Raw genomic sequence first — 40,782 nt, forward strand, 5'->3', positions numbered from 1 at the left:
GTTCGGATATTTTTTCTTCAAAGGTTCCAGCCATTGGGCAGTAAGTTTTTCATGAACCGGACAGTAACCGTTCCAGAGTTTTATCTCCTTGTCCTTCACCTGCTCGGCGACATAGCTACCAAGGTTTTTATCCGGAACAAAAAGAACCTTTTCATCTTCAACAGATGAAACCACCTTTACAGCGTTAGCTGACGTGCAGCAGATGTCAGAAAGTGCCTTAACGGCGGCTGAACTGTTAACATAGGTAACAATCGTGTAATCGGGATTCTCCTCTTTAAAAGCTTTTAACTCATCTTCTATAACCATATCTGCCATTAGACAACCGGCTTTAGGATAGGGAATTAAAACCTTCTTTTCCGGATTAAGAATCTTAACCGTTTCAGCCATAAAATAGACACCGCACATTAAAACTGTTTCAGCTTCTATTTCAACAGCTTTTCTCGCAAGCTCAAGGGAATCACCGACAAAATCAGCAATATCCTGAATCATCCCATCCTGATAATAATGTGCAAGAATAACCGCATTTTTCTCTTTCTTCAGCTTCTCTATCTCTTTCAAAATTTCCATCTTTACTCCCACTCTATCGTGCCAGGTGGTTTTGATGTAATGTCATAGACAACGCGGTTAATGCCCTGAACCTCATTTATGATTCTGTTAGAAATTCTCTCAAGAAGCTCGTATGGAAGCTTTACCCAATCAGCAGTCATCCCATCAGTACTTTCAACAGCCCTTATAGCGATGACGTAATCGTAAGTCCTCACGTCACCCATGACACCGACGCTCTTTACAGGTAAAAAGACAGCAAAGGACTGCCAGATTTTGTCGTAAAACCCCGCTTTCTTTATCTCCTCAAGCACAATGGCATCAGCTTCTCTCAAAATCTCAAGATATTCAGGTTTAACTTCATCAATAATCCTTATCGCAAGACCAGGACCAGGGAAAGGCTGCCTCTTAATGATCCCATCAGGAAGTCCAAGTTCTTTGCCAAGTTCTCTAACCTCGTCTTTAAAAAGCTCCCTTAAAGGTTCTATAAGCTTAAAGTTCAATCTTTCAGGAAGACCACCAACGTTGTGGTGAGATTTAATCGTTGCAGAAGGACCTTTTACGGAAACACTCTCTATAACATCGGGATACAGTGTTCCCTGTGCCAAAAATTCCGCATCTGATATCTCTTTCGCCGCCTTTTCAAAAACTTCTATGAAAGTGTGACCTATTATCTTTCTCTTCTTCTCAGGATCTACAACACCTTTTAACCTTTCAAGGAAGAGAGAAGAAGCATCAACAGTTCTAAAGTTTTTCATGTGAAACTTCTCTTTAAACGTCTTCTCTACGCTTTCTTTTTCTCCTTTTCTTAAAAGCCCCGTATCAACGAATATCGGATAAAGTTGGTCGCCAATGGCTTTATGTAAAAGTGCAGCGACAACGGAAGAGTCTACACCGCCTGAAAGAGCGCAAATCACATTTTTATTTCCAACAGTTTTCCTGATTTTATCTATCTCATACTCAATAAAATTCTCCATTGTCCATGAAGGCTCACAACCGCATATTTCCACCGCAAAGTTTTCAAGGATTTTGTCGCCAAATTGTGTATGCTTAACCTCTGGGTGAAACTGGACACCGTATATATTCTTCTCTTTGTTTCTTATGGCTGCGTAAGGTGCGTTCTCTGTTTCTGCTATCGGCTCAAAACCTTCTGGAATTCTTAAAACCCTGTCACCATGACTCATCCAAACTGTAAACTTTTCGGGAAGTCCTTTAAAAAGATCTTCATTATCAAGAACAGAAAGCTCAGCTCTTCCGTATTCGTGCCTTTCAGCTCTGACAACTTCTCCACCAAATAGGTACGTTATAAGCTGCATTCCGTAGCAAATACCCAAAACAGGAACGCCAAGTTCAAAAATTTCCATTCCAACCTTTGGCGAATCATCAGCATAAACGCTTGCAGGACCACCTGAAAGGATTATTCCCTTCGGTACAAACTTCCTTATCTTTTCAACCGGCGTATTGAAAGGATGTATCTCACAGTAAATGTGTTTTTCTCTCAAACGCCTTGCAATGAGCTGAGTGTACTGAGAACCAAAATCAAGGATGAGAATCTTGCTTTCATGAATATCTTTTACCATCTCTTAACCTCTAAGTACGGGAATTTAGAAATTTAACAGGAAAATTATACTACCTTATTTTTATCGCAACGAAAGGAGAAAGAAAGGCGGGAATCCCCGCCTCAATTGAAATTAGAGTAAATCTTTAACAGATGAGAAGGCTTCCTCTGCTGCAGAAATTGTTCTTTCAATATCTTTATCAGTATGAGCTGTCGAAACAAAAGCAACTTCAAACTGCGAAGGTGCAAGGTAAACGCCCCTTTTAAGCATCTCTCTAAAGTAGGCAGCGTAAGCTTCCGTATTTGACGTAGCAGCAGAAGCGTAATCCTTAACTGTTTCACTGGTAAAGAAGACGCAGGAAATAGATTCAAGATTCTTAAAGCAAAGTTTATCTGCAACGCCGGCCTTTTCAGCAGCCGCCTTTATACCCTCTGCAAGCTTTTTACCCTTTTCTCTCAAAGCTTCGTAAACGCCAGGTCTCTTTAAAATTTCAAGTGTCTTTATACCTGCAACCATTGCAAGAGGATTTCCGGAAAGCGTTCCAGCCTGATACACAGGACCTTCAGGTGCAAGGTAATCCATTATCTCTGCCTTTCCTCCAAAAGCACCCACAGGAAGACCGCCACCTATAATCTTTCCAAAACAGGAAAGATCAGGTGTGATTCCGAAATACTCTTGAGCACCTCCCGGTGCAAGGCGGAAACCGGTAATAACTTCATCAAATATAAGAAGTATACCTCTTTCAGCGGTTATCTCTCTAACCTTCTCAAGAAAACCATCTTCAGGAAGAATAAGTCCCGCATTTGCCATGACAGGTTCCATAATAACACAGGCTATGTTTTCACCAGCTTCATCTATAACCTTTTTAAGTGCGTCAATGTTGTTGTAAGGCACTGTAATTGTATGCTTTGCAAAGTCTTCTGGAATACCCGGACTTGTTGGCACGCCAAAGGTAGCAAGACCTGAACCTGCTTTCACCAAAAGGGAATCAACATGACCGTGATAACAGCCTTCAAACTTAACAACCTTATCCCTCTTTGTATAGCCCCTCGCAAGCCTTATAGCAGACATGGTGGCTTCCGTTCCAGAGTTAACCATTCTTACCTTTTCCACTGAAGGCACCATTTCAACAATCATCTTCGCAAGCTTAACTTCAAGCTCTGTCGGTGCACCGTAACTTGTTCCATTTTCAGCCTGCTCTTTTATCGCAGCAATAACTTCATCGTGAGCGTGGCCCAAAATCATAGGGCCCCAGGAACAGACGTAATCTATGTACTCATTCCCATCAACATCCCAAATGTGAGAACCCTTTGCCCTTTCAATAAACCTTGGCACGTCACCAACAGATTTAAAAGCCCTAACAGGACTGTTAACACCGCCGGGAATGTACCTTTTTGCCTCTTCAAAAAGTCTCATTGATTTCTCAACGCCCATCTCTTCCTCCTGAAGGGTAAATTCAGCAAAAGTTTACCACAAGTAAAAGAATTAGCAGACAACCTGTGGTGCGGTCAATCCACTTTACTAAAAACCCTTTTCACCCTAAATTAATTATCGTGTTCTTAAACTGCCAACGAATCACAATTCACCTTAGAAGGAGAGGTGCCATGGAAAAAGGCTTTAGAGATATAGAAGAATATTTTCTTTCAGTAGCAGAAAATCCGAAAAGAAACACGCAGCAAAAGATTTCAAAACCGCAGAAAAAGGTTGACTTAAACAAAAAGATAAGGAATTTAAACGAGAAACTCAAGGGAAAAGATGCAAAGATAAGGCAGCTTTACGCAGAAATTTCTCAGCTTACCAGAAAAATTGAAGAATTGGAGAAAGAAAATCAAGAACTTTCGCGTTTCAAATATGACCAGAACATAGTGGAGAAGTACAAACAGCAGGTGGAATCACTAAAAGAAGAAATTGCATGCCTTAAATCAGAAATAGCAGAAAAAGATAAGAAGATAAAATCTTACGAATCAAGTGAACTGCCAAAATCAAGAGTTGAACTCTTTATTGAAGTTGCGCTTAACAGCATAGCCACCAATATAACTGTGAAAAACGGACTGAAAGTGCTCTTCTCAAAACGGTTCAGAAAAGATATCGCAAAAGAGGTGGCCTGCAGACCGTTTCTATTTGAAAGCTTTATGTCAGCTCTATCAAGGTGCGAGACAACTTCAAAACTCCTTAAAAGGGACAAACAAGACATCTACAGAATTAGAGTAACCTCTCCGTACGGTGAATTCAGGGCTATATATACAAAACTTGACAGGGACACGATAAAGTTTCACCGATTTGGACAGAGAGACGACATCTACAAAGAACTTGACGCTTCAGGGTGGAGTCTTGACTGATGCTCTCCACCCTTAATGACTTTAAACAATACTTCAACCTTACAGAAAAAGAGATAGAAGGAGCAAAAAAGGTAATCGACACTTTTCCTGTTAGATGTACAGAATACTACGCATCCCTTGCAAACAGAAATAACCCGAATGACCCTATAAAAAAGACCGTTTTTCCCACGGCTGAAGAGCTAAAAGATTTTCTACCTGACGACCCGCTTAAAGAGGAAATCCAATCACCCGTTTCCGGACTTACGCATAAGTATCCCGACAGAGTTTTAATCGTTGCGACAAACTACTGTCCCGTCCTCTGCAGATTCTGCATGAGGAAAAGAAACTGGAAAAAGCAATCGTTCGTCATAACAAAAGAACAGATTGACGAAATAACAAAGTACATTAAAACAACTAAAGTTAGAGACGTCCTTATCTCTGGTGGCGAACCGCTTACAATTCCTGATGAAATCCTTGAGTACCTGATTTTAAAACTAAAAGAGATAGAAACTGTTGACATAGTGAGAATTGGAAGCCGCCTGCCAGTTGTTGCCCCAAACCTGCTGACAGAGAAAAAGATAAAAATTCTTGAAAGAGGCGAAAAGGTCTGGCTTAACACCCACTTTAACCATCCTGCCGAAGTAACAAAAAGCTCAAAAGAAGCCGTAAAAAAACTTTTAAAGGCAGGCATTCCCGTTAACAATCAAACGGTGCTGTTAAAAGGCATAAACGATAGTGAAGAAACACTCTACAAGCTATTTTCAACACTTCAGAGAATAAAGGTAAGACCATACTACCTTTTTAGATGCGACCCCGTAAACGGCGTCTTCCACTTTGCCACATCCGTTGAAAAGGGACTCGAAATAATGAAAAACCTAAAAAAGAAACTTTCACCTCTTGCACTTCCCTACTACGCCGTTGATACCTACAGGGGAAAGATAATTCTCTTTCCCGAAGGTGCGGAGTATAAGAGAGATGAAAAAGGATACCTGTTTAAGGTAGAGGATGTCAGCATTTTACTGCCCTGACGGCAACAAATCCACCTTCACCGCTGCCGTCCTTTATAACAGGCAACATTTTACCGTCCTTCTCTATAAGCGTCTGCTTAACAGAAATTTCAGAAAAGCCTGCCTTCTTTAGAAAGTCGACTATTTCTTCTGTTGAGTAGAATGTGGCTTCTTTATAGAAGCGGCTCTTATCCTTTTTCTCTTGATAACGTTTTCCCAAAGGTGAGTTCTTATCAACAAATCCAACGATAAAAACACCGCCCTTTTTTAAGATTCTGAAGGCCTCTTTAAAAGACTTAAGCACATCATCAACAAAACAAACAGTAGTAACCATTAAAACAAAGTCATAGGATTCGTTAGGAACAGGAAGCGATTCGGCAACACCTTTCAAAACATCTATTCCCCGCTGCCTGGCAACTTCAGCCATGGCATCAGACGGCTCAATACCAATCTTTATACCAAGGGGGGCGGCAAACCTGCCGGTGCCGACCCCTATTTCAATACCTTTCCCTTGAGGAAGTAAAGACCTGATAAGCTCTAACTCGGCCTCATAAATATCACGGTTCCTTTCAAACCAATTCTCATACTCTCTATAAAAGCGGTCAAAACTTTCAGTTTTTGCCATAGCAACCTTATTTTAAATCCTTGATAAGCTCCGCAAGAGTCCTTACAGGCTGACCGGTAGCACCGTAGCCGTAATACTTCCAGTCCTTCTCAACAAAAGCAGGACCTGCAATATCTATGTGAGCCCATGTTTTAACGTTTTCACCGACAAAGTTTTTAAGGAAAAGAGCAGCCGTAATGGCACCACCGTACCTTGATTTTCCAACGTTCTGAATGTCGCTCTGTGTTCCTTTAATTTCCTCTTCAAGGTCTTCATCAAGAGGAAGACGCCACATCTTCTCACCAGATTCCTGAGAAAGTGAAAGAAGAGTCTGTGCAAACCTATCATCAGCTGTAAAAAGCCCTGAAGTGTAATGTCCAAGTGCAACAACACATGCACCTGTAAGCGTCGCCATATCAACCATAATATCAGGATTAAGGTCACTACCGTATATCAGGGCATCTGCAAGAATAAGCCTTCCTTCAGCATCGGTACTGTGTATTTCAACAGATTTGCCGTTTTTGTAAACAAGTATATCGTCAGGCCTGTAAGCTTTTCCGTCGGGCATATTCTCAACAGCAGGTATAAGGGCGTGAACCTCTACATCGGGCTTTAACTCCCCAACCGCCTTCATAATGCCCAAAACGGCACAGGCACCGGCCTTATCCATTTTCATCTTCTTCATGAACTGTTCAGGTTTTATGTTAAGACCACCACTGTCAAAAGTTACACCCTTCCCAACAAGAACAAACTTTTTAACAGGATTTTCCGGCTTGTATGTAAGATGAATAAACCTTGGAGGATTTTTACTTCCCTTGCCAACTGTAAGAATTCCTATCATTTTTTTCTTTTCAAGATCTTTTTCTTTAAAAATCTTACACTTAAAACCGTACTCTGAAGCAAGATCTTTTGCTATTTCTGCAAGGGTTTCAGGTGTAACGACGTTGCCAGGTTCATTAACGATGTCCCTTGTAAAGTTTGCAGCTTCAGCAAGAACTTTACCGTAACTAAATTCTTCTTTAAGCTCTTTTGCACCGTAGACAGTTACCGCTTCTATCTCTTTCTTCTCTGACTTATATTTTTCAAAAGAGTAAGCTGAAAGCAGAATACCCTCTGCAAATGCGGCGGCAAAACCGTCACTTTTTTTGCCAAAATCAAACATAACAGCTGCAACTCTCTTTACCTTTTTGGTCTTTGCCTCTTTTATAGCCACTCCAATAGCCTTTCTCACCGCTTCCCTGTTTAATTCACTTTTCTTTCCAAGTCCTGTAAAGATGAACAGATGACCTTTACTGCCAGGAACAGCCGCAACATCACCGATCTTTCCCTTAAAACTGAAAGTCTTTAAAACTTCCCTGTTAATTCCCTCTTTCTCAAGTAGCTCTGAAACGGCAGCGTCAAACTTGCCATTTTCGTAGCAACCTACGATAAACGCTTCGTCTTTCTTAACAGCCGGTTTTCTAACTGAATATACAAGTTCCATTCCTGCCTCCCTGATTAATGTCCTTTAATGACCGGATAGTTCTTTTCTGCCCAGCCAATAATTCCACCATCCATATTATATAGCTTTTTAAAACCCTCAGACTCCATTACTTTTGCAGCAACTTTTCCGGTTCTTCCGTCCCTTGAGCAAATTATATAAGGTGTATCTTTATCAAGCTTTTTTATCTTTTTGAAAAAGTCACGAGACATAAAGTCTATATTTTTAGCACCCCGAATGTGACCGGTAACAAACTCTTCAGGCGTCCTGACATCTATTACTACAACACCTCTTTCAATAAGTTTTAATGTCTCTTCTGGAGAAATTTCTTTAACGTTGCTTTTACCACTACAGGATAAGAGAAAGAAAGGAAAAATTAGAATAAAAAGAAGAAAAGGTATCCTTTTCAACAAAGTCCTCCAAAACCGTTTTAAGAGATTATATCAGAAGGGGCAAAGCAAAGCCCCCGTTAAGGTTATTTTTTTAAGTTTTTCAGCATTTCCATGGTTTTTAACGTCTTTCCAAGATACCACTTGCCGTTTGCAAACGTAACATAGTCCTGGCCGGCCATGGCGGCTCCGTACCTTATAGAATCTGCATAGAACAGCCAGGATTCAACCCATCTCTGTTCTATCGGTTCATCAAACGGATTGCTGCCCTGAGGTAAACCTTTCTCAATACCTCTCTTCCACACATCAACCAAAAGGTTTGTAGCAGAAACCTCTGCATTATTTGTGTAATCTATGATTTCTTTAAGCTCCTCAAAGTGATTATCAACAAGCGTCTGGGCATGACACGCAAGGCATACCTTTTTCATGTTGTTCATTCTTGAATTCATTTCCTCTTTTGAAATGACAGAAGATTTGACAGGCGTTCCGTTAAGGTTGTAAGGGAGAGGCAATCCGGCAGCATTTTTAGCTTTATAAGTTTCAGAGTACTTAATGTGAGGTGTAGCAAAGATACCAAAGAGCCTGTATGGAAGCCTGTCAAATATCCTGTGAGTTCTTTCAACTATTATGTTACCGTTTTTATCTATAGGCCTGCTCATGTGGCACGCCGCACAGGTTGGAGCCGAGAAGTCTTTACCAACAACCCACGAAGGGTCATTAAAATTCCACCTGTGCTCCATGGATTTGTAAATGGCACCGTGCTTACTTGCCATGTAAACCTTGTACGCAGGAACATCCGGACCTTTGTGACACTCACCGCAGGTTTCAGCCTTTCGTGCCATTTCTATTGAGAAGGTGTGGCGAGTGTGGCACGGTGTGCAGGAACCTTTTGAACCGTCAGGATTTATCCTTCCCACACCATGATTGGGCCAGCCCTCCAGAACAGGGAACCTCATTTTTCCAAACGGTGTGTCTTTTTCAGTAAATCCTTCAACTTTAACAACCGTTCCATGGCACTTTAAACAGGAGGTTTTAAAATCTTTTTCTCTTGCCTTTTCAATAATAAATTTCCCATGGACATACTTTTTCTCTGCAACAACGGTTGCCGCAAGTTCATGGTAAACGGGATTCTTCATCAGGTTAGCATAGGCATTCGCCTTAAGACTTTGAGAATACTCTTTTACTTCAACAGGATGACATAAAGCACAGTCATTTGGCGTAACAACAACGTGAACCTTAAAACCATTGTGTTCAAATGTATCAGCGTGAGAAGATGGATTCTGAGTGTGACATTCTGCACAGCCGACAACAACATTCTTAAACTCATCAGGTACAGAAGTTGCCGAAACGAGTCTTTCGAGCTTTCCTTTTTTCATGGCCTCAGCCATGGTTATATGGGCGTGCCGGCTCTTCTCCCACTGTGCAACAATACCCGGCGTTACTATCCTGTGACAGCCAAGACATTTCTGCGTTGCGTTACTTATTCTCGGTTTTTTTTCAGAAACCTTAACAGTACCACTGTTCATAGACTGCTGGCAACCCGTTAGAATAAAAGCTGCAATCAAAAATCCCAGCTCTTTTCTCATATTTCCTCCAAAACTGCAATTAATTATCATTCTAAATGATATACTTTTCTGTAAGTTTTGTCACAGGGGGAGTAAAAGAACTCTACAATTACCGATTAACCTCAAATGCAATATTTAGTATCATTTATCCTATGATATGTAAAAAGCTTCTGAAGAAAAAAAGATTTATAAATTTCGTCCTGTTTGCCGTATGTGATGCTTTTGAGAGCGATTACATGTTCTGCGCGGCAGCAATAGCCTACTTTACCCTCGTTTCCATCATTCCTCTTTTCATAACATTTTTCTTTATAGAAATCATTGTTTTTGATATCAATGTCCTTTCACTTGTTCCCAAGGAGCTTTTAAACTCACCGTTAAAACCGCTCTTTGAAAGGATTCAACACATAATTACCACTACAGGCATACTGAGTGGGACGGCAATACCTATAATGCTCTGGTTTGCAAGAGGTGTTTTTCTGGCTGTCGAACGTTCATTTACATATATACTTGGAAAGTGCAACCCGGCAGGCTACATAGGAAGAAACCTTCTTGTTATCCTTTTTATATTCGTTCTATGGATACTTATGTTTGCCTTTTATACATTGAAACTTCTCTTTGCCGTTGTCTTTCCTTTAAACTTCATGGTTTCCCTGCTTTCATCTGTCGGTGCTTTAACTGTAATGTTTTTAATTCTGTTCTGCCTATACTACTTTCTACTACCTGTAAAGTTCCACTGGAAAATTGTTTTAAAAGTTTCCGTCTTCGTATTTACGATGCTGACAATATTTGAAAGACTTTTCCTCTATTTCATAGAAAATGTTTCAAAAATTGACCTGCTCTTTGGTTCTTTTGCGGCAGTTATTATATTTTTATTATGGATATACTACTCGGCAATAATGGTGCTCATAGGAGCAGGAATACTGAAGGCGAAAATGATTGCAGAGGATGAGTATGAAGAAAGTAAGAACTGTTAAAGAAATGAAAGGTATTGCAGAAGCTTTTAAAAGAGCGGGTAAAAGTATCGGATTTGTTCCAACGATGGGATATCTTCATGAAGGGCATTTAAGTCTCGTAAGAAGGGCAAGAAAAGAGAACGATATTGTTGTAATGAGCATCTTCGTTAATCCCACTCAGTTTGGACCCAATGAAGATTTTGAAAAATATCCAAGGGATGAAAAGAGAGACTCCAAATTGGCTGAAAGGGAAGGTGTAGATATACTTTTCCTTCCAGCTGTTGAAGAGCTTTATCCTGAACCTTATAGGACGTATGTTGAGGTGAGCGAAATAACAGAGGTTCTGTGCGGTGCCAGGAGACCAGGACACTTTAGGGGAGTTACCACGATTGTTACAAAACTTTTTAACATAGTAAAACCCGATAGAGCCTACTTCGGAAAGAAAGATTTCCAGCAATATAAAGTAATAAAACAGATGGTAAAAGACCTGAATATGGACGTTGAAGTTGTGGGATGTCCTATTGTCAGAGAAAACGATGGTCTTGCAATGAGTTCAAGAAACATCTATCTATCACCGGAGGAAAGAAAATCCGCACTTTCACTTTACAACGCTTTGAAGCTTGCTAAGGGACTTATTGAAAAAGGGGAAAGGAGAGCTTCCAGAATAAAGCAACAGATGGAAAAATTTATTCTTTCCCATCCTAATGTAAAAAAAATAGATTATATTGAAATTGTTGACCAGGACAACTTCAAAGATGTAGAATTTATAAAAGAGAGTAACCTGATTGCTCTTGCAGTCTTTGTTGGTGATACACGACTTATAGACAACTGGGTTGTTGGGGAGGAGATATGATTTACGACATCGCTCTTAAAACAGCAAGGCGTTCTCAATTCATTGATATTACAAGAGAAGTTCAAGGTATTGTATCAAGAAGCGGTGTTGAAAATGGCATATGTGTAGTCTATGTACCTCATACAACTGCAGGCGTTACTATAAATGAAAATGCTGACCCATCCGTTAGAAAAGATATTATTACATATCTCGAAAAGCATGTTCCATGGAAAGAGTCCTACTTTGAACACATAGAGGGTAACTCTGCCGCCCACATCAAATCTTCTCTGATGGGTTGCAACACCACTGTAATTGTAAAAAACGGAAGGCTCCTTTTAGGACAGTGGCAGGCTATCTACTTCTGTGAATTTGACGGACCAAGGCAGAGGAGAGTGTTTGTTAAAGTTATATCTGAATAGGAACATTTCTCAAGTTTGATTTGTTATAAAGAAAGTGTAAAATTTGGTTAAATTCATCCGATAATGTAAGATGAAGGTGTATGAGGTAATCGGAAGGTAGGGAGAAGTACCATGAAAATAGAAGGTTTTCAGAATATAGCAGGTGTTGAGGCACAGCACCTCAAGAAGCAGATAAGGAAACGTACAAGGAACGGGCAAGCAGACGAAACGGTATTGCAGGAACCTAACGCCGTATCTGTAAATGAAAGTACAGAGATTGAAAAAGCAGTCAAAGAGCAAGTCCAGCTTCAGAGTGTAGATACTATTCGTGTTCAGGAGATAAAAGAAGCTATCAATTCTGGAAATTATCCAGTTGATATACATAAAATTTCTGAGTCTATTTTAAAGGAATTTCTTGGTCTATAGCATTTAAAACATGAAAAACGACTATGGAAGCCAATCCTTCCACTTTTGAAGGGATTGGCTTTTTCACTTTGTGTATAGCTTCAAATACTTCCTTTTCTGAAATGCCTATCTCACCAGCAACGGCTTTTACAACATTACCGAAACTTTTTTGTGTATAATTGAGCTCGGTATTTTTCATCTATGATTCCTCCGGGGGTTAATGTGGTTAACATCAAGAAAAAACTTATAAGAGATATAGCAATAATGTCCGTGATTTCCGGAATTGCTGCTCCAATAGTAATACATCGATTTTTCCTCCAGGGCCATCCTATAGATCCCCTTGAATTTGCCACTTCTCTCATATCCAACTTTATATTAGGCTGGTTTATATATTATGTAATAGTCAGGGGAAATTTAAAAGAATACTTTGACAATGTAACGGACATTTTTCGCAGAATAAGAAGAGTGCTGGAAGGTTCAAAAGCCCATTCCCTTGAGGAAATAAAACAGCTAAAAATAGAAGCTCAAGAAGACGATTTCATATACGAGGTATCTAAAGAAATAAATCATTTCATAGAAAATCTTTATATGAGTGAAATCTTAGATAACTATCAGAGAGAGGTTGGAAAGTTGTTTGCAACTTTAGCAACTCCTGAAGTTCTAGCAGAATCTTTTTATAACTTTCTACTGGAAAAGTTTGGAATAGTTGCTATGGCAGCTTATATGAAAGATTCTGAAGGTGTAACAACAAGAATAGCATGTTTCAACTTTAAAGAATGCCAAATAACGGATTTCATAGAAGCATGCTTCAGCTTTAAAGATTTAAAGCTAATAAATGTTTCCGATGTAGAAATTGAGCTTTTAGACAAAACAAACGTGAGAGAGCTTTTGATAGTTCCTTTAACTTCAATAGATGTAAAAGCCATTCTCATACTTGCCAAAACCACAAAATTTTCGGGGTTTGAACTAAAATTCTTAAGAAAAATAAGAGATTTAATGTCTCTTGGACTTACAAATGCAAGAAACTATAAAAGATTACAGGAAGAATCCTACTTGGACCCGCTTACAAAGCTCTATAACAGGAGATTCGGTATGAGAAGATTTCAAGAATTAATATCTTTAGCAGAACGAGAAAACAAGCCATTGGCAGTAGGGATGATGGATATAGATGATTTTAAAAAGATAAACGATACATATGGTCACCTTGCTGGAGACTATGTACTTAGAACATTATCGTCAATCGTAAAACACCATGTAAGGGACATAGATTTGGTACTGCGCTATGGAGGTGAAGAAATTTTGATGGTTTTGTTCAACACTGACAAATATGACGGTGAAAAAGTATTTGAGAGAATTAGAGAAAGTATAGAAAAACACAGATTTGAATTTGAAGGAAAATTAATAAAAGTAACTGTAAGTATAGGATGGTATCCTATTCCTCCAGAAGAACTTACAGAAAATGCGAGAAACAATTATAAAGAATTTATAAAAAAGGCAGATGAAGCACTGTATAAAGCGAAAAAACTTGGTAAAAATCGGGTAATTTGTTACTCACCGAAGATGAATGAAAACAATTAAATATCTTAAATTTATTAATATTTCATTTACCTCTTTTCACTAACTTGTGGTATATTTAATTATGCTTTTCAAAGTAGTAAAATTGCTAAAGGTGCTTAACAATTATCTACCGGGAGGCAGTTATGAAGAAGCTGCTAATGGTTTTTATTCTCCCTATATTTTTATGTGGATGTGTTGCAACAACCCAGGGGAACATAAGTTACTTTTTAAAACCCAAAAGCATAAAGCGAATAAAAAGAGTGGCTGTTTTACCTTTTATGAATTTATCATTAGATAAATTTGCTGGAGGAAGAGCTAGGGATTTTGTCATAACTGCACTGCTTGAAAAGGGTATTGATGTAGTTCCAAAGGGAGAAGTCGATAGGGAGATAAAGAGACTTGGTGTACCTGGAGGTTTCTACTTTGATGTTAATGATCTTAGGGTTCTTGCAGAAGTTTTGAAAGTCAATGGGTTCGTCCAAGGTTCTGTGGATGAATACAAATTAGAGAGAAGAGGTACTTACAGCTATCCCGTGGTAGCCTTAACTATAAAAATTCTTGATACGAACGGAAACGTTATCTGGCAGGCTTCAGGTGTAAAAAGTTACTACAGCACACTTGGCCGACTGTTAGGTCTAAAAACCGTTGATCCTATAATCGCTCTTCAAAAATTTTGCTATGAACTTTTAGAAACTTTTAACCCTCAGGAACTTAAGGGCAAAAAATGACTTCAAGGAACACGGTAAAAGTTCTTGTATGCACACTAATATTCATTTTAGGGATCTTTATGAACAGTTCATCAGGGCAGATAGTAATTTTTCCTATTAGAGATCTTACGGTGGATCCGCCGGGAATAGATTTGAAACTCACAGATAAAATAGCTCAGGCTTTTAAAAGAAAGGGGAACCTTGTTGTATCAGGGAATAAACTGTATTCTGCTTTATCCGCAGAAAAAATATATGCAACAGGATTAGCAGGGACGGCAAAAATTGCTTTATCTTATAAACTTAAAGGTTCTACAATGTTATGGGGTGCAAAAATAGAAGCTGATGGGAAAAAACACCTGTTTGGAATCGTTTTATTTGCTACATCCGTTCCTGATGGAAAAACATATTGGAGTAAAGTGTTTTACTACCAACCTGAAGAGCACTTTCTCAACTTAGGGAACAATCTCTCCATCGAACAGATGGAAGACCGCATAGTGAATGAGGTGGTAAACTCGTTTCCTGGAGAAAAATTAGGTAAAGAAATTCTCCCTTCAGGATTTCAGGTGAAACATTTTTCAATGTTTCCAAGGTACGTTAGGGACGGAGATGAAGTAAATCTACTTCTAGAACCTGTAGGGAAACCTAAAACTGCTTCTATAATTATTTATATAGATGGTAAAGCTGTTACTTTGAGGAGGACTGACGGTGCTTACACGGGAGTTTTTGTTCCCAATCTCGGCAATGGAAGGTATCCAGTCTTTCTCTATGAAAATGGTAAAAAGCTGATGCTTGACGAACTTACCGTGGATAATGTACCTCCAAAGATTTATCTTACAATAAAAGGGTTAAAGAAAATTGGTAATATATATTTTGCAAATGGCAAGCTTTTGTTAATGGCAGGACTAAAAAAACCGGACAGCATAATGAGATGGGGTTTAACTATTTCTGATTTTAAAGGAAATATAGTATTTAAGAGGTTTGGAAACGGAGCACCTGTTATTGCAATAACATGGAATCCAGTAAAAGCTCTAGCTCACGAAGGAATTTATAAGATATCGTTAAAAGTTACAGATGTTGCTGGCAACACAGCTTTCCTTGAGAAAAAATTCTATTATTTCCACAACATACCGGCACCTAAGATAACTATCTACAAGACACAAAAAGGTAAAACTGTCATAATGATTAAATCGATAAAGATCCCGGATAAATTTAAGGAAATTAGAATTGTAGTATTTTCACCTAAAGGATATCCTTTAGGTGAAACTAAAATCAAAAAACTTCCAGCAGAAGTAATATTTGACAGTGATTATAATAAGCTTAAGGTACGTCTGTTTATGCAGGATGAAATCGGAAATAAACTTGAAAAGGATTATGAGTTGAAGGTAAAATCCTACAGAGAAATGGAAGAGCAGAGAGGTTGGGTTGAGGAATTTTAAGGCAGTAGTTTTTATGTTGATAATAGGGTTGCTGTCATCCTGTTCAACTGTTCCGGTGAAAGAATCCGATTCAGGTTATGTCAGAATTTTTAGAAAAGAAAAAATAAGTCCCTGTAAAGTTGCTATACTGCCCTTTAAGAACGAAGTAAAAGATGAAAATGCAGGTGAAAAGGTTGCATTAATCTTTTACTCTGCTTTTGTTTCAAATGGCATAGATGTTGTTCTCCCTCAGGATGTTAAAAACCTGATGGTAGGGAGGCATTTCTTTCCATATCAGAGCATTCCTCAGGCATTTCTTGACTTTTTGAGAAACAACCTTGGCGTTGGATTAGCTATAACAGGAAAAGTAATGACATACAAACCCTACGGGGGAGGAAGCCGGTATCCTGAGGTAAGGATATGGATAGAGGGGATAAGCACCAGAACGGGTAGGAGAGTATTTTCTGCCTACGTCGTTCATCGGGGGGACGACTTTAGAAAAGTTTTAGAGTTTGGCGTGGTGAAAAGTATAACAAAACTTATATTTGTAAGCTCCGATGAACTAATGAAAAATCTTCAGGAGGCCGGCATAAAATGTTTAGAAGAGTAATACTTGCTGTTATTATGCTACTATCAATCAGCTCCGCAGCCTTTTCTAAAATACCTCAAAACGAATGGCTGGTAAAAATAGGTAATAAAACATACACAGTTAAAGATTTCCAGAATTGGTGGGAAAACTGGAAGGTTGACGGTTCAAAGTTTCCTGAAAATCCCACACCGTTTATAGACTGGATGCTCCTATTTGAAAACGGAACGGAACTTGGGCTGTATAAACTTCCAAGCTATCAAAAAAAGATAAGGCAGTTTGTCAAAGTCCGCTCCCTTCTTTTACTTGAGGGAGACACCCTTGCACCTGCTAAAAAGGTATCAGATAAAGAGGTGATGAATTATTACAAAAAAAACTACATACCAAAGTTTAAGCTCGATATCTACTTTTTTCAGACAAAAGAGGAAGCAGCTAAAGCGAAAAAACTCATAGAAAAGGGAATAACAGGCGAGAAACTCGCAAAGGTTCTTGGGATTAAAAATAAAATGCACTTTGAGAGAAAAACCGATTGGATGCGGCCATTTGAGATAAATAACACAGCTCAAAAGGAATTGATTTTAAAAGCAAGGAAAGGGGAAGCTATTGGTCCTGTCAAGGATGGGAAAATGTGGCTAATAATAGTGGTTTCTGACAAAACAGACAAAGAAAACAATATCAATGAAGTGCTTAAAAGTGCAAAAGAGAAATTAATCAAGATAAAAGAAGCAGAAGCAACAGAGCAACTCTTAAAGCAATTGAGAAAGAAATATCCTGTGTGGGTAAACCAAAAGCTCCTCAGAAAAATAAATCCCAATAATATTCCTGCTAAACTTAAAAAAGAAATACTTTTAAAAGTCGGCAACTATGCATTAACTGTAGGAGGATTTATGAAGTTCCTTAAGCAGGAAATTGAATGGGAAAAACATTCTCGATTTGGAAAAGTCAATTTACAAATTGCTAAAAAGAGAGTGGTTGATTCCATTATTAATCAAACACTCGTGGGATTGGAAGCTCTAAACAGACATTATGAAAGGAGGGAACCTTTAAAATCTATGTTCGAATTCTATTGCCAAAACAGAATAATAAAAGAACTTGAAAATCGTGTGCTGAAACCAAAGGTCAAAATTTCAGAATCTGAAATTAAAGATTATTACATTAGGCATAAGTCCGAATACCGCCTTCCTGACAAAATTAAAATAAGATTCTTGCAGACCAGCGATGTAAGACTGGCAAAGAAACTGTATAAAGAACTGCAAGCCGGAAAAAATTTTAAAGACTTAACTAAGGAAATTATGGGATACGATAATGTAGTTGAGATTCCCTATTCACACCTCCTTCCAGAGTCTAAGAAGGTCATAGATAAACTCAAAATAGGTGAAGTTTCAAAACCGTTTAGAATAAAGAATACATATTTCATGGTGGAGGTGCTGCAAGTTCAAAAAAATCGTTATAAACCCATCTCAGAAGTAAAAAAAGAAATCGAAAGGAAACTATTTGAAGATAAATTTAAAGCAATTAAGCAGGAATATATAAAGCAGCTTTACATAAATTTACTATCTAAGGGAAAAGCAGTAAAAGTGAACTGGGATGTCTGGAATTCCATTGTAAATAGCCATAAGAAACAGGAGCAGTACAATGGAACTTATGCCTTCTATTTATTTTTGTTTTCTCTTGTCATAATCAGCGGGATTGCATATTATAAAGGTGTGGAGCGTGTAGGATGAAAAAAAGATTTTTGCTCTTTATTTTTTTAGTTTTATATGGAAATAGCGTTCAGGGTGCACCGGTGCATTTTAAACATGTAACAGGCAAAAACGGTAAGGACACCTTCACACTTAAAGAAAAGCCGGGAGAAGTTAACTTTAAGTTTATACATATTCACAGTTTCGGTAATGGCAAAGGTTCATGTTCATACTGTCACACTTCTAAAAATCCTTCCCGTAAAGATGTAGAAAAAATTAACGGTGAGCTCGTTTGTATCAAATGTCACCAGTATATATATGAAAAAATATCTACGCATTTATATCATCATAAAAACATAAAAAATTGTGTGCTGTGCCATGATCCACATCAAAGTGATAATATAGCAATGCTGAAAGGTAATGGAATAATGGTATGTTTAAGGTGCCATGCCAAAAACAGTAAAGGATATTGCATTCATCCTCAGGGTGATAAACATTTAGACCCAAGAAATGGGCAGCCAATCACATGTATTACATGCCACTACACTATGGGAACAGATTACAAATATTTACTCAAAAAGGACGGCGAAGAGGCGCTTTGTTACCAATGTCATTCACCGAAAAGATATAAGTAAAGTATGAGGAGGAAATTTATGAATATTTTATTAACCATATTGAGTCTATTTACATTTGCGTTGCCCAAGGCAGTTTTTGCCAGGTCTTTTAACTATACTTGGTACATGACACTAAAGAAAGACAAAAGGGAAACTTTTATGAGACGTCCTCTTTTTGTATCGTTTTCGCAAAACGGAGGCTGGGCATACATCGTTGACGGGACCGGAAAGCTTTTTTCATATTCTGTTAAAAGAGGAATTCCTAAACCTGCTTTTTTTGCTAGAGGAGTGTTAAATAAACCTGTGGCTATGGCGAAATTTTCGAAAGAGAAGATTATAGTAATTAACCGCGGCAACCAGGAGATTGATATCATCAATTTAAAGACTCGAAAGATTGAAAAAATACGGATGAGAATGATTCCTGATAAAATCTTTATTCATAAAGGATACATCTATATTCTTGATAGGCTGACAGGCGATATATACAAATTCGACAATCAATTTAACGTAAAAGAAGTTTTTACTCACGGCAAAGATGATGGATTTATAGATTTTAAAATCCGAAAAAATAGAATGGTCTGCCTTAAACCCATATCAAAAACTGTAGTGGAATTTGACCTTAAAACAGGAAAAAGAAAAACCATAAAGCTTGAAGACAAAAACCACAAGCTTTTTCTTCCCGTATCTATAGACGTAGACAAAGATGGTTATATATATATATGTGATAAAGATGCTGGAAATATTAAGATATATAGCCCAAAGGGCTCATTATTAGATATAATTTTAAGAAAAGGTGAAAAGATAGGCAATCTTTACTATCCATCCTACATAAATTTTGATAAGTATGGAAATCTATGGATTGCGGAAGAGGGAAATGGAAGGGTTGAAGTCTTTGACAGGCAAAGTCCTAAATCTAAAAAGTAACTTATTAATAGTAGTGGTAACCTTAGTATGTGGAAGTGCTGCTTTTGCAGTGTCAGGTCCATGTTACAAGTGCCATACGATGCATAATTCTCAAAATGGCACTGTTGTAAATAGTAATGGCACTTATCCTTATCTGTTGAATAAAAGCTGTATAGCATGCCATACCGGAATAAATGATGGGACAAATAAAACCCCATATATATTTTCTCAAACACCACCTATATATAATGCTACTGGAACAGAACCGGATACAAATACACTTGCCGGCGGAAACTTTTACTGGATGGTCTATGGAACTAGTGTGCCTAATACCGCTGCTGATGAATGCGGACACAATGTAGCAGAGCTTGGAAATCCCGATGACATACTGTCAGCGCCGCCGGGATTTGACGGAACATTTGCAAACGCTGCTGGGGAAATTGTAGGCAACGGTACATGGCCGGCAGGTCAGCAAGTAACATGTGCAGGCCTTTACGGATGCCACGGACACCACAGACCGGGTGATGACGACTACAAAGGAATATACGGAGCCCACCACGGGAATAAAGGAAATGACGGAGTAACTCCACTTACAAATGCAACAACGGTCGGCAACAGCTACAGGTTTTTACTTGGAATATATGGAATAGAAAGCGCAAATTATGAATACCATCCAACGGCGACAAATCACAATCAATATTACGGTCAGGTGAGAGACAGTACAACACCTTTAACAGCTTCAACGGCAGACAAACATACAATATCTTATTTATGTGCTGAATGTCACGGATATTACCACTCAGGAAGCGGGCAAATTTCCTCAAGTGATTACGGCGTTTCGCCGTGGCTCCGTCATCCAACGGACTTTGATATGACGGATGCTTCAGGAAGTGAATATCAGTACTACAACGGTGCCACCAACTCAACAGCAGCACCTTACAGCGTTATTGCACCCGTTGCATCTGATGACCTTACAAAGGGTGTTCTTTCTGTAGTGGATGTAAAACCTGGTGACCCTCCGGGAACTGCAATTGTAACCTGTATATCATGCCACAGAGCACACGGAACACCGTATGCAGATATCCTAAGGTGGGACTTTAGAAACTGGCCGTCAAACGGTAAATTAAACGGGTGCACTATATGTCATACACAAAAAGACTGAATTTGTGAGGGAAGAATGAGGGCAGCAATTTTAACTGCAGTATTGCTTTTGGCAGGTAGCAGCACTGCCTATGCCGGCAATTATCTGCTGTCCGCCCACGGCAACACAACATACGGCGTCAGCAGAACGTCCATGCCCGGATACTCTGTCGGAAACTGTGACAACTGCCACGAAATGCACGCAAGCCAGAACGGTGCAGAGCCTGCACCGGTCAATGGAGCTCCGTCACCATTTGCACTCTTTGCTCCAAACTTCAATACGGCCAAAACCACTAATCCTTACGTGCTGTCTGACGATTACTGCTTCTACTGCCACTCCACCACCACAGACGGTTCACTGCAAAATGGCGGAATAGATAACCACAATTTTAGTTATACATTTGGAGGTTACAACGCATCAAATGTAACCGGTATTTTCCAGATGTTTAATCAGGCTTCCTACCATAATCTCTACGATATTTACCAGTTTGCAACGGGAAATGCGGGCAGTACCACCCTGCCTTTTTCATCTTTTTTTAAACCCCAATCAAATCCGTGTGATGCCTGCCACAACCCTCACATAGTCAGGGCCAACAGGAGGCATGTTGATAATCCTTATTATACACCCCTCTCAAAACCCTCCGACCACAGCCATCTCTGGGGTGATGATGCCAATGAAACTCTGGCAGCTTTGACGGACATGTACCAGCCGCCCTACTACTACGGTTCAACAGTTACGTTTGAGCCCGACGGCACTGCAGGGACCCCTGCCCAGCAGGCTGCCAAGATGCCCGATTACATAAGCTTCTGCACAGACTGCCACAATACAACTAATATCATTTACAGCACCACTATTCAGCACTTTGACCCTAATACGGGAACCGTTACAACGGGCGGCAATCTCTATAAAATTGACTGGTTCTCTGCAAACGGAGATAAGCACGGATTCAGGGTGGCGGATTCCAATACCACACTGGCAGACCCAAATACCGCTTCACTTCAGGCACCTTACAACGATACATCCCTTCCTGTTAATGCAAACGGAGCGGGATTTGTTCTTTCATGTATGGACTGTCACGAGGCTCACGGTTCAAAGAATCTCTACTTAATAAGAGAAGAAGTGAACGGAAAAGAGCTTGTTGACGGACTTGCGTCCACATTGGGTTACAATACGACCATTTCATCACCAAACGATATCTGGAAGCTATGTGTAAACTGCCATCAAGTATATGGGGGTTCTATATCTCAGACATGGTATGTGATACATCATGTAAATCCAGATGCACCTTATAAAAATCCAACAAGATGCATAGGATGTCACGGAACTTTCGGCTGGACTGGTGAAGACTGTCAGTACTGCCACTTCCACGGCGGCGATGACAGTATTCTGCTGACGATTAACCCGAGTTATTACACTGGAAGAAGAACATTTTAAAATGAAGGTAATGGTAAAAAAGATAATTGCAATTTTTGGAATTTACTTAACTGTTTTTTGTTTTCTGCTGACGGCGCATGCTTCTTCTTTATTTGTCTATTTTCAGTTTGAAGGTGTAAAAAAACCGATAAAGATAGGAAGTATATCAATTGAAAATAAAACGCTAACCTTAAACAAAACATTCAATCCAACAGAAACGCAGAAACAATTTTTATTGGGCACCTTCCATCTCAAAGGTAAAATCCATTCTATAAAAATGAACGACAAAATCTATACTTTGGTATCAGCTCTGAACATCAAAGATAACAGTGTAAAGGCTGTCTTTATTAAAGCAACAAAAAACGGAATCTACGTTGCCCCTCAAAATCTTCTCTCCGTGAAAGATAAGGTTCTGTTTTCAATTCCAGACAAAAATGCCGTAGGTGTAATAGATGGTGATTCGGGACTTGTTGCAGGATTTATTGGTTTTAATGAGAAACCTTCCGGTATTGGCATGATAGGTGACAGAATTTATGTCGGCTTTAAAGGCCTTCCCATCGTTTCAGTTTTATCAATGGAAAACGGGTTTCCTGTTTCAGATATATCCATCCCAGGAGCCGGTTCAGCCGAAATAGAAAGTTTAAAAGGGAACCTTTACATTTTATCTGCCAGCAGACAGAATCTTTTCATATACGACACATTATCAGGAACTTTGAACAGTATCCACTTTCACAGGAAAGTTTCGGACTTTTTTATAAACAATGCAACTAATTCAATTCTCACTGCCGACGGCGGAACCGGCAACATAAACATCTTCAGTCTGATTAACGGAAGGCTAACCGGTACCGTTACAATTCCCGGTAACATTGTTTCAGTATGTGGAGACAGAGAAAATATTTATGCTGCTGACAGTTTTACCAGTTCTATAATTAAATACTCTTTATTATCAAAAACATCAGATTCAGAAGACTTGCCGGAAGAACCTCTAAAACTCAGAATATCCGAACACCTGCTCTTCGTTACAACCCCTTCAAAAGTCATTGCTCTTGATACATTCTCTTTAAATCCCTATCTCGCTTTCAATATAAACAAAAGTTCTGAAATCTTAATCGGTAACGACAAATTGTTCATCTTTTCAAAGACCGGAAAGTATTTTATTATCAATAAATCTTCCCTCTCTGTAGAAACGGTGGGGGATATACCGGGAGCAGTTTTTCAAGCCGCTTCAAACAAATCCGAGGGGTAAATGAAAAAAACGTGTCCATTCCTTGACGGATGTACTTTCATAAATTACATAAAAATAGAAGACACATGGGACAAAATAGTTACGCTGTTTTGCAGAGCAGATTACGAAAACTGTCGCAGATACCTGAGAAAAAAATCGGGTGCAAGTGTTCCCGAGGATTTGTGGCCACTTGAAGACGTAGCCGTATCAGAAATATTAAAAGAACTCGGATTTGAATTTAAAAAACACCTGCAGATGTACAGGAGGTACTTTTTAGCGTTTAAAGGCTCTTCATTATTTAGAGAAATTCTTTCAAAAACGATCTATTCAATAGAATCTATAGAAAGAAAGCACGAAAAAACTTTTCTTAAAACTTTTTTTAAAAACTACTATGACGAACTTTTCATAAAAAACTTTAATCAGGAATTTTTTACTCGGATGGCTCACTTTTACGAAAAAGAGAAAATTGATGATGTTCTCTTTGACTCTATGTTTTTAATGTACACATCCGACCTGGCGGAAAACCTCTATACCTGGCTTTCTACAACGCTCAACAATCAATTTTTGCAAACCCACATCCTGTCAACATTTGTAAAGTTAAACACCCTGTCCCTCCTATTTTTAAAGAAAAATCAGAAGCTCATGCACGAACTGGAAATTCTTTACCGTTCTCACATAAAACTATCAGAGGTTAACAAGGAACTCTATACGGATCCATTATCAGGGGTTTACAGCAGACGCTTTATGGAAGATTTTGGTGAGGACATCATAAACAGATTTACGTACTTATTATTTATAGACATAGATAATTTTAAGGAAATCAACGATACCTGCGGACACGATGCCGGTGATGAGGTTTTAAGAACGCTGGGCAGCATGTTCAAAAAGCTCCTGAGGGACAGAGATGTTATCATAAGATTTGGAGGAGACGAGTTTTTAATTGCCGTGGATACACCTACAGAAGAGTTGGCCATGAAGGTGGCAAAAAGGATTCACAGTTCTATTAGAAAAATGGAAGTTAACTACGAAGATAAAAAAATAAAAGTTACAGTATCTGTAGGAGTCTGCAAAATCGACAAGGAAAAGAGCTTTGAAGAGAATCTTAAAAGGGTTGATAAAGCTCTATACCGGGCTAAAAATAGCGGGAGAGACAGAATCGTTTTATCCGAATAGCTAAATAAGTTCTACAATTTTTCCGGTTTTTCTTATTTTACCTCTCTTTTTTAATTGAGAAACTGCCCTGGAAACTGTTTCCACGGTAAGGCCAAGCTCCATGGCAACAATCGTCGTTTTAAACTCCAATCTTCCACTCTCATCTGCCTTATGAACTATATAGTCGTAAACTCTGGAAACCGCGTCTTTCAAGCTTAAATTTTCAACAAGACTGACAAGGTGAAAGAGGCGCTCTGAAAGAATACCTATCATCTTCATTGCAATATCTGGATTATTTTTAATAATATTTGTCAACTCTTTCCTGTGGAGGAAAAGAACTTCTGTATCCTCAAGGGCTACTGCGTTTGCCGGAAAATTTCCCCCTTTTAATGCTCCTGCCTCACCTATCATTGAAACGGGCGCAAAAATCCTTAACGTCTGTTCTTTTCCACCAAAAGACTTATACAACTTAACCTTACCGTATGTAAGAATGTAGATACCGTTAGCCTCGTCGTAAGAAGAGAATAAAACCTGCCCTCGATGGTATCTTCTGTAAATGAGAACATTCTCTATCTTCCTGATTTCCAGATCTGTAAGTGTGGAGAAGGGAGGAAGAGATTTCAAAACATGCACAGGAACACTCCGGTAATCTAATTTTTAAATATTCTATCAAGAATTTCCTCTACCCTGTGTTTAAACCACTCAAAAGGTGCATGAAAGACCATACGGGGTCCACTGTATCTCATTACTTCTCTTATCCGTTCTCTCATTTCAGGTGTGTAGCAGTGAACGGGACACTTTCTACAAGAAGGTTTCTTATCGCCGAAAGGGCAAAGGTCAAGTCTGCTGAAAGCGTAATCTTTTAAAGACTGACACTCTGGACACAAACCCTCTCGCGTTCCGTGTTTTCCGTGGCAGAATACTAAAATCATTTTCTTTATGGTTCTCTTCTCTTTTTCTATTCCCATAATCAATTCCAATTATAGCAGAGGGAAGGCTTTAAAGCCTTCCCTCTAAAGGAAAATATGGAAGAGGAGGAGTGGCTGGTATCATATACCCAGCGCTTCTCTCTTTTTAAGAATGTGGGCTTCAATACCATTGGCAACTTCAACAGGATCATCACCAATGGCTATCTTACCACCTGTGAGAGATTCAACATCTTCAAGGAGAAGCTTTATAACCTTATCTGAACCTGTAACCGGTGGAGTTGGTGAAACATGGGTGTAAAGTCCCATGGCAACGGCTGAAAATCCATCAATAACCGCTTTCTGCTCCATATACTCAGGTGCGGTAACAGCAACAGGAAGGTCAGCCGTATCAACGCCGAGCGCATTTGCTATTGCAACAACTGTCATAACAATTCTTCCTGTATCTGTACAGGTACCGAAAGAGAGAACCGGTGGAATACCAAGAGCCTTACAAACACCTTTCAACCTCTCACCTGCATACTTCTCAGCAGCTTCAAGCGTCTCAAGTCCCGCCTGCTGAAGGCCTGCGTTACCGCAACCGGCACCTATGACTAAAATGTCTCTCTTTATAAGTTCTCTGGCAAGATTAACAGTAAGGCTGTCCTGAGGTCCGTTGGCAAGAGTAGTACAGTTAACGAGCGCAACAACACCCTTAATATCGCCGGACTTTATAACCTCAAGAAGCGGCGTCAAACTTCCGCCAAGGGCGTTGATAATTGCCTCAGCCGAAAATCCAACTATAGCCTTCTGCTTGTATTCTGAAAGATTCTCTCCCTTAACAGTTGCCTTCCTCTCCTTGAAGTTTTCGATAGCCATCTCTATTATTTTTCTTGCAACCTCTTTCTCATTTCCCGGCCTGTACTCAAGCCTTTCAGCTCCCGGTACGCCTATGATGTTTGAAACTGCAGCAAGCTTGAATTTATACTTATCTGCATACTCCTTAAGGTTTGCAAGAGAACAGTTCATATCCATTGCAAAGACATCAACAGCTCCTGTTGAAAGATAGTATTCAATACCTATCCAGTTTGCTGTAAGACCTGCAAAAACCTCATCAACAGGATTTCTGGCAAGCAGTTCCTGACCTGTCTCAATAGAGCCAACAACTTTTATACCTTTTGCACCTGCCTCCCTTGCCATCTGCTGAAGCCTTTCATCCTTTGCAAGCTCTATGAGAGCCTGACCAACAAAAGGCTCATGACCGTTGGGAAGGATGTTAACGTATTCCGGGTCAAGGATACCTAAATCGACTTCTCCCTCATGGGGCATTGGTGTTCCGTAAAGTGCATCCTGCATAAGTTCAAGAGGAACTAAGGCACCAAACAGGGAAGCAACGCCGTTTCTTAAAGCGGCAAGGGCAAGGCTTATATAATCACCGTCAATGTTTGTCATACCTCTTGCAACAGAATCTACAAGCTCCTGAAGCGGACCTTTAGAAAAGATACCCAATTTACGGAAAACATCCTTTCTTGACTGTGGTGCCAGCTTTTCAACAAGCGTTGACTCCCTGTTTTCAGCAAGAAGCTGGAGATATTTTTCTGCTACTGCCTTTGCCTTTTCGTTAAGTTCAAGAGACTGGTCAACATCAAAGATATCAGCTAAAAGGTCTATCTTTGAAGCATCCTTTATGGTAAATATTGTCTTTCCTTCAGCTGTAGCTTTCAGTGTTTCAGCAACCTCTCTGGCATGGTACGTGTAGGCGGCAAGTCCCATATTTGTCTTGTGAAGGAGGTTTCTCATAACAATGCCGTGAGCATCTATACCACACACCCCTCTCGGTGTTTGTGGAGTAATACGGCAGGGACCCATTGAACAGAGCTGACAGGAAACACCCTCTTTGCAGAATTTGCATCTAACCTTTTCCATCGCTTCAAATCTATCGGCAACATTAGAGAGCTGCGCTTCTTTTACTCTCTTATACATATAGTTGATACTTTTGTGAAAACTGATAACATCGTTTCCATTCTCTTTCGGCGCACCGCCAAAAAGCTTCTTGAACATCTTTTCCTCCTGAAGATTTAGCTTTATTATCCATTCTCTTCTTAATTTGTTAGAATAGACTTGTGATATCTTTGATTTACGTCAAGGATTCCTTTATTTTTATCATACTTAACAGGAATGATTACCATTCTTAAAGAGGAAAGTGTTGAACAGTAAGCTTTATTCCAAAATGAAGAAAACTTTATTATCAATGACTATAAACGATGTTATTCAAATTGAAAAAACCGATCCCCAGTTTCAGGCAATTAAAGAACTCTCCAGCTACTACAAAGATAAAAGAGTTTCTTTTGTAAAACTCGTAGTTATAAATGCTCTCCTCTCTTACCAGTTACCAATGAGAGGTGAAGAATACTGGAAAAGGTTTTCTGAGTTTTTTTCTGTCCACAGCAGTATTGAAGACTTTCCAGAATTTTTAAAACTGAACAACTATAGGCTTTTAAAAACGCGGCTTAAAAGATTTGAAAAGGTTAAAAGAGCCGTGGACGAGATTTTTAAAACAGAAAATGATGTGGAAATTGCAATGAAAGACATAAAAGGATTATTGGATAAACTTTCAAAAGCCCTTAAGCAGAGAAAAGATGCAAAAACCGTTGTCTTTGCAATAAAAATGTTTATCTACGCATGCCGTACAATGTATGATGAAAACCTTACCGCACCGAAAGGTATATTCATACCAATGGACAGCCGCATCCGCTCAATTTCAGAAGATAAAAATTTCTGGAAAAGATTGGAAGAAGAGACGGGAATTCCCCTGATTCACATTGATGCAGTTTTATGGCTATCCCACAAAAAGTGGAAAGTTTAGGATAAGTCTGCGCTAATCCTTTCCTTTTCAAGGCAGTGTCATCGCATCGTGTTGCGACAGCGAAGAAGAAGGTCTCGTCCGGCTTAAAAGGGTGGTGGGGATGGACTGTCCGCAAGCTCATGTCCGTGGAGGGTGCAGTAGCGCCCTGTGAAGCAGGAAGAAAATCACTGGCAACTTTCCCGCTAAAATTATATTATTAGTATAACCTAACCCGAGGAGGTGTTGCATGATTATCGCTATTCCGGCAGTAGAAACGGAAGTTAATGGAAAAAAGCTCATAAGTCCCCACTTTGGAAAAGCACCTGCATTTGTGATATTCAACGGAATGACGGGAGAATCGATGCTTGTTGAAAATCCAAAGAAACGAGCAGATTACGGAGGTGGACGATTAATAGCTGATCTCTTTATGAGAAACGGCGTTGATGCGGTTCTTGTAAAAGAGATGGGTGAAGGAGCGTTCTTTAACCTTCAAACCGCCGGCATAAAAGTTTTCCTCATACCCGAAAATATAAAGTTTGTAGAAGATGCCATAAGCCTTTACAATGAAGGAAAACTACAACCACTTACACAGCCTTCTGAGGGCGGACACCACCACTGACGGAGAAAAATATGAAGTGTCATCTGTGTAACGATAAAGGATGTTACCGTGAAGGAAAGGTATGTCAGAAATCCCCTGAATTACATACTCTTCCAAAAGAAGACCTGAAGATGCTAAAAACGGCTTCCGAAATAGAAAAAGAATTCTACTGCAAAATGACCCGAATAGAGGAAATCGTAGAATTTTCAAAGAGAATGGGATACAGGAGAATAGGCATAGCGTTCTGCATAGGGCTTTTCAATGAAGCAAAGATTGTCGCGGAAATCTTAACCAAAAAAGGATTTGAAGTCTTCTCAGCCATTTGTAAGATTGGAAGCGTGGATAAAGAAACACTCAACATACCAAAACTTAAAGAAGGAAAAGAAGCTGTATGCAATCCCATAGGACAGGCAAAAGCCTTAAACGAAAAGGGAACAGACCTTAACATAGTAATAGGCCTTTGCGTCGGCCACGATATTCTGTTTCAGAAATACTCTGATGCACCTTCAACCGTATTCATCGTTAAAGACAGGGTACTCTCTCACAACCCTGCAGGTGCACTTTACACACCGTACCATCTGCGTAGAATCATGGGGGAATGATATGAACTTAAAAAAGACTCAAAAATTTCTAAACTTCACGATTTTCGTTATCTTAACCGTTATAGAGATTTACAGAACCTTCAAAATAGGATATCCTCCTATATTCTCTCCATTTGATTCCCTACTGCTGTTAACAGCAGTATTTGCAATAATTTCAGGACTCATGGAAACAGGTATAGCAGGAACTATCCTGTCCATCTTTTTAACTATTCCTCTATTTTTTCTTCCACACTCTATCAAGGAGATACCTCCCATTATAAGAACGCCCCTATTTATCATCCACGTAACCTCTGCCATGGTATCCTACGCAATTTTTCTATCTCTATCGGTAATAGCACTGTTTGATTTAAAGAAAAAAAATTTAACCTATAAAAAATCTCTACTACTTGGATTTCTCCTGTTTTCTGTATCTATGGTTATTGGTGGAATATGGGCTTACCTTGCCTGGGCAGATCTGTTCCCTTTTGAACCGAAATCCCTTTTTTCTCTGTTTTTATGGTTTTACACCGCATTTCTCCTGCACGTGGAAACGGATAAAACATTCAAAGAATTTAAACATTATTTCATCGCTGCTGCCGGTGGCTTCGTTCTCTTCTCATTCTTCGGAATAAACTTCCTCTTCGGAGGAACACATGGTTTCTAATCTAATAAAATCAAAAAAAGTTTTTCTGGCTCTTATACTACTTTTCTTTTTAACTTCATTTATTGTAGTATTCTTAAGTAGAAGAACAGTGATAAACGAAATGGGACTTTATCGATTTTTTCTTATCATACCGCTCTATCTAAAAATTCCCATAATAGTAACAGCTTTCCTGCTCTTTATAACAGGGCTTCAAACCTTTCTCTGCTCACTCTTCTCCTTTAAAAAAATATCCTTGAGAAATATTGTTCATATCAGCGGCGGTTTAACGGTTGTACTCTGCATCCTGTTTCTGTTTCTTCCTGTATATCAGTTCAGGGGCTTTCCTGAAGGCGTTGTAAGGGAAGGAGACATTAAAATAAAAGTGGAAAATGTAAGTGTAAATCCTCAAACCATGTCAGTTACCGCAAGAATTTCGATAGAGAAAAATAAAAAAATTGTTGAAGGAACAACTTCTTTTAACAATCCTCTGATAACCAAAGACGGTGTCGTGTGGATATCGGGAGTGGACTCAAATGGTATAATTTTCAAATACCAGCCTTTCTCTATCTTGCCCTTTGTAACACTTTTATGTGCTGTTTGTTTTGTTATCTCCCTTTCAATCCAGACGGTAAAAACCTTCCTCAGAAAATAGAAAGGGGCGGCACAGAGGCCGCCCCCGAAAAATATTAAAATTAAATATTAAACATTAAACATCGTAGTAGAGGAGAAACTCCATTGGTGTCGGTCTGAGTCTGACAGGGTCAATCTCCTCTGTCCTCTTGTATTCAATGTAATCCTCGAGGAATTTCTCTGTCATTACGCCACCTTTTGTAAGGAACTCGTAATCCTTCTCAAGGGCATCAATTGCTTCTGCAAGGGAACCGGGAACTGTTGGAATGTCCTTAATTTCCTCCGGTGGAAGATCGTAAAGGTTTTTATCAACGGGCTCGCCTGGATGAATCTTGTTCTCAATACCATCAATACCTGCCATGAGAAGTGCCGTGAATGCAAGGTAAGGAGCACCTGAGTTGTCAGGGAATCTTACTTCAATTCTCTTGGCCTTAGGATTTGTTACAACGGGGACCCTGATAGATGCAGATCTGTTTCTTGCTGAATAGCAGAGGTTAACAGGTGCCTCAAATCCAGGAACAAGTCTCTTATAAGAGTTTACTGTTGGGTTTGTAAATGCACAAACTGCCTTGGCGTGCTTGATGATACCACCGATGAAGTAGAGAGCTGTTTCAGAAAGTCCGGCATAGCTGTCACCGTCAAAGAGGTTTTCACCATCTTTCCATATAGACATGTGAGTGTGCATGCCTGTTCCGTTATCGCCAAAAAGTGGCTTAGGCATAAATGTTGCAGTCTTTCCAAACATCTTGGCAACATTTTTAACAATGTACTTAGTCCACATAATGTTGTCAGCAGCTGTTATAAGGTCTCCGAATCTAAAGTCAATTTCGCACTGACCGCCTGTAGCAACTTCGTGGTGGAGGCACTCAACAACTAAGCCAGCCTCTTCCATTTTAAGAGCTATCATCTTTCTTATATGGTCAAGAGCATCTACTGGTGGAACAGGGAAGTAACCACCTTTTGGCTTAACTTTGTGACCGAGGTTCGGTCCCTCTTCTTCACCTGTTCTCCACCAACCTTCTTCAGAATCTACAAAGGCAAAGCTGTAGTTTGTGCCAGCATCAAACCTTACATCATCAAAAATGAAAAATTCAGGCTCAGGACCACAGTAAACAGTATCACCGATCCCTGCTGACTTAAGGTACTCAAGTGCTTTTTTCGCAATGTTTCTTGGGTCCTTCTCGTAAGGTTCTTTTGTAACAGGATCAACAATATCAGCAATTACGACAAGTGTGGGGACTTCAGAAAGAGGATCGATAACAGCTGAGGTTGGATCAAGCTTGAACATCATATCACTTGCATTAATTGGCTGCCACTGTCTGATTGAAGAACCGTCAAAGAAAAGTCCCTGCTCAAAAGATTCTTCAGAAATTTCATGGGCTGGAAATGTTACATGGTGCCATGTACCGAACATGTCAGAAAATCTGAGGTCAACAAACTTAACCCCTTCCCTCTGGATAAGCTCTACAACTTCCTTAGCGTTACTTGGCTTCATATCTACCTCCTGCAGGATATTTCTAAATTTAATCAAACAGCTGCATCTCCTCTTTCACCTGTTCTTATTCTAACAATGTCCTCAACAGGAATTACAAATACCTTACCATCACCAATTCTTCCTGTTCTGGCAGTATTAACGATAGTTTCTATAACCTTTTCTGCCATGTCGTCAGAAACAACGATTTCGATTTTTATTTTAGGTATGAAATCTACCACGTACTCGGCACCTCTGTAAAGTTCTGTATGTCCCTTTTGCCTTCCGAAACCTTTTACTTCTGTAACGGTAAGACCATGAACGCCGATGTCTGTTAGAGCGTCCTTAACCTCCTCCAGTTTGAAAGGCTTGATGATAGCTTCTATCTTCTTCATTATGTCCCTCCGTCCGTTTTAGAATTCACCTCGGGTATTATTTAAACAAATTTCTTGCCAAATTGGAAGGAATGGGAAAAGTTTTTGGAAAAACTTTGCAGAGAAGGCGTTAATTAAATTTCAGGAGAAGAAATGTGCACCTTTTTTGTGCACTAAAGAGATATGTTGAATAAATCAAGTGCAGAAATGGCGGAGGCAGATAGGAATCGAACCTACCGTCCCGCTCTTCGCGGGACCACCGGATTTGAAGTCCGGGGGAGACACCAGCCTCCATCTGCCTCCTTAAAAGTTTAAAATTAAATATAGCAATCGCGCTTGTAGTGTCCACTTGCGCCAAACTTTACGATATATACGATATAATTGATAAAGTTTCATCGGGGGAGAGGAGTCCTTGAAAAAGATAGAAAAAAGAATGCCTTCAGAATTTGGAGAGGATAGAATCCTCGAGATAGTCATGAAATTTAGGCCTCCTCTTGTTATTGCATTAATAACTATAATGGTTTCCACCATCGGATATATGCTCATCTCTCATGTCAGGCTTTTAAAGGCTTTCTACATGACTATCCTGACCGTCACGACCATAGGTTACGGCGAAATGTGGAATATGACAGCAAAGGGGAGAATTTTCAACATATTGGTAATGACTTTCGGCGTTGGAAGCGTAATGGGTTATTCCATAGCCGTTCTAATAAACATAGTCACATCAGGCGAAGTAAAAAAAATCGTGAGGTTTAGAAAGATGGTTTCGGATATAAATAACTTGAAAAACCACTATTTAATATTTGGACTAAACGACTATGTTGTTCATCTTACAAGAGAATTTAACGGAAAAGGTATTCCATATGTCGTAATCAGTAACTCCGAAAATATTGAAGATTTTGCAAAGAAAAACGACATCAAATTTTACCTCAATCTTGATCCTTCAAATGAAAATACCATCTATCTCGCCAATATAGAAAGAGCAGTTGGTGCGATTGTAGCGGAAACTGAGGATTACAAAAATCTCGCCATAACTCTTACTGTTAAAAATGTTGCTAAGAAGTTAAAAATCAGGAATTTTTTCATATTCTCTATAATCAACAATGAAAACTTTAAAGAGAAGCTTAAACTCGTTGGTGCAGACTATGTTGAAACAATACCAGAAATCACCTCAAGACGGATAGCCTCATTAGCAGAAAAACCACCAATATTTGGCGAAAGATCATTTTTAGAAGAGCTCCTTTTTGGAGAAGAAACCTTTATAGATATTGAAGAGCTATTAATTACACCCGAATCACCAGTATGTGGTAAAACATTGAGGGAACTTAATCTTAAAAAGCAGTTTGGAGTAACGGTAATAGCAATAAAAAAAGAAGACGGAAGCGTTGTGTATCTTCCTGACGAAGCAACCGTCCTGGAACCCGGTGATATATTAGCCGTTGTGGCACCCAAAAAGAATCTTAAAAAAGCTGTAAAAATATTTGTTAAGAGTGGCGTTCTTTCAAGAGGCGTTTTATTAAAGAAAAAGCTGAAGGAGAGGGAAGATGGATTGGAGTAAAGTTTGGACTTCTTTCTTTGTAATGATGTCACTTACAACAACTGTAGGATTCATATACGATGGTGATCCCTACGCACTCATAGCATCTGTAACCTTTAATTTAATAGCAACCCTTCTAAAACTTGGAAGCAAAAAAACGTTGAGTGCCGAACTTCTATCGACGAGTCTGGCAGCTGATCTCCACTTAATTCCGGCACTTATATTTTACGAAATGGAGACAAGGATGAGCCTTGTAAAAGCAATGGCATGGGGTGGATTGGTTGCAAATATATTTTCTGTTGTCCTCATAATCATTGAAACAGTCATAGAAACGAGAGAAGATAACTGGTTATAAAGGCAACCGTCACTTAATTTTTATAAACACTCCATAATTTGAATGATGAAATTTAGCTTTATTGTGAAAAATCTACTATAATTAAGCTGGATGCATTTGTAGTTTTCGCTTTGAGGGGAACAAATGAGATTGACTTTGGGTGCAAAGATTAAGAAACTCACCATATCCATGCTTATTATATTAATCACAGTCTTTCCTCTGGCGGCTCATGCTGTGGTCAACAACACAACTCCCATTGACCAATATCTTAAGAAAATAGAGGAAGATATTTCCAAAGGAGAAAACATAAAAAAAATAAATGAAGAAATAAAGAGATTGATGGAGATAAAAGACTCTTCGTCAATATTCTATCTGCCAGAGATAAACTACATAACCGGAGAAAAATTTGAGAACGTTCCTCCATCTTCTGCAGATAAGATAAGAGAGAAAATCATAAAAATAGATATTGGCGTAAGTACTGCTACCGTTGGAATAGTTATTCTCTCTATTTTTACACTTATATATGCTTCAGATAGGTTGTTTTCTTCTGAAGCAAAAAGAAACATTGCTGTTTTCATTGGTACAATTTTAATAATATGTGGACTAATATTCCAAAACATTCCATTCTATTTAATATTCGCCGCAATTGCAGGGTTGGGACTTCGTTTTAAAGAAAAAATACCTTTTTCTATAGCTATGATCTTTCTCCTGCTTCTCCACACATGGGGCGTAGGTGCAGAAAAAGGGTATTTTAACTACATCTCTAATCCCAAAAACCTTTTGTATGTGAAATTGAACAGGGACAACTATGCACCCCCTTTTTTAATCGGCAAGGCACCTGCTAACATGGTCAAGATAGCTTCCATAGCAAACAAACAGGCGCTGCTTCACAAAGTAGACACTAAAAAACTTAAAGACCTGGCTGAAGAGGTCCGTGATAGAAAAATAAAAGCTATTTTATATAATAACTTGGGGTGTGTTGCTTTCCAGAAAGGTAACCTTAAAAAAGCCATTAATTTATTCAAAAAGGCAGAAGGATTCTATCCAATGGTTAAAACTTATTACAATCTGTTTCTAACTTACTCTTCTCTGCTACAACCTCAGGAAGCGGAAGCGTATTCAAAAAAACTTGAAGAGGCAAACTTTTCTTTTAATAAAACGATTCCTCTAATAGCCAACATCAGCGACATAGGTTTTCCTAAACCTGATTTTTCTATACCTATTTACAGCTTAATCGCTATAGTTGTAGGTACCCTTTTAGGTTTAACAGCAATGAATGTAAAAAAAACAGCAGCCCTTATCAGTATAAATCCATTTTTCAGTTATCTTCCAGGGTACAGACTGTACTATGCAAACAGATACAGTGCTCTGTTCCTACTGTTGGGAGCCATCATGGCTCTTGAAATCATCATAGGGAGCATGCTATGCTCAATGAACCTGTAAAGGGAAAGATAAACGACTTTGAGCAATTTCTGAAATTACTTGAATTTTTGGGAGACGATGTTCTTTTCAGACTGAAATGTGGAGACGAGCACATAACTTTCTGTGCAGAACAAGGAACGTTTACTATAGTTTCAAATGGAAACTCTGTAGATGTTCACGAACTTAAAAGAAAACTGTCAAAGTGGGTTATTCAAGGAAGGAAAGAAATAACGTTTACAATAATTCCAGCACTCGATAAATGTCCTGAAGGTGAAAAAATAAGTAAAGATGAACTGATTAAAATAGTTGAATCCATAAAGTATATCCGGCAGATACCGTCGAAGTTCAAGATAAAGATTATTGATAGCGATAAAGTTCCTGCTATTTTGAAAACCTTCTCCAGGTATCCTGTAGAAAGGGAACTTGTTTTAAACAGTTCATCATTTTCTCTACTTGATCTATGCAAGTGGGAAAATGATGGTATTATTGAAATTCAAAAGATAAACCTGATGGACAGAATAGCTCCTCTGTTTGCCGGAATCACTTTTATCTTCATTTTCGCAGCAGTTGTTATTGCCTTCTTTCCATATGGAAGGACAATCGTATCCTATGTGAAAATGCAGCAAATAGAAAATGAAATAAATGCCAAAAGAATTTTAAACTACAAATTGCCGGAAAAACTACCTGTGAAAGATGCCTTCTTTAATAACATATATTATAAAAACGGCTATTTGATAAGCCCCGGACCGGACAGAAAGCTGGGTACATCTGATGATTTAGTATTAAAATTGCCGGACCTCAGCAACTCTTCACTGTTTGTTATTCCATGAGGCAGGAATGAAAATATCGTTAATAGGATTTATGGGATGCGGGAAATCAACCGTTGGAAGACTACTATCAAAAAAGCTTAACTTTCCATTCATTGACATAGATGAAGAAATTGAAAAAAAAGTAGGCACCTCAATACCGGAAATATTCAGACAATTTGGTGAAGATTTTTTCAGAGAAAAAGAAATAGAGATTTTTAAAGCAATAATAAGCAACTTCGATAAAGTAATAATATCCACAGGCGGTGGAATGCCGTCCTACAAAAATAATCTTAAGATATTGAATGAACGCTCTATATCTATCTATTTAAAAGCAGATTTTGAAACTTTATGGGAAAGAATAAAGGCTGATAGCAATCGACCGCTTGTAAAGCGCGGGAAAAATGAACTTATGAAACTCTACAAGACAAGGGAAAATTTTTACAAAAAAGCAAAAATCATAATCAATACGCAGAATAAAACGCCTGAACAAATTGCAAATGAGATTATAGAAAAGATCGTCAAATAATATCCACGAATTTCTCAAAGTCAGAAGAATCGGAAAATTCATAAACAGGCACATCAAGAAGGTAAGACAGCGTTTCTCTGTTTGTTTCCGCACTGACATCTGATGCTTTAAAGTTGTTCAAGAAAACGCCCCTAACCGGAATGTTATTGTATTTGCAAACTTCAACTGTTAAAAGTGTATGGTTAATTACACCCAACTTATTCAAAGCAACAACAAAGACCATATCTGCTATTTCTCTTGCTAAATCGAGGAAGGTATAACTTCCTGATATTGGAACCATTATACCCCCAGCACCTTCCGCTATTAAAATCTCATAGTGTTTTGACATATTCAGCATTTTCGTTTTTATGTATTCAACATCTATCTGCCTTCTTTCCAGCCTTTCCGCAACAGCGGGTGCAACTGGTGTTTTAAAAGAGTAGATCGGCGGTATTTCCATACCGCATACGTCAGAAATCTTCCTGGCATCTTCACACACAGGGTTGCATCCTGTCTCAACTATCTTCAGCCCTGTTACATCTTTCCCACTTTTAATTAAAATCCTTAAAAAGTTAACTGTAAAAAACGTTTTGCCAACACCCGTATCTGTTCCGGTAACAAGAATTATCATTGAACAAACTTCCTCGCTTTCAATTTTTTAGAAATGGTTTCAGCAATTTCAAGTTCCTGTTTCTTTGCTTCTTCGATAAGGTTAGAAATCTCCATCTGAAGCTTCTTCCTCTCATTTAAGGGAAACCGGGAAAAATCAATTTTTGAAAGTTCACAGGCAAGTTCTGTCGCCGTTTTGTAATCACCATCTTCAATGGCAATAGCCATCCGAGACATTATTTCCTTTAAAGTTTTGATTCTAACTCCTCCCACGCACTCTTTAATTCTACCATTATATCAATTATCCTTCTAAGAAGTTCAGCGTCATTACTGGTGTTAACCTTCAAAAGAGACTCCTCAATAAAATCATAGAGAGCCCGAAGATTCTCTGCTATCTCACCACCCTTCTCCATATCAAGGGAAGCGTTTAAAACTCTCACTATATCATGTGCTCTAAGGATATTATCAACCTTCGTTTTAACATCGCTATCTTCAATTGCTTTAACGGCAATGCTCATACACAAAATAGCCTTTTCATAAAGCATCAGCAGTTGTTTTACAGGTGAAGCTGTCTCAACGTCCATTTTTAAATAAGGATTAACCATCCGCCACCTCTTTATGCACCTGTAGTTGTATTAATAGAAGTTCCTGGAATAATAGAAGGTGTTCCAAATGTTTGTGTTATCCTGGCCTGGACTTCCTGCATTTGAGCCATATAAAGCTGTAACTGAACAAGTTGCTTCTTCATACTTTCTATCTCTTCTGAAATACGCTTATTTGTAAGCTCTATCTGGTTTTCTATATAGTTTATCTGATTGTCATAACTCTGCTGTTCTGTAGAAATAGGGCTATCTACACCTGTAATATAGATGAGATAATCGTAAAGATTATCTTTCAAGTCTTTAGTAAGAGCATCCTCGAGACTCTCGGGATCTGACGAAAGAATCTCGTCAACTTTGGAAGTGTCTATAGAAAGATGGCCTGTATCTTTATCCACTTCAAAAATACCAAGCTGAAACAGGGGATCAAGTTTGTCAAAAAGTGTTGAGCGGATATCCTGAAGTGTAAAATCTCCTGAAAGCGCTCCATTTTTACCGGTGTACTTTTTTACAAAATCAACTATGGAATTGTAAGCTTCTACAAGCTTTTGAAGATTGTCCTTCACCTGACTATAATCATGGTCAATTGTAACTGTAACAGGTGAGCTTGTAGGCGCTTCTGCAGTAATCGTCATGCCAGGAATAACACTGGTAAAATCATTCGTTGAACTCGAAACCTGTGTACCGTAAATTTCTATAATTGCATCCTGAGCCGTTTGCACATGGCTATCAACGTAGGCATCTCCCAGCTGCAGAACATCAAGTAAATCACCTCCGCCTGTTTCAGTTATTGAAATGGTATTATCTGCACCCGTATCAGCTCCGGAAAGCAGGAGTCTGTAATTTGTTCCATCAAAAAATACCGTCGCTTTAACCTTATCCTGAGCAGCATTTATTGCATTTGCAATTTCCTGAATGGTGGAAGGCGTATTAGTTGAAGTATCGGCATCGTAATCTATCGTTGCCACCACATCTCCGCCATAAGAAATCTGGAGTGTTCCTGCCGTTGTTGCCACAGCTGCCGTTTTATCGGAAACGCCGGCCTGAGAAAGCCATACATCTTTCTTCGCAGTTTGAATAACAGAAAGGTCAAAAGAAGATGCATCCACTGCTGTTGGATCTGTAATAGTAACATTCACCGCGGATTCGTTAGATACGGAAACCGACTTCTGCTCAAAGATAGAATCATCAAAAAGATCATTTGCAACATCCTGAAACTTTTCAAGTAAAGAATCAAAACTTGAAAGGGCAGATTTTTTATTTTGAAGCTCTGACTCCCTTTGTTGATAATATTGAATCTGAACGCTTTTAATAGAGTACATCTGATTTAGAATCTGCTGGTAATCAAATCCACCTACAAGGTTGCTTAAATAAAGTTCTCCTGCCATAATTTGTCTCCTTCAAGCCTTTTCACGGAGCAGCAGTCCGGTAATTTCGTCTATATACTTAGCAATTTTTATCATGTATTCTGGAGGTATTTGTCTTATAACCTCTTTCGTCCTGGTATCTATCACTTTTATAACAGGTATCTCTTCCCCGTCATCTATTTTTTCAATCTCTATTTTTAACTGAGTGTTAAGCATAGAAAGCTTTTCCTTAAGGCCATTTAAAAGCTTCTCCATTTCCCGTGGGGAAAGCTTTTTCTTTTCCTCTTCCTGCACTGTCTTTCTGGTTTGATTTTGAACTCCGATACGAACATTTCTTACCACACTTTGAGGATTATTCATTTGAATAGTAGCCTGAATGTCGGCAACATTCTTAACGTCCATCTTTTACCCCGGATTGCATTTAACCCTATTTACTAATTTATCATTTTCCTGCCCTTTTCTCAACGGCTCTGAGAAGCCGCTGAAAAAAGGGCGGGTCAGTCCCGCCCGAATGGTTGTTACCTGAGAAGCTGAAGGACAAGTTGAGGAAGCTGGTTGGCCTGAGCAAGCATGGCGATTCCGGATTGCATGAGAATCTGGTTTTTGGTAAAGTTTGCCATCTCTGCAGCAAAATCAACGTTTCTGATGCGAGATTCTGCCTCAGAAGTATTAACTCTTGTTGTCTGATTGTTGTTGATGATTTTTTCAAGTTCAATCTGATAAGAACCAAGTTTTGCAGCAAGATCATCAACAGCTTTAATGAGATTATCAACCGTTTGCACAGCTGCGTTAGCACTTGTCTGTGAAGTTACGTCAATAGCGTAGCCTGTAGTTCCTATTGTAACTGTAGATGGAGCAGTACTTGAAGCACCTGCTGATGCTTGAGCGGTTGAAATAACAATGGCCAACTCCTGATTTGTACGTCCTCCATAGTGGATCGTAAATGTTGTTGCAGAAGAGGTAAAAAGATTCATACCATTAAACTCTGTATCGCTAAAAATCTTTGAAACAGAATCAATAAGGTGGTTGATATCCTGCTGAATTTCCTGTCTTGCCTGTGTGTCAAGGGTGTTTGAAGCTTGGATAACTTTTGATTTTACATCGT

General features: G+C 38.9%; 46 protein-coding genes and 1 tRNA gene. 27 read left to right on the plus strand and 20 right to left on the minus strand.

What is annotated here, in order from left to right:
* The 3 genes from MV676_RS02010 to hemL all read right to left on the minus strand — a co-directional run.
* Nucleotides 1-567, minus strand: a 567-nt coding sequence (locus tag MV676_RS02010) for a quinolinate synthase NadA (RefSeq protein ID WP_297444807.1), incomplete at its 3' end; no start/stop codon positions are given.
* Nucleotides 568-569: 2 nt separating this feature from the next.
* Nucleotides 570-2,123 carry a glutamine-hydrolyzing GMP synthase gene (gene guaA, locus MV676_RS02015; protein ID WP_297444809.1) on the minus strand — a complete coding sequence of 518 codons (1,554 nt, stop codon included), beginning with the start codon at nucleotides 2,121-2,123 and terminating at the stop codon, nucleotides 570-572.
* A 111-nt stretch (nucleotides 2,124-2,234) separates the two neighbouring features.
* Nucleotides 2,235-3,536, minus strand: a complete 1,302-nt coding sequence (hemL, locus tag MV676_RS02020; RefSeq protein ID WP_297444810.1) for a glutamate-1-semialdehyde 2,1-aminomutase — start codon at nucleotides 3,534-3,536, stop codon at nucleotides 2,235-2,237.
* A gap of 170 nt (nucleotides 3,537-3,706) precedes the next feature.
* Between hemL and MV676_RS02025 the strand changes: the two genes are divergently transcribed.
* Nucleotides 3,707-4,441, plus strand: a complete 735-nt coding sequence (locus MV676_RS02025) for a hypothetical protein (RefSeq protein WP_022847167.1) — start codon at nucleotides 3,707-3,709, stop codon at nucleotides 4,439-4,441.
* Complete coding sequence (locus tag MV676_RS02030; RefSeq protein ID WP_297444813.1) at nucleotides 4,441-5,448, plus strand: KamA family radical SAM protein; 1,008 nt, start codon at nucleotides 4,441-4,443, stop codon at nucleotides 5,446-5,448. Before MV676_RS02025 ends, MV676_RS02030 begins: the two co-directional genes overlap by 1 nt.
* Here the strand turns inward: MV676_RS02030 and MV676_RS02035 are convergent.
* The 4 genes from MV676_RS02035 to MV676_RS02050 all read right to left on the minus strand — a co-directional run bounded on the left by MV676_RS02035 (nucleotide 5,429) and on the right by MV676_RS02050 (nucleotide 9,486).
* Nucleotides 5,429-6,052: a class I SAM-dependent methyltransferase gene (locus MV676_RS02035; RefSeq protein ID WP_297444814.1), complete on the minus strand. Its 624-nt coding sequence runs from the start codon at nucleotides 6,050-6,052 to the stop codon at nucleotides 5,429-5,431. The genes MV676_RS02030 and MV676_RS02035 overlap by 20 nt on opposite strands.
* A 7-nt stretch (nucleotides 6,053-6,059) precedes the next feature.
* Complete coding sequence (locus tag MV676_RS02040) at nucleotides 6,060-7,514, minus strand: leucyl aminopeptidase (RefSeq protein ID WP_297444816.1); 1,455 nt, start codon at nucleotides 7,512-7,514, stop codon at nucleotides 6,060-6,062.
* Nucleotides 7,515-7,528: 14 nt separating this feature from the next.
* Nucleotides 7,529-7,921, minus strand: coding sequence for a rhodanese-like domain-containing protein (locus tag MV676_RS02045; RefSeq protein ID WP_297444818.1), 393 nt, complete (start codon nucleotides 7,919-7,921; stop codon nucleotides 7,529-7,531).
* A 65-nt stretch (nucleotides 7,922-7,986) separates the two neighbouring features.
* On the minus strand, nucleotides 7,987-9,486 hold the full coding sequence (locus tag MV676_RS02050) for a multiheme c-type cytochrome (protein WP_297444820.1): 1,500 nt from the start codon (nucleotides 9,484-9,486) through the stop codon (nucleotides 7,987-7,989).
* Between the two features lie 131 nt (nucleotides 9,487-9,617).
* Here MV676_RS02050 and MV676_RS02055 point away from each other — a divergent pair, with 131 nt between their 5' ends.
* The 4 genes from MV676_RS02055 to flgM all read left to right on the plus strand — a co-directional run bounded on the left by MV676_RS02055 (nucleotide 9,618) and on the right by flgM (nucleotide 12,074).
* Complete coding sequence (locus MV676_RS02055; protein ID WP_297444822.1) at nucleotides 9,618-10,439, plus strand: YihY/virulence factor BrkB family protein; 822 nt, start codon at nucleotides 9,618-9,620, stop codon at nucleotides 10,437-10,439.
* Nucleotides 10,417-11,271: a pantoate--beta-alanine ligase gene (gene panC, locus MV676_RS02060; RefSeq protein ID WP_297444824.1), complete on the plus strand. Its 855-nt coding sequence runs from the start codon at nucleotides 10,417-10,419 to the stop codon at nucleotides 11,269-11,271. Before MV676_RS02055 ends, panC begins: the two co-directional genes overlap by 23 nt.
* A complete protein-coding gene (locus MV676_RS02065; RefSeq protein ID WP_297444826.1) occupies nucleotides 11,268-11,669 on the plus strand; it encodes a secondary thiamine-phosphate synthase enzyme YjbQ in 402 nt (133 codons plus the stop codon). Before panC ends, MV676_RS02065 begins: the two co-directional genes overlap by 4 nt.
* A 111-nt stretch (nucleotides 11,670-11,780) precedes the next feature.
* Entirely contained in the window at nucleotides 11,781-12,074 is a 294-nt protein-coding gene (gene flgM, locus MV676_RS02070; RefSeq protein WP_297444828.1) for a flagellar biosynthesis anti-sigma factor FlgM, read from the plus strand.
* Here the strand turns inward: flgM and MV676_RS02075 are convergent.
* Entirely contained in the window at nucleotides 12,046-12,252 is a 207-nt protein-coding gene (locus MV676_RS02075) for a hypothetical protein (protein WP_297444830.1), read from the minus strand. The two genes, flgM and MV676_RS02075, sit on opposite strands and share 29 nt — an antisense overlap.
* Nucleotides 12,253-12,275: 23 nt before the next feature.
* On the opposite strand from MV676_RS02075, the gene MV676_RS02080 reads away from it, so the two are divergent.
* The 11 genes from MV676_RS02080 (at nucleotide 12,276) to MV676_RS02130 (ending at nucleotide 24,469) form a co-directional block, all read left to right on the plus strand.
* Complete coding sequence (locus tag MV676_RS02080) at nucleotides 12,276-13,631, plus strand: GGDEF domain-containing protein (RefSeq protein ID WP_297444832.1); 1,356 nt, start codon at nucleotides 12,276-12,278, stop codon at nucleotides 13,629-13,631.
* Between the two features lie 122 nt (nucleotides 13,632-13,753).
* Nucleotides 13,754-14,338, plus strand: a complete 585-nt coding sequence (locus MV676_RS02085; RefSeq protein ID WP_297444833.1) for a hypothetical protein — start codon at nucleotides 13,754-13,756, stop codon at nucleotides 14,336-14,338.
* A complete protein-coding gene (locus MV676_RS02090; protein ID WP_297444835.1) occupies nucleotides 14,335-15,753 on the plus strand; it encodes a hypothetical protein in 1,419 nt (472 codons plus the stop codon). The genes MV676_RS02085 and MV676_RS02090 overlap by 4 nt, the downstream gene beginning before the upstream one ends.
* Nucleotides 15,740-16,342, plus strand: coding sequence for a hypothetical protein (locus MV676_RS02095; RefSeq protein WP_297444837.1), 603 nt, complete (start codon nucleotides 15,740-15,742; stop codon nucleotides 16,340-16,342). The genes MV676_RS02090 and MV676_RS02095 overlap by 14 nt, the downstream gene beginning before the upstream one ends.
* Nucleotides 16,327-18,042, plus strand: a complete 1,716-nt coding sequence (locus MV676_RS02100; protein WP_297444839.1) for a peptidylprolyl isomerase — start codon at nucleotides 16,327-16,329, stop codon at nucleotides 18,040-18,042. The genes MV676_RS02095 and MV676_RS02100 overlap by 16 nt, the downstream gene beginning before the upstream one ends.
* Complete coding sequence (locus MV676_RS02105; protein ID WP_297444841.1) at nucleotides 18,039-18,635, plus strand: cytochrome c3 family protein; 597 nt, start codon at nucleotides 18,039-18,041, stop codon at nucleotides 18,633-18,635. The genes MV676_RS02100 and MV676_RS02105 overlap by 4 nt, the downstream gene beginning before the upstream one ends.
* Before the next feature lie 18 nt (nucleotides 18,636-18,653).
* On the plus strand, nucleotides 18,654-19,538 hold the full coding sequence (locus MV676_RS02110) for a hypothetical protein (protein ID WP_297444843.1): 885 nt from the start codon (nucleotides 18,654-18,656) through the stop codon (nucleotides 19,536-19,538).
* Nucleotides 19,489-20,679, plus strand: a complete 1,191-nt coding sequence (locus tag MV676_RS02115; RefSeq protein WP_297444845.1) for a hypothetical protein — start codon at nucleotides 19,489-19,491, stop codon at nucleotides 20,677-20,679. Before MV676_RS02110 ends, MV676_RS02115 begins: the two co-directional genes overlap by 50 nt.
* A 15-nt stretch (nucleotides 20,680-20,694) precedes the next feature.
* Complete coding sequence (locus MV676_RS02120) at nucleotides 20,695-22,092, plus strand: cytochrome c3 family protein (RefSeq protein ID WP_297444847.1); 1,398 nt, start codon at nucleotides 20,695-20,697, stop codon at nucleotides 22,090-22,092.
* A 1-nt stretch (nucleotide 22,093) separates the two neighbouring features.
* Nucleotides 22,094-23,317, plus strand: a complete 1,224-nt coding sequence (locus tag MV676_RS02125) for a hypothetical protein (RefSeq protein ID WP_297444849.1) — start codon at nucleotides 22,094-22,096, stop codon at nucleotides 23,315-23,317.
* Complete coding sequence (locus MV676_RS02130; protein ID WP_297444851.1) at nucleotides 23,318-24,469, plus strand: GGDEF domain-containing protein; 1,152 nt, start codon at nucleotides 23,318-23,320, stop codon at nucleotides 24,467-24,469.
* Here the strand turns inward: MV676_RS02130 and MV676_RS02135 are convergent, their stop codons facing one another.
* From MV676_RS02135 to cooS, 3 genes are all read right to left on the minus strand, one after another.
* Complete coding sequence (locus MV676_RS02135) at nucleotides 24,470-25,081, minus strand: Crp/Fnr family transcriptional regulator (protein ID WP_297444853.1); 612 nt, start codon at nucleotides 25,079-25,081, stop codon at nucleotides 24,470-24,472.
* A 17-nt stretch (nucleotides 25,082-25,098) separates the two neighbouring features.
* Nucleotides 25,099-25,416: a nitrous oxide-stimulated promoter family protein gene (locus tag MV676_RS02140; protein WP_297444855.1), complete on the minus strand. Its 318-nt coding sequence runs from the start codon at nucleotides 25,414-25,416 to the stop codon at nucleotides 25,099-25,101.
* Nucleotides 25,417-25,497: 81 nt separating this feature from the next.
* A complete protein-coding gene (gene cooS, locus MV676_RS02145) occupies nucleotides 25,498-27,414 on the minus strand; it encodes an anaerobic carbon-monoxide dehydrogenase catalytic subunit (protein ID WP_297444857.1) in 1,917 nt (638 codons plus the stop codon).
* 145 nt (nucleotides 27,415-27,559) lie between these two features.
* Between cooS and MV676_RS02150 the strand changes: the two genes are divergently transcribed.
* The 5 genes from MV676_RS02150 to MV676_RS02170 all read left to right on the plus strand — a co-directional run bounded on the left by MV676_RS02150 (nucleotide 27,560) and on the right by MV676_RS02170 (nucleotide 30,672).
* Complete coding sequence (locus tag MV676_RS02150; RefSeq protein ID WP_297444859.1) at nucleotides 27,560-28,219, plus strand: N-glycosylase/DNA lyase; 660 nt, start codon at nucleotides 27,560-27,562, stop codon at nucleotides 28,217-28,219.
* 226 nt (nucleotides 28,220-28,445) lie between these two features.
* Nucleotides 28,446-28,817 carry a NifB/NifX family molybdenum-iron cluster-binding protein gene (locus MV676_RS02155; protein WP_297444861.1) on the plus strand — a complete coding sequence of 124 codons (372 nt, stop codon included), beginning with the start codon at nucleotides 28,446-28,448 and terminating at the stop codon, nucleotides 28,815-28,817.
* A gap of 11 nt (nucleotides 28,818-28,828) precedes the next feature.
* Nucleotides 28,829-29,398, plus strand: a complete 570-nt coding sequence (locus MV676_RS02160; RefSeq protein WP_297444862.1) for a DUF1847 domain-containing protein — start codon at nucleotides 28,829-28,831, stop codon at nucleotides 29,396-29,398.
* Between the two features lies 1 nt (nucleotide 29,399).
* Nucleotides 29,400-30,041, plus strand: coding sequence for a cytochrome c biogenesis protein CcsA (gene ccsA / locus MV676_RS02165; RefSeq protein ID WP_297444864.1), 642 nt, complete (start codon nucleotides 29,400-29,402; stop codon nucleotides 30,039-30,041).
* A complete protein-coding gene (locus MV676_RS02170; protein WP_297444866.1) occupies nucleotides 30,031-30,672 on the plus strand; it encodes a hypothetical protein in 642 nt (213 codons plus the stop codon). The genes ccsA and MV676_RS02170 overlap by 11 nt, the downstream gene beginning before the upstream one ends.
* 54 nt (nucleotides 30,673-30,726) lie before the next feature.
* Here the strand turns inward: MV676_RS02170 and glnA are convergent, their stop codons facing one another.
* From glnA to MV676_RS02185, 3 genes are all read right to left on the minus strand, one after another.
* The gene (glnA, locus tag MV676_RS02175) at nucleotides 30,727-32,145 is read right to left on the minus strand and encodes a type I glutamate--ammonia ligase (protein WP_297444868.1); all 1,419 of its coding nucleotides are present in this window, start codon (nucleotides 32,143-32,145) and stop codon (nucleotides 30,727-30,729) included.
* Between the two features lie 32 nt (nucleotides 32,146-32,177).
* Entirely contained in the window at nucleotides 32,178-32,516 is a 339-nt protein-coding gene (locus MV676_RS02180) for a P-II family nitrogen regulator (RefSeq protein WP_297444878.1), read from the minus strand.
* A 187-nt stretch (nucleotides 32,517-32,703) separates the two neighbouring features.
* Nucleotides 32,704-32,798, minus strand: a tRNA-Sec gene (locus MV676_RS02185).
* 109 nt (nucleotides 32,799-32,907) lie between these two features.
* On the opposite strand from MV676_RS02185, the gene MV676_RS02190 reads away from it, so the two are divergent.
* From MV676_RS02190 to MV676_RS02210, 5 genes are all read left to right on the plus strand, one after another.
* Nucleotides 32,908-34,053, plus strand: coding sequence for a potassium channel protein (locus MV676_RS02190; RefSeq protein ID WP_297444880.1), 1,146 nt, complete (start codon nucleotides 32,908-32,910; stop codon nucleotides 34,051-34,053).
* Nucleotides 34,040-34,387 carry a DUF6394 family protein gene (locus MV676_RS02195; RefSeq protein ID WP_297444882.1) on the plus strand — a complete coding sequence of 116 codons (348 nt, stop codon included), beginning with the start codon at nucleotides 34,040-34,042 and terminating at the stop codon, nucleotides 34,385-34,387. Before MV676_RS02190 ends, MV676_RS02195 begins: the two co-directional genes overlap by 14 nt.
* Before the next feature lie 123 nt (nucleotides 34,388-34,510).
* Nucleotides 34,511-35,809 (plus strand): tetratricopeptide repeat protein, encoded by a 1,299-nt coding sequence (locus MV676_RS02200; RefSeq protein ID WP_297444884.1) that lies wholly within the window; start codon nucleotides 34,511-34,513, stop codon nucleotides 35,807-35,809.
* On the plus strand, nucleotides 35,791-36,618 hold the full coding sequence (locus MV676_RS02205; protein WP_297444886.1) for a hypothetical protein: 828 nt from the start codon (nucleotides 35,791-35,793) through the stop codon (nucleotides 36,616-36,618). Before MV676_RS02200 ends, MV676_RS02205 begins: the two co-directional genes overlap by 19 nt.
* A 7-nt stretch (nucleotides 36,619-36,625) precedes the next feature.
* Nucleotides 36,626-37,123 (plus strand): shikimate kinase, encoded by a 498-nt coding sequence (locus MV676_RS02210; protein ID WP_297444887.1) that lies wholly within the window; start codon nucleotides 36,626-36,628, stop codon nucleotides 37,121-37,123.
* On the opposite strand, the gene bioD is transcribed toward MV676_RS02210, so the two are convergent.
* The 6 genes from bioD to MV676_RS02240 all read right to left on the minus strand — a co-directional run.
* A complete protein-coding gene (gene bioD, locus MV676_RS02215; protein WP_022847130.1) occupies nucleotides 37,116-37,733 on the minus strand; it encodes a dethiobiotin synthase in 618 nt (205 codons plus the stop codon). The genes MV676_RS02210 and bioD overlap by 8 nt on opposite strands.
* Nucleotides 37,730-37,948, minus strand: coding sequence for a hypothetical protein (locus tag MV676_RS02220; protein ID WP_297444890.1), 219 nt, complete (start codon nucleotides 37,946-37,948; stop codon nucleotides 37,730-37,732). Before MV676_RS02220 ends, bioD begins: the two co-directional genes overlap by 4 nt.
* Before the next feature lie 8 nt (nucleotides 37,949-37,956).
* Entirely contained in the window at nucleotides 37,957-38,316 is a 360-nt protein-coding gene (fliS, locus tag MV676_RS02225) for a flagellar export chaperone FliS (protein WP_297444892.1), read from the minus strand.
* Nucleotides 38,317-38,327: 11 nt separating this feature from the next.
* A complete protein-coding gene (gene fliD / locus MV676_RS02230; RefSeq protein WP_297444894.1) occupies nucleotides 38,328-39,698 on the minus strand; it encodes a flagellar filament capping protein FliD in 1,371 nt (456 codons plus the stop codon).
* A 12-nt stretch (nucleotides 39,699-39,710) separates the two neighbouring features.
* Nucleotides 39,711-40,079 (minus strand): flagellar protein FlaG, encoded by a 369-nt coding sequence (locus MV676_RS02235; RefSeq protein WP_297444896.1) that lies wholly within the window; start codon nucleotides 40,077-40,079, stop codon nucleotides 39,711-39,713.
* A 116-nt stretch (nucleotides 40,080-40,195) separates the two neighbouring features.
* Nucleotides 40,196-40,782, minus strand: a 587-nt coding sequence (locus MV676_RS02240; RefSeq protein ID WP_297444898.1) for a flagellin, incomplete at its 5' end; no start/stop codon positions are given.

Origin of the sequence: Desulfurobacterium sp., assembly GCF_027028515.1 — a bacterium.
Classification (GTDB): domain Bacteria; phylum Aquificota; class Aquificia; order Desulfurobacteriales; family Desulfurobacteriaceae; genus Desulfurobacterium_A.

Bases quoted from the DNA above. Each gene is read 5' to 3' on its own strand.
- guaA (WP_297444809.1), bottom strand. From the start codon at position 2,123: ATGGTAAAAGATATTCATGAAAGCAAGATTCTCATCCTTGATTTTGGT.
- hemL (WP_297444810.1), bottom strand. From the start codon at position 3,536: ATGGGCGTTGAGAAATCAATGAGACTTTTTGAAGAGGCAAAAAGGTAC.
- MV676_RS02025 (WP_022847167.1), top strand. From the start codon at position 3,707: ATGGAAAAAGGCTTTAGAGATATAGAAGAATATTTTCTTTCAGTAGCA.
- MV676_RS02030 (WP_297444813.1), top strand. From the start codon at position 4,441: ATGCTCTCCACCCTTAATGACTTTAAACAATACTTCAACCTTACAGAA.
- MV676_RS02035 (WP_297444814.1), bottom strand. From the start codon at position 6,052: ATGGCAAAAACTGAAAGTTTTGACCGCTTTTATAGAGAGTATGAGAAT.
- MV676_RS02040 (WP_297444816.1), bottom strand. From the start codon at position 7,514: ATGGAACTTGTATATTCAGTTAGAAAACCGGCTGTTAAGAAAGACGAA.
- MV676_RS02050 (WP_297444820.1), bottom strand. From the start codon at position 9,486: ATGAGAAAAGAGCTGGGATTTTTGATTGCAGCTTTTATTCTAACGGGT.
- MV676_RS02055 (WP_297444822.1), top strand. From the start codon at position 9,618: ATGATATGTAAAAAGCTTCTGAAGAAAAAAAGATTTATAAATTTCGTC.
- panC (WP_297444824.1), top strand. From the start codon at position 10,417: ATGAAGAAAGTAAGAACTGTTAAAGAAATGAAAGGTATTGCAGAAGCT.
- MV676_RS02065 (WP_297444826.1), top strand. From the start codon at position 11,268: ATGATTTACGACATCGCTCTTAAAACAGCAAGGCGTTCTCAATTCATT.
- flgM (WP_297444828.1), top strand. From the start codon at position 11,781: ATGAAAATAGAAGGTTTTCAGAATATAGCAGGTGTTGAGGCACAGCAC.
- MV676_RS02075 (WP_297444830.1), bottom strand. From the start codon at position 12,252: ATGAAAAATACCGAGCTCAATTATACACAAAAAAGTTTCGGTAATGTT.
- MV676_RS02085 (WP_297444833.1), top strand. From the start codon at position 13,754: ATGAAGAAGCTGCTAATGGTTTTTATTCTCCCTATATTTTTATGTGGA.
- MV676_RS02090 (WP_297444835.1), top strand. From the start codon at position 14,335: ATGACTTCAAGGAACACGGTAAAAGTTCTTGTATGCACACTAATATTC.
- MV676_RS02100 (WP_297444839.1), top strand. From the start codon at position 16,327: ATGTTTAGAAGAGTAATACTTGCTGTTATTATGCTACTATCAATCAGC.
- MV676_RS02105 (WP_297444841.1), top strand. From the start codon at position 18,039: ATGAAAAAAAGATTTTTGCTCTTTATTTTTTTAGTTTTATATGGAAAT.
- MV676_RS02110 (WP_297444843.1), top strand. From the start codon at position 18,654: ATGAATATTTTATTAACCATATTGAGTCTATTTACATTTGCGTTGCCC.
- MV676_RS02115 (WP_297444845.1), top strand. From the start codon at position 19,489: ATGGAAGGGTTGAAGTCTTTGACAGGCAAAGTCCTAAATCTAAAAAGT.
- MV676_RS02120 (WP_297444847.1), top strand. From the start codon at position 20,695: ATGAGGGCAGCAATTTTAACTGCAGTATTGCTTTTGGCAGGTAGCAGC.
- MV676_RS02125 (WP_297444849.1), top strand. From the start codon at position 22,094: ATGAAGGTAATGGTAAAAAAGATAATTGCAATTTTTGGAATTTACTTA.
- MV676_RS02130 (WP_297444851.1), top strand. From the start codon at position 23,318: ATGAAAAAAACGTGTCCATTCCTTGACGGATGTACTTTCATAAATTAC.
- MV676_RS02140 (WP_297444855.1), bottom strand. From the start codon at position 25,416: ATGGGAATAGAAAAAGAGAAGAGAACCATAAAGAAAATGATTTTAGTA.
- cooS (WP_297444857.1), bottom strand. From the start codon at position 27,414: ATGTTCAAGAAGCTTTTTGGCGGTGCGCCGAAAGAGAATGGAAACGAT.
- MV676_RS02155 (WP_297444861.1), top strand. From the start codon at position 28,446: ATGATTATCGCTATTCCGGCAGTAGAAACGGAAGTTAATGGAAAAAAG.
- MV676_RS02160 (WP_297444862.1), top strand. From the start codon at position 28,829: ATGAAGTGTCATCTGTGTAACGATAAAGGATGTTACCGTGAAGGAAAG.
- ccsA (WP_297444864.1), top strand. From the start codon at position 29,400: ATGAACTTAAAAAAGACTCAAAAATTTCTAAACTTCACGATTTTCGTT.
- MV676_RS02170 (WP_297444866.1), top strand. From the start codon at position 30,031: ATGGTTTCTAATCTAATAAAATCAAAAAAAGTTTTTCTGGCTCTTATA.
- glnA (WP_297444868.1), bottom strand. From the start codon at position 32,145: ATGAAGCCAAGTAACGCTAAGGAAGTTGTAGAGCTTATCCAGAGGGAA.
- MV676_RS02180 (WP_297444878.1), bottom strand. From the start codon at position 32,516: ATGAAGAAGATAGAAGCTATCATCAAGCCTTTCAAACTGGAGGAGGTT.
- MV676_RS02195 (WP_297444882.1), top strand. From the start codon at position 34,040: ATGGATTGGAGTAAAGTTTGGACTTCTTTCTTTGTAATGATGTCACTT.
- MV676_RS02200 (WP_297444884.1), top strand. From the start codon at position 34,511: ATGAGATTGACTTTGGGTGCAAAGATTAAGAAACTCACCATATCCATG.
- MV676_RS02205 (WP_297444886.1), top strand. From the start codon at position 35,791: ATGCTCAATGAACCTGTAAAGGGAAAGATAAACGACTTTGAGCAATTT.
- MV676_RS02210 (WP_297444887.1), top strand. From the start codon at position 36,626: ATGAAAATATCGTTAATAGGATTTATGGGATGCGGGAAATCAACCGTT.
- bioD (WP_022847130.1), bottom strand. From the start codon at position 37,733: ATGATAATTCTTGTTACCGGAACAGATACGGGTGTTGGCAAAACGTTT.
- MV676_RS02220 (WP_297444890.1), bottom strand. From the start codon at position 37,948: ATGTCTCGGATGGCTATTGCCATTGAAGATGGTGATTACAAAACGGCG.
- fliS (WP_297444892.1), bottom strand. From the start codon at position 38,316: ATGGTTAATCCTTATTTAAAAATGGACGTTGAGACAGCTTCACCTGTA.
- fliD (WP_297444894.1), bottom strand. From the start codon at position 39,698: ATGGCAGGAGAACTTTATTTAAGCAACCTTGTAGGTGGATTTGATTAC.
- MV676_RS02235 (WP_297444896.1), bottom strand. From the start codon at position 40,079: ATGGACGTTAAGAATGTTGCCGACATTCAGGCTACTATTCAAATGAAT.